Annotated in this window: 54 protein-coding genes, 1 other RNA gene and 1 riboswitch (1 of these 56 running past the window's edge); of the genes, 40 read left to right on the top strand and 15 right to left on the bottom strand. The window is 63.8% G+C overall.

Annotated features, from left to right (window positions below; all coding sequences use genetic code 11):
- Window positions 1-159: 159 nt before the first annotated feature.
- Complete coding sequence (locus tag ACIPK7_RS11690; RefSeq protein WP_401087826.1) at window positions 160-1,125, bottom strand: hypothetical protein; 966 nt, start codon at window positions 1,123-1,125, stop codon at window positions 160-162.
- Window positions 1,126-1,216: 91 nt separating this feature from the next.
- A complete protein-coding gene (locus ACIPK7_RS11695; RefSeq protein ID WP_401088212.1) occupies window positions 1,217-2,116 on the bottom strand; it encodes a GlxA family transcriptional regulator in 900 nt (299 codons plus the stop codon).
- 253 nt (window positions 2,117-2,369) lie between these two features.
- On the opposite strand from ACIPK7_RS11695, the gene ACIPK7_RS11700 reads away from it, so the two are divergent.
- Entirely contained in the window at window positions 2,370-3,515 is a 1,146-nt protein-coding gene (locus tag ACIPK7_RS11700) for an acyl-CoA dehydrogenase family protein (protein ID WP_174824619.1), read from the top strand.
- Between the two features lie 57 nt (window positions 3,516-3,572).
- On the opposite strand, the gene ACIPK7_RS11705 is transcribed toward ACIPK7_RS11700, so the two are convergent.
- Entirely contained in the window at window positions 3,573-4,610 is a 1,038-nt protein-coding gene (locus ACIPK7_RS11705) for an NADP(H)-dependent aldo-keto reductase (RefSeq protein WP_401087828.1), read from the bottom strand.
- 246 nt (window positions 4,611-4,856) lie between these two features.
- Between ACIPK7_RS11705 and rplM the strand changes: the two genes are divergently transcribed.
- The 7 genes from rplM (at window position 4,857) to ACIPK7_RS11740 (ending at window position 9,652) form a co-directional block, all read left to right on the top strand.
- Entirely contained in the window at window positions 4,857-5,285 is a 429-nt protein-coding gene (gene rplM / locus ACIPK7_RS11710; protein WP_015475857.1) for a 50S ribosomal protein L13, read from the top strand.
- 14 nt (window positions 5,286-5,299) lie between these two features.
- Window positions 5,300-5,692 (top strand): 30S ribosomal protein S9, encoded by a 393-nt coding sequence (gene rpsI / locus ACIPK7_RS11715; protein ID WP_015475858.1) that lies wholly within the window; start codon window positions 5,300-5,302, stop codon window positions 5,690-5,692.
- A gap of 249 nt (window positions 5,693-5,941) precedes the next feature.
- Window positions 5,942-6,532: a ubiquinol-cytochrome c reductase iron-sulfur subunit gene (petA, locus tag ACIPK7_RS11720; protein ID WP_138521293.1), complete on the top strand. Its 591-nt coding sequence runs from the start codon at window positions 5,942-5,944 to the stop codon at window positions 6,530-6,532.
- A complete protein-coding gene (locus ACIPK7_RS11725) occupies window positions 6,532-7,743 on the top strand; it encodes a cytochrome bc complex cytochrome b subunit (protein ID WP_015475860.1) in 1,212 nt (403 codons plus the stop codon). The genes petA and ACIPK7_RS11725 overlap by 1 nt, the downstream gene beginning before the upstream one ends.
- Entirely contained in the window at window positions 7,743-8,525 is a 783-nt protein-coding gene (locus ACIPK7_RS11730) for a cytochrome c1 (protein ID WP_192431551.1), read from the top strand. Before ACIPK7_RS11725 ends, ACIPK7_RS11730 begins: the two co-directional genes overlap by 1 nt.
- A 93-nt stretch (window positions 8,526-8,618) precedes the next feature.
- A complete protein-coding gene (locus ACIPK7_RS11735; protein WP_401087831.1) occupies window positions 8,619-9,236 on the top strand; it encodes a glutathione S-transferase N-terminal domain-containing protein in 618 nt (205 codons plus the stop codon).
- 11 nt (window positions 9,237-9,247) lie between these two features.
- A complete protein-coding gene (locus ACIPK7_RS11740) occupies window positions 9,248-9,652 on the top strand; it encodes a ClpXP protease specificity-enhancing factor (RefSeq protein WP_081517483.1) in 405 nt (134 codons plus the stop codon).
- 48 nt (window positions 9,653-9,700) lie between these two features.
- Here ACIPK7_RS11740 and ACIPK7_RS11745 read toward each other — a convergent pair whose 3' ends face one another.
- Genes ACIPK7_RS11745 through ACIPK7_RS11760 form a run of 4 tightly spaced genes read right to left on the bottom strand, consistent with a single transcriptional unit; the run spans window position 9,701 to window position 13,086 of the window.
- Window positions 9,701-10,279, bottom strand: a complete 579-nt coding sequence (locus ACIPK7_RS11745) for a BON domain-containing protein (RefSeq protein ID WP_024764053.1) — start codon at window positions 10,277-10,279, stop codon at window positions 9,701-9,703.
- Window positions 10,276-10,869: a phosphoheptose isomerase gene (locus ACIPK7_RS11750; RefSeq protein ID WP_017518113.1), complete on the bottom strand. Its 594-nt coding sequence runs from the start codon at window positions 10,867-10,869 to the stop codon at window positions 10,276-10,278. Before ACIPK7_RS11750 ends, ACIPK7_RS11745 begins: the two co-directional genes overlap by 4 nt.
- Window positions 10,870-10,897: 28 nt before the next feature.
- On the bottom strand, window positions 10,898-11,275 hold the full coding sequence (locus ACIPK7_RS11755) for a YraN family protein (RefSeq protein ID WP_192431549.1): 378 nt from the start codon (window positions 11,273-11,275) through the stop codon (window positions 10,898-10,900).
- The gene (locus ACIPK7_RS11760) at window positions 11,272-13,086 is read right to left on the bottom strand and encodes a penicillin-binding protein activator (protein ID WP_401087833.1); all 1,815 of its coding nucleotides are present in this window, start codon (window positions 13,084-13,086) and stop codon (window positions 11,272-11,274) included. Before ACIPK7_RS11760 ends, ACIPK7_RS11755 begins: the two co-directional genes overlap by 4 nt.
- A gap of 127 nt (window positions 13,087-13,213) precedes the next feature.
- On the opposite strand from ACIPK7_RS11760, the gene rsmI reads away from it, so the two are divergent.
- The 18 genes from rsmI to lpxC all read left to right on the top strand — a co-directional run bounded on the left by rsmI (window position 13,214) and on the right by lpxC (window position 32,521).
- Entirely contained in the window at window positions 13,214-14,062 is an 849-nt protein-coding gene (gene rsmI, locus ACIPK7_RS11765) for a 16S rRNA (cytidine(1402)-2'-O)-methyltransferase (protein ID WP_401087835.1), read from the top strand.
- Between the two features lie 40 nt (window positions 14,063-14,102).
- Window positions 14,103-14,459: RNase P RNA component class A (rnpB, locus tag ACIPK7_RS11770), an RNA gene on the top strand.
- Between the two features lie 307 nt (window positions 14,460-14,766).
- Complete coding sequence (gene mraZ, locus ACIPK7_RS11775; RefSeq protein WP_401087837.1) at window positions 14,767-15,222, top strand: division/cell wall cluster transcriptional repressor MraZ; 456 nt, start codon at window positions 14,767-14,769, stop codon at window positions 15,220-15,222.
- Between the two features lie 8 nt (window positions 15,223-15,230).
- Complete coding sequence (gene rsmH / locus ACIPK7_RS11780) at window positions 15,231-16,172, top strand: 16S rRNA (cytosine(1402)-N(4))-methyltransferase RsmH (RefSeq protein WP_138212308.1); 942 nt, start codon at window positions 15,231-15,233, stop codon at window positions 16,170-16,172.
- A complete protein-coding gene (ftsL, locus tag ACIPK7_RS11785) occupies window positions 16,169-16,462 on the top strand; it encodes a cell division protein FtsL (protein ID WP_045209619.1) in 294 nt (97 codons plus the stop codon). The genes rsmH and ftsL overlap by 4 nt, the downstream gene beginning before the upstream one ends.
- Entirely contained in the window at window positions 16,459-18,207 is a 1,749-nt protein-coding gene (locus ACIPK7_RS11790; RefSeq protein ID WP_081517488.1) for a penicillin-binding protein 2, read from the top strand. Before ftsL ends, ACIPK7_RS11790 begins: the two co-directional genes overlap by 4 nt.
- Complete coding sequence (locus tag ACIPK7_RS11795) at window positions 18,207-19,670, top strand: UDP-N-acetylmuramoyl-L-alanyl-D-glutamate--2,6-diaminopimelate ligase (protein ID WP_401087840.1); 1,464 nt, start codon at window positions 18,207-18,209, stop codon at window positions 19,668-19,670. The genes ACIPK7_RS11790 and ACIPK7_RS11795 overlap by 1 nt, the downstream gene beginning before the upstream one ends.
- Window positions 19,663-21,027: a UDP-N-acetylmuramoyl-tripeptide--D-alanyl-D-alanine ligase gene (gene murF / locus ACIPK7_RS11800; protein ID WP_401087842.1), complete on the top strand. Its 1,365-nt coding sequence runs from the start codon at window positions 19,663-19,665 to the stop codon at window positions 21,025-21,027. Before ACIPK7_RS11795 ends, murF begins: the two co-directional genes overlap by 8 nt.
- Entirely contained in the window at window positions 21,028-22,110 is a 1,083-nt protein-coding gene (gene mraY, locus ACIPK7_RS11805) for a phospho-N-acetylmuramoyl-pentapeptide-transferase (RefSeq protein WP_401087844.1), read from the top strand.
- A gap of 13 nt (window positions 22,111-22,123) precedes the next feature.
- Window positions 22,124-23,470 carry a UDP-N-acetylmuramoyl-L-alanine--D-glutamate ligase gene (gene murD, locus ACIPK7_RS11810; RefSeq protein ID WP_401087846.1) on the top strand — a complete coding sequence of 449 codons (1,347 nt, stop codon included), beginning with the start codon at window positions 22,124-22,126 and terminating at the stop codon, window positions 23,468-23,470.
- Complete coding sequence (gene ftsW / locus ACIPK7_RS11815) at window positions 23,470-24,669, top strand: putative lipid II flippase FtsW (RefSeq protein ID WP_401087847.1); 1,200 nt, start codon at window positions 23,470-23,472, stop codon at window positions 24,667-24,669. The genes murD and ftsW overlap by 1 nt, the downstream gene beginning before the upstream one ends.
- On the top strand, window positions 24,659-25,732 hold the full coding sequence (gene murG, locus ACIPK7_RS11820; RefSeq protein ID WP_192431542.1) for an undecaprenyldiphospho-muramoylpentapeptide beta-N-acetylglucosaminyltransferase: 1,074 nt from the start codon (window positions 24,659-24,661) through the stop codon (window positions 25,730-25,732). Before ftsW ends, murG begins: the two co-directional genes overlap by 11 nt.
- Window positions 25,725-27,179: a UDP-N-acetylmuramate--L-alanine ligase gene (gene murC, locus ACIPK7_RS11825; RefSeq protein WP_192431541.1), complete on the top strand. Its 1,455-nt coding sequence runs from the start codon at window positions 25,725-25,727 to the stop codon at window positions 27,177-27,179. Before murG ends, murC begins: the two co-directional genes overlap by 8 nt.
- Complete coding sequence (locus ACIPK7_RS11830) at window positions 27,176-28,123, top strand: D-alanine--D-alanine ligase (RefSeq protein ID WP_401087850.1); 948 nt, start codon at window positions 27,176-27,178, stop codon at window positions 28,121-28,123. Before murC ends, ACIPK7_RS11830 begins: the two co-directional genes overlap by 4 nt.
- Window positions 28,124-28,126: 3 nt before the next feature.
- Window positions 28,127-28,990: a cell division protein FtsQ/DivIB gene (locus tag ACIPK7_RS11835; protein ID WP_192431539.1), complete on the top strand. Its 864-nt coding sequence runs from the start codon at window positions 28,127-28,129 to the stop codon at window positions 28,988-28,990.
- A gap of 21 nt (window positions 28,991-29,011) precedes the next feature.
- Window positions 29,012-30,259, top strand: a complete 1,248-nt coding sequence (ftsA, locus tag ACIPK7_RS11840; RefSeq protein WP_045209630.1) for a cell division protein FtsA — start codon at window positions 29,012-29,014, stop codon at window positions 30,257-30,259.
- Window positions 30,260-30,312: 53 nt separating this feature from the next.
- The gene (ftsZ, locus tag ACIPK7_RS11845; RefSeq protein ID WP_017518095.1) at window positions 30,313-31,497 is read left to right on the top strand and encodes a cell division protein FtsZ; all 1,185 of its coding nucleotides are present in this window, start codon (window positions 30,313-30,315) and stop codon (window positions 31,495-31,497) included.
- A gap of 112 nt (window positions 31,498-31,609) precedes the next feature.
- Window positions 31,610-32,521 carry a UDP-3-O-acyl-N-acetylglucosamine deacetylase gene (gene lpxC, locus ACIPK7_RS11850; RefSeq protein ID WP_184589107.1) on the top strand — a complete coding sequence of 304 codons (912 nt, stop codon included), beginning with the start codon at window positions 31,610-31,612 and terminating at the stop codon, window positions 32,519-32,521.
- Between the two features lie 70 nt (window positions 32,522-32,591).
- Here lpxC and ACIPK7_RS11855 read toward each other — a convergent pair whose 3' ends face one another.
- Window positions 32,592-33,059 carry a DUF721 domain-containing protein gene (locus ACIPK7_RS11855; RefSeq protein ID WP_401087853.1) on the bottom strand — a complete coding sequence of 156 codons (468 nt, stop codon included), beginning with the start codon at window positions 33,057-33,059 and terminating at the stop codon, window positions 32,592-32,594.
- Window positions 33,060-33,349: 290 nt separating this feature from the next.
- On the opposite strand from ACIPK7_RS11855, the gene secA reads away from it, so the two are divergent.
- From secA to ACIPK7_RS11875, 4 genes are all read left to right on the top strand, one after another.
- Window positions 33,350-36,100, top strand: a complete 2,751-nt coding sequence (secA, locus tag ACIPK7_RS11860) for a preprotein translocase subunit SecA (protein WP_192431537.1) — start codon at window positions 33,350-33,352, stop codon at window positions 36,098-36,100.
- A 118-nt stretch (window positions 36,101-36,218) separates the two neighbouring features.
- Window positions 36,219-37,436 carry a bifunctional glutamate N-acetyltransferase/amino-acid acetyltransferase ArgJ gene (gene argJ / locus ACIPK7_RS11865; protein WP_401087855.1) on the top strand — a complete coding sequence of 406 codons (1,218 nt, stop codon included), beginning with the start codon at window positions 36,219-36,221 and terminating at the stop codon, window positions 37,434-37,436.
- A gap of 131 nt (window positions 37,437-37,567) precedes the next feature.
- Complete coding sequence (locus ACIPK7_RS11870) at window positions 37,568-38,197, top strand: glutathione S-transferase family protein (protein ID WP_401087857.1); 630 nt, start codon at window positions 37,568-37,570, stop codon at window positions 38,195-38,197.
- A gap of 71 nt (window positions 38,198-38,268) precedes the next feature.
- Window positions 38,269-39,219 carry a Nudix family hydrolase gene (locus ACIPK7_RS11875; protein WP_401087859.1) on the top strand — a complete coding sequence of 317 codons (951 nt, stop codon included), beginning with the start codon at window positions 38,269-38,271 and terminating at the stop codon, window positions 39,217-39,219.
- Between the two features lie 62 nt (window positions 39,220-39,281).
- Here the strand turns inward: ACIPK7_RS11875 and ACIPK7_RS11880 are convergent, their stop codons facing one another.
- The 4 genes from ACIPK7_RS11880 to ACIPK7_RS11895 all read right to left on the bottom strand — a co-directional run bounded on the left by ACIPK7_RS11880 (window position 39,282) and on the right by ACIPK7_RS11895 (window position 43,886).
- Entirely contained in the window at window positions 39,282-39,854 is a 573-nt protein-coding gene (locus ACIPK7_RS11880) for a cob(I)yrinic acid a,c-diamide adenosyltransferase (RefSeq protein WP_081517502.1), read from the bottom strand.
- Window positions 39,855-39,857: 3 nt separating this feature from the next.
- Window positions 39,858-41,909 (bottom strand): ATP-binding protein, encoded by a 2,052-nt coding sequence (locus tag ACIPK7_RS11885; RefSeq protein ID WP_192431790.1) that lies wholly within the window; start codon window positions 41,907-41,909, stop codon window positions 39,858-39,860.
- A 61-nt stretch (window positions 41,910-41,970) separates the two neighbouring features.
- A complete protein-coding gene (locus ACIPK7_RS11890; protein ID WP_401087861.1) occupies window positions 41,971-42,882 on the bottom strand; it encodes a putative 2-dehydropantoate 2-reductase in 912 nt (303 codons plus the stop codon).
- Between the two features lie 38 nt (window positions 42,883-42,920).
- On the bottom strand, window positions 42,921-43,886 hold the full coding sequence (locus ACIPK7_RS11895) for a response regulator (RefSeq protein ID WP_401087863.1): 966 nt from the start codon (window positions 43,884-43,886) through the stop codon (window positions 42,921-42,923).
- Window positions 43,887-44,046: 160 nt separating this feature from the next.
- Between ACIPK7_RS11895 and ACIPK7_RS11900 the strand changes: the two genes are divergently transcribed.
- Window positions 44,047-44,526, top strand: a complete 480-nt coding sequence (locus ACIPK7_RS11900; protein WP_138521343.1) for a YajQ family cyclic di-GMP-binding protein — start codon at window positions 44,047-44,049, stop codon at window positions 44,524-44,526.
- A 141-nt stretch (window positions 44,527-44,667) separates the two neighbouring features.
- On the top strand, window positions 44,668-45,513 hold the full coding sequence (locus ACIPK7_RS11905) for a mechanosensitive ion channel family protein (RefSeq protein WP_401087865.1): 846 nt from the start codon (window positions 44,668-44,670) through the stop codon (window positions 45,511-45,513).
- 73 nt (window positions 45,514-45,586) lie between these two features.
- Here ACIPK7_RS11905 and ACIPK7_RS11910 read toward each other — a convergent pair whose 3' ends face one another.
- On the bottom strand, window positions 45,587-47,395 hold the full coding sequence (locus ACIPK7_RS11910) for an AmpG family muropeptide MFS transporter (protein ID WP_401087867.1): 1,809 nt from the start codon (window positions 47,393-47,395) through the stop codon (window positions 45,587-45,589).
- A gap of 42 nt (window positions 47,396-47,437) precedes the next feature.
- A complete protein-coding gene (locus tag ACIPK7_RS11915; protein WP_192431529.1) occupies window positions 47,438-47,812 on the bottom strand; it encodes an MGMT family protein in 375 nt (124 codons plus the stop codon).
- A 193-nt stretch (window positions 47,813-48,005) separates the two neighbouring features.
- On the opposite strand from ACIPK7_RS11915, the gene ACIPK7_RS11920 reads away from it, so the two are divergent.
- The gene (locus ACIPK7_RS11920) at window positions 48,006-49,007 is read left to right on the top strand and encodes a DUF481 domain-containing protein (RefSeq protein ID WP_401087869.1); all 1,002 of its coding nucleotides are present in this window, start codon (window positions 48,006-48,008) and stop codon (window positions 49,005-49,007) included.
- 83 nt (window positions 49,008-49,090) lie between these two features.
- Here the strand turns inward: ACIPK7_RS11920 and ACIPK7_RS11925 are convergent, their stop codons facing one another.
- Entirely contained in the window at window positions 49,091-49,849 is a 759-nt protein-coding gene (locus ACIPK7_RS11925) for an SDR family oxidoreductase (protein WP_138212327.1), read from the bottom strand.
- A 107-nt stretch (window positions 49,850-49,956) separates the two neighbouring features.
- Here ACIPK7_RS11925 and ACIPK7_RS11930 point away from each other — a divergent pair, with 107 nt between their 5' ends.
- The 7 genes from ACIPK7_RS11930 to ACIPK7_RS11960 form a co-directional block, all read left to right on the top strand.
- Complete coding sequence (locus ACIPK7_RS11930) at window positions 49,957-50,694, top strand: HugZ family protein (protein WP_401087871.1); 738 nt, start codon at window positions 49,957-49,959, stop codon at window positions 50,692-50,694.
- An 88-nt stretch (window positions 50,695-50,782) separates the two neighbouring features.
- Window positions 50,783-51,250 (top strand): FxsA family protein, encoded by a 468-nt coding sequence (locus ACIPK7_RS11935; RefSeq protein ID WP_192431526.1) that lies wholly within the window; start codon window positions 50,783-50,785, stop codon window positions 51,248-51,250.
- A gap of 235 nt (window positions 51,251-51,485) precedes the next feature.
- Window positions 51,486-51,779, top strand: coding sequence for a co-chaperone GroES (locus ACIPK7_RS11940; protein WP_009617968.1), 294 nt, complete (start codon window positions 51,486-51,488; stop codon window positions 51,777-51,779).
- Between the two features lie 48 nt (window positions 51,780-51,827).
- A complete protein-coding gene (groL, locus tag ACIPK7_RS11945) occupies window positions 51,828-53,468 on the top strand; it encodes a chaperonin GroEL (protein WP_192431525.1) in 1,641 nt (546 codons plus the stop codon).
- A 73-nt stretch (window positions 53,469-53,541) separates the two neighbouring features.
- Window positions 53,542-53,604: riboswitch (Fluoride riboswitch) on the top strand.
- 64 nt (window positions 53,605-53,668) lie between these two features.
- On the top strand, window positions 53,669-54,052 hold the full coding sequence (gene crcB / locus ACIPK7_RS11950) for a fluoride efflux transporter CrcB (RefSeq protein ID WP_192431524.1): 384 nt from the start codon (window positions 53,669-53,671) through the stop codon (window positions 54,050-54,052).
- Between the two features lie 149 nt (window positions 54,053-54,201).
- On the top strand, window positions 54,202-54,885 hold the full coding sequence (locus tag ACIPK7_RS11955) for a response regulator transcription factor (protein WP_045209652.1): 684 nt from the start codon (window positions 54,202-54,204) through the stop codon (window positions 54,883-54,885).
- On the top strand, window positions 54,875-55,613 hold the 5' portion of the coding sequence (locus ACIPK7_RS11960; RefSeq protein ID WP_401087875.1) for a sensor histidine kinase. It continues 536 nt past the right edge of the window; the window shows 739 of its 1,275 coding nt (coding positions 1-739); its start codon is at window positions 54,875-54,877; the stop codon falls past the right edge of the window. Before ACIPK7_RS11955 ends, ACIPK7_RS11960 begins: the two co-directional genes overlap by 11 nt.

The following is a 55,613-nucleotide window of genomic DNA, read 5'->3' on the forward strand; positions in this document are numbered from 1 at the left end:
TTGGGCTCCTACTCGTGCGACCAACACCGCGGACCTGCAGCTTGCCTCCCGTCGCTCTCACCTTCGAGCTTATCGAGCTTTGCAGACACAAGCGGGCCATGCCCGCGATGGCGGACAAGGTCCGCCTCTATAGAGCCGTAGGATGGCGTGGAGTCGTATTCAGCGCTGCGCCATTTCCTGCTGCGCCTTCTTCAGCAATTGCTGGGCATGGGCGACTTCCAGCGCCTCCATGGCATTGATCGGCTTGATCGCCACGGCCTTCTTCAGCTGCTCCAGCGCCTTCTGCTCCTCGTCCTCGCCGTACACATAGCCCAGCGCGTTGGCGTATTCATAGTGGCCGATGGGCAGGTCGTCGGAGGCGCGGAAGGAGCGGGCGAAGTACTGCTCCATCTTGTCCGCGCTGACTCCGTAGGTCATCTTGCCCACCAGCTTGCCAACCTTGCGGATCACGCCCGCTTCATAGCCGCCGTAGAGCGCCAGGGCGAACGGCTGGTTCGGCTGCTTGGCCAGCAGGGCGTCCAGTTCCTTGGGGATGTCGCCGGTGTAGCCGCGCTTGAGCACTACCGGCACCGGCAGGTCTTCGGCCAGACGGGCCTTGGCGTAGGCGCGGCCGAACTGGGCGATGGGGTCGGCATTGAGCAGTGGGCCGGCCTCGTCGGTGTAGCTGATGACTTCTTCCAGCAGGCGCTGCTTCTCGTCCTGATTCGGCGCGAGGAACATGGCATAGAGCACCTGGGCGAACATGCCCGGCACCTGCCCGCCGACACCCAGCGCGAGACCGTCCTTCCTGGCCTGGGCGAAGTCGCCGCGGAATACCTTGCGCCACACGTCCTGCAGCTTCTCGGCGTAGACCTGCGCCTCTTCCGGCTTACCGCTGAAGCCGGTGCCGGCGGTCACGGTCTTCTCCAGTGCATCCGGATGCTTGGTGGCCATGGTCACGACCCAGTCCGCATCCGGGAAGGGGTAGTTGGCGCCGAAGCCGCGAGTCAGGCGCGGCCAGGCCTCGCGCAGTTTGTCCCCGCTGTAGTCGAAGGCGCTCTGGTCGTAGGGGAAGGGTTTCCAGGTGTCGTCCGCCACAGCGTTCAGGCTGAAGACGGCCAGCAGGGCAAGCAGAAAGCGGCGCATGGCGATATCCCGTTGGGTTCTTGTTGTCGATTGCTGCCCCGATCATAGGGCGGCACCCGAGTCCGTGAACCCATCCTAGGGATGGCCTGTTTCAGGCTTCCTTCTGTTCGTACTGACGCCGGTAATGATTCGGCGACAGTCCGGTGTGCTGTCTGAACAGGCGAGCGAAGAAGCTGGCGTCGTCGTAGCCGACTTCGTAGCTGATGGTCTTGATGCTCTTGCGGCTGGTGGACAGCAGATTGCGCGCGGTCTCGATGCGCAGGCGCTGCAGGTAGTGCAGTGGCTTGTCCCCGGTGGCCGCCTGGAAGCGCCGCATGAAGTTGCGGATGCTCATGCCGTGCTCGCGGGCGACATCCTCGAAGCGGAACTTGTCGCAGAAGTGTTCTTCCAGCCAGTGCTGGATCTGCAGGATCGCCGGGTCGTGGTGCAGCTTCTGGCCGCCGAAGCCCAGGCGCCCGGGCGTGTAGGTGCGCTGCACCTCGTAGAGGATGTCGCGGGCCACGCCCTGGGCCACGGAGGCGCCGCAGAAGTGCTCGATCAGGTAGATGTACAGGTCGCGCACCGAGGTCAGGCCGCTGGCGCTGTAGATGTTGTCGGCGTCGGCGATGTGCTTGTCCTGGTTGAGCAGCACCCGGGGGTAGCGCTCGGCGAATTCGCGGAAGAAGCGCCAGTAGGTGGTTGCTTCCTTGCCGTCCAGCAGGCCGGCCTCGGCCAGCCAGAATACTCCCGAGACTTCGCCGCACAGCACGCAGCCGGCCGCATGGCGCTCGCGCAGCCAGGGCATCACCTGCGGGTAGAGGGTCAGCAGTTCGTCGAAGTCGCCCCAGAAGGCCGGGAGGATGATCAGCTCAGGTTCGTCCAGGGCGCCGTGGACCGGCAGGAGATCGCCGCTGAAACTCATCACCGGCTGGCCGTCGGGGCTGACGATGCGGGTCTCGAAGCTGGGCTGCAGGCCGAGGCCCTGTTGGCGGCCGTGGCGCAGGGCAGCCATGTGGAAGAAGTCCTTGGCCTGCATCAGGGTGGAGCCGAACACGCCATGGGTGGCGAGGATGCTGACGCGGCGCAGTACGCGGGAAGCTGGGTTGGGCATCGGTTCTTGTACTTCTTATGGATGTCTTTGCATGACGCTAAAGCGGTCATGATGCGGCTGGATCGTCTTATTTTTTGGCGAAAGTGTCCAGTGCAGAGCGGTTCGTGCTTGGCCTACAGTCGGCCTTCCAATAATTCCTACAACCGATCCGCAGGTGCAGCGCATGATTCCAAGAACCCTGTTCAGTTCCGACCACGAGCTGTTCCGCGACAGCGTCCGCAAGTTCCTCGAACAGGAGGCGGTGCCCTTCCACGCCCAGTGGGAAAAGGACGGTCACATCGATCGCCAGCTGTGGAACAAGGCCGGCGAGGCCGGGATGCTCTGCTCGCATCTGCCCGAGGCCTACGGTGGCATGGCGGCGGACTTCCTCTACAGCGCCGTGGTGATCGAGGAGATCGGTCGCCTGGGCCTGACCGGCATCGGCTTCTCGCTGCACTCGGATATCGTCGCGCCCTACATCCTTCACTACGGCAGCGAAGAGCTGAAGCAGCGCTACCTGCCCAAGCTGATTTCCGGTGAGATGGTCTCGGCCATCGCCATGACCGAACCGGGCGCCGGCTCCGACCTGCAGGGCGTGAAGACCACCGCCGTGCTGGATGGCGACGAGTACGTGATCAACGGTTCGAAGACCTTCATCACCAACGGCTGGCTGGCCGACCTGGTGATCGTGGTCGCCAAGACCGACCCCAAGGCCGGCGCCAAGGGCACCAGCCTGTTCCTGGTGGAGGCCGGCACGCCGGGTTTCAGCAAGGGCAAGCGCCTGGAAAAGGTCGGCATGAAGGCCCAGGACACCTCCGAGCTGTTCTTCCAGGACGTGCGTATCCCAAAGGAAAACCTGCTGGGCAAGGACGGGCAGGGGTTCATCTACCTGATGCAGGAACTGCCTCAGGAGCGCCTGACCGTGGCCCTCGGCGCGCTGGCCTCGGCCGAGGCGGCGCTGAAATGGACACTGGACTACACCCGCGACCGCAAGGCCTTCGGAAAATCCGTCGCGGACTTCCAGAACACGCGCTTCAAGCTCGCGGAAATGGCTACCGAAATTCAGGTTGGCCGCGTCTTTGTCGACCGCTGCCTGGAGCAGCATCTGGAAGGCAAGCTGGACGTGCCCACGGCGGCGATGGCCAAGTACTGGACCACCGACCTGCAGTGCAAGGTGCTCGATGAATGCGTGCAGCTCCACGGCGGTTACGGCTTCATGTGGGAGTATCCGATCGCCCGTGCCTGGGCCGATGCGCGGGTGCAGCGCATCTACGCCGGCACCAACGAGATCATGAAGGAGATCATCGCCCGCGCGCTGTAACCGTCGCGGATGAAAAAAGCCCGGCATTGGCCGGGCTTTTTCGTGGCGCGCAGACGATCAGGGGGCCGGGTTCGGCTGGTCCTTGTGGATCGCCTCGATGCCGGCCAGCACCTCGTCGGAGAGCTTCAGCTCGAAGCTGCCGAGGTTGGCTTCCAGTTGTTCGAGGTTGGTCGCGCCGATGATGTTGCTGGTCACGAACGGCCGGCTGGTGACGAAGGCCAGGGCCATCTGCGCCGGGTCCAGGCTGTGCTCGCGGGCCAGGGTGACGTAGCGGTCGCAGGCTCTGGCGGTCTGCGGGTTGGTGTAGCGGGTGAAGCGGCTGAACAGGGTAATCCGTGCATTGGCCGGGCGCGCGCCGCCGAAGTACTTGCCCGAGAGCATGCCAAAGGCCAGGGGAGAGTAGGCCAGCAGGCCGATCTGCTCGCGGATGGCGACTTCCGCCAGGCCCACCTCGAAGCTGCGGTTGAGCAGGTTGTAGGGGTTCTGGATCGACACCGCGCGCGGCCAGCCGCGCTCCTGGGCGATCTGCAGGAAACGCATGGTGCCCCAGGGCGTTTCGTTGGACAGGCCGACGTGGCGGATCTTGCCGGCGCGAACCTGCTCGTCCAGGGCCTCCAGGGTGTCCTCCAGTGCGGTGAAGCTTTCTTCCTTGTGCTGGTAGCCCAGTTGGCCGAAGAAGTTGGTGCTGCGCTCGGGCCAGTGCAGCTGGTAGAGGTCGATCCAGTCGGTCTGCAGGCGCTTGAGGCTGCCGTCCAGCGCCGCGACGATGTTCTTGCGATCGAGCTTCGGCTGGCCGTCACGGATGTGGCTGATGGAATTGCCGGGGCCGGCGATCTTGCTGGCGAGCACCCAGTCGGCGCGATCGCCGCGCTGGGCGAACCAGTTGCCGATGATCTGCTCGGTGCGGGAGTAGGTTTCCGCGCGCGGCGGCACCGGGTACATCTCTGCGGTATCGATGAAATTCAGACCGGCGGCCTTGGCTCGTTCGATCTGGGCGAAGGCCTCGCTTTGCGTATTCTGCTCGCCCCAGGTCATGGTCCCCAGGCAGAGGGCGCTGACTTTCAGTTCGGTGCGGCCGAGCGGGCGGTACTCCATGCAGGTCTCCTCATGAAAACAAGTGCGTAAGACGGTTGAAAATTCTGCCGGAATCTGCATAATTCCGCAGCCTTTCATCGGTGGGGGATGCCAAAGCCTGCCGATCGATACATCTAGTCGTTACGGACGCACACCGACCCGAGCCCCAATTCGTGTCTGTCTTCGGCTGTCCTTGACTTGTCAAGGCAACCACTGTCCAGTAAGATTCGCCGTCTTATTTTCAGGCGGCCCCTGAGGCTATAACGAATGAAAACTTATACCGCGAAACCAGAAACTGTTAAGCGCGACTGGTTCGTCGTCGACGCTGCTGGCCTGACCCTGGGTCGTCTGGCTACCGAGATTGCTACCCGCCTGCGCGGCAAGCACAAGCCGGAATACACCCCGCACGTTGACACCGGCGACTACATCGTCGTCATCAACGCCGAGCAGGTTCGTGTCACTGGCGCCAAAGCTACCGACAAGATGTACTACCATCACTCGGGCTTCCCGGGCGGTATCAAGTCGATCAACTTCGAGAAGCTGATCGCCAAGGCTCCTGAGCGTGTTATCGAGACTGCCGTCAAAGGCATGCTGCCGAAGAACCCGCTGGGCCGCGACATGTACCGCAAGCTGAAAGTGTACAAGGGTGCCAACCACCCGCACACCGCTCAGCAGCCTCAAGAACTGAAGATTTAACGGGATAGCTCATTATGTCGGCGACTCAAAATTACGGCACTGGCCGTCGTAAGACCGCTACCGCTCGCGTCTTCCTGCGTCCGGGTACTGGCAAGATCTCCATCAACAACCGCTCCATCGAGCAGTTCTTCGGTCGTGAGACCGCTCGCATGGTTGTCCGTCAGCCGCTCGAGCTGACCGAGAACACCGAGAAGTTCGATATCTACGTAACCGTCGTCGGCGGTGGCGTAAGCGGTCAAGCTGGTGCGATCCGTCACGGTATCACCCGCGCTCTGATCGAGTACGACGAGACCCTGCGCAGCTCGCTGCGTAAAGCCGGCTACGTCACTCGCGACGCCCGCGAAGTTGAACGTAAGAAAGTCGGTCTGCGCAAAGCGCGTAAGCGTCCGCAGTACTCCAAGCGTTAATACGACGCTTCGAAAAAAACGCCCAGATCCTTTGGACTGGGCGTTTTTTTATGTCTTCAATAAGTTCGTGCGGCAAGGTGTCGCATCCGCGCAAGCCGCGCGGCGCAAGGGTTCCAGGGGTTGCGTAACAGGCTATTACCTTGTCATCACAAGGGCTTTTCTTTACCATTTGGCGAATTTTTTGCGCGGCTCGAATTTTTACTTAAAAGCCTGATTTGAACAGGCTTGAAGCTGATGGGAGACGACTGAATGAGTAATGACGGCGTGAATGCAGGCCGGCGTCGCTTCCTTGTCGCGGCCACCTCGGTGGTAGGTGCGGCAGGAGCGGTCGGAGCTGCGGTCCCGTTCGTGGGGTCATGGTTCCCCAGTGCCAAGGCGAAGGCCGCTGGCGCGCCGGTGAAGGTCAACGTAGGGAAGATCGAGCCGGGCCAGCAGGTTGTGGCCGAGTGGCGCGGCAAGCCGGTATTCCTGGTGCATCGCACCAAGGAAATGCTGGATGCGCTGCCGACCCTAGACGGGCAGCTGGCCGACCCCGAGTCGAAGGCATCGGAACAGCCGGCCTACGTCGATCCCAAGCTGCGTTCGATCAAGCCCGAGCTGGCCGTGATCGTCGGTATCTGCACCCACTTGGGCTGCTCGCCGACCTTCCGCCCGGAAGTCGCTCCCGCGGATCTCGGTCCGGACTGGAAGGGTGGTTACTTCTGCCCGTGCCACGGCTCCCATTACGATCTTGCCGGCCGCGTTTACAAGGGGCAGCCCGCGCCCCTGAACCTGCCGATTCCGCCCTATACGCTGGATGGTGATGAGTTGACCATCGGTGTGGACCAGGAGAAAGCCTGATGAACAAGTTCATGGCTTGGGTCGATGCCCGCTTCCCCGCGACCAAGATGTGGGAAGACCATCTGAGCAAGTACTACGCCCCGAAGAACTTCAACTTCTGGTACTTCTTCGGTTCGCTCGCACTGCTGGTCCTGGTTAACCAGATCCTCACCGGTATCTGGCTGACCATGAGCTTCACCCCGTCGGCGGAAGAGGCTTTCGCTTCCGTCGAGTACATCATGCGAGATGTAGATTACGGCTGGATTATCCGCTACATGCACTCCACCGGTGCGTCGGCGTTCTTCGTGGTCGTCTACCTGCACATGTTCCGTGGCCTGCTGTACGGTTCGTACCAGAAACCGCGCGAGCTGGTGTGGATCTTCGGCATGCTGATCTACCTCGCCCTGATGGCCGAGGCTTTCATGGGCTACCTGCTGCCCTGGGGCCAGATGTCCTACTGGGGTGCCCAGGTGATCATCTCGCTGTTCGGCGCCATCCCGGTAATCGGTGAAGACCTGTCCCAGTGGATCCGTGGTGACTTCCTGATTTCCGGCATCACCCTGAACCGCTTCTTCGCCCTGCACGTGATCGCGCTGCCGATCGTCCTGCTCGGCCTGGTGGTGCTGCACATCCTGGCGCTGCACGAAGTCGGCTCGAACAACCCCGATGGCGTGGATATCAAGAAGAAGAAGGACGAGAACGGCATTCCTCTGGATGGCATCCCGTTCCACCCGTACTACACCGTAAAAGACATCGTCGGTGTCGTGGTCTTCCTGTTCGTCTTCTGCACCGTGATCTTCTTCTTCCCGGAAATGGGCGGATTCTTCCTCGAGAAGCCCAACTTCGAGATGGCGAACCAGTTCAAGACCCCGGATCACATTGCCCCGGTTTGGTACTTCACACCGTTCTACGCCATCCTGCGCGCCGTTCCGGACAAGCTGATGGGCGTTATCGCCATGGGCGCCGCCATTGCTGTGCTGTTCGTGCTGCCATGGCTGGACCGTAGCCCGGTTCGCTCGATCCGCTACAAGGGCTGGCTGAGCAAGATCTGGCTGGTGATCTTCGCGGTTTCCTTCGTGATCCTCGGCTACTACGGCTCGCAAGCGCCGTCGCCGCTTGGCACCACGCTGTCCCGCCTGTGCACCATTCTGTATTTCGCCTTCTTCATCCTGATGCCGTTCTACACCCGGATGGAGAAAACCAAACCGGTTCCGGAAAGGGTGACTGGCTGATGAAAAAGCAATTCGCTGCATTTGTTCTGGCTCTGCTGCCTGTCTTCGGTTTTGCCGCCGAAGGTCATGGCCCGGCCCTGGATCGCGTCGATATCGACCTGACCGATAAGGCCGCCATGCAGGATGGCGCGCGCACCTTCGCCAACTACTGCATGGGCTGTCACAGCGCCAAGTTCCAGCGTTATGAGCGTGTCGGCCGTGATCTGGGTATCCCGGAAGAGCTGATGATGAGCCACCTGGTGTTTACCGGTGCGAAGATCGGTGACCACATGGACATCGGTATGAAGCCGGCTGACGCCAAGGTTTGGTTCGGCGCTGCGCCGCCAGACCTGACCCTGGTAGCTCGCGTTCGTGGTACTGACTGGCTGTACACCTACCTGCGTTCGTTCTACGAAGATCCCAAGCGTCCGTGGGGCGTGAACAACAAGGTCTTCCCGAACGTTGGCATGCCGAACGTGCTGGTCAGCCTGCAGGGCCGCCAGGTCGTCGGTTGCAAGCAGGTTCAGGTCGTCGAGGATGGCAAGAAGCAGTACGATCCTCTGACCGGTACCCCGCTGACCCACGAGGCCTGCGACCAACTGACCATCGTGCCGAAATCCGGTCAGCTGACCGAGGCTCAGTTCGACGAGAAGGTGAAGAACCTGGTGACCTTCCTGGCTTATTCGTCTGATCCGAACAAGCTGGACTCTCACCGTATCGGCACCTACGTCCTGCTGTTCCTGGCCTTCTTCTTCGTGTTCGCCTACCTGCTCAAGCGCGAATACTGGAAGGACGTGCACTAAGCACCACCAGTCGTAGTAACAAGCGCGCGCCCTACGGGGCGCGCGTGCGTTTTTCTACCTCCCACAAGAAGATCCTGCGAGGAGGCGCGCGGCATGGCCGCAATCAACAAGCTCACCTGCTTCTCCGACCCTTCCTGCCACTACAGTCACCGTGTGCGTCTGGTGCTGGCCGAGAAGAGCGTTGTCGCCGACATCATTGACGTACCTGCCGGCAACATCCCGGCCAAACTCGCCGAAGTGAACCCCTATGGCAGCCTGCCGACCCTGGTGGATCGCGATCTCGCGCTCTACGAGTCGACGGTGGTCATGGAGTACCTTGATGAACGTTATCCACATCCGCCGCTGCTTCCGGTCTACCCGGTAGCTCGCGCCAACAGCCGCCTGCTGATGCACCGCATCCAGCGCGACTGGTGCAGCCTGGTGGACCGTATCCTTGATACCCGCCGCAAGGATGCCGAACGAGCCTTGGCGCGCAAGGAGTTGCGTGAGAGTCTGACCGGGGTGTCGCCGCTGTTCGCCGACAAGGTGTTCTTCCTCAGTGATGAGCTGAGCCTGGTGGATTGCTGCCTATTGCCGATCCTCTGGCGTCTGCCGATCCTGGGCATTGAGCTGCCGCGGCCGGCGAAGCCTCTGCTGGACTACATGGAGCGGCAGTTTGCGCGGGAAACTTTCCGTGCGAGCCTGTCCTCTATCGAACGTGATATGCGCTAAGGAGCCTGATGATGAACTCCAGTCGTCCCTATCTCGTGCGAGCCCTCTATGAGTGGATCGTCGACAACGGCTGCACGCCGCATATCCTGGTGAACTCCGAGTATCCGGGTGTGCGGGTGCCGCCGGGTTATGCCAGTGATGGCCAGATCGTGCTCAACGTCTCGCCGACCGCGGTGCGCCACCTGCAGATGGACAACGAGGCGGTGAGCTTCGAGGGTCGCTTCGGTGGGGTCGCCCAGAGCCTTTATGTCCCGTCACAGGCTGTGATGGCCATCTATGCGCGGGAGAACGGCCAGGGCATGGTCTTTGATTTGGAGCCGCCGGTGCCTACCGATGACGAGGATCTGCCCGATGACGGCCCCTCCGACGAGCCGCCTCGCCCCAGTGGTCGGCCAAGTCTCAAGGTGGTGAAGTAATAAAAAGGCGACCCGAGGGTCGCCTTTTTCATGCCTGCAATCGAGTGATCAGTCGATGTACTCGAACAGGCGGACGATCTTCTGCACGCCGTCCACGCCTTGCACCACCTGGGTGGCCAGGTCGCCTTCCTTGCGGGTCACCAGGCCCAGCATGTAGACGATGCCGTTCTCGGTCAGAACCTTGATGCGGGTGGAGGGCACGTTCGCGTCAGCGAGCATCTGGCTCTTGATCTTGGTGGTCAGCCAGGTGTCGTTGCTGCGGGCGGCCAGGGAAGATGGCTGCAGGATCTGCAACTCGTTGTGCACGGTCTTGACCTTCTGCACTTCCTTGGCGGCTTGTTCGGCCTTGTTCTTCAGGTCGGCGCGCGGCGTCTGGCCGGCCAGCAGCACCACGCCGTTGTAGCTGATCACCACGACGTGGGAATTGCGATCGAGATCCGGATCGGCCTTGGCGACGTTCACCGCCACCTTGGTCTCGATCAGCGAGTCGTCGATCTTGCTGCCAAGGGTACGGGTGCCCTTGTCATCGTCGATCGGCTTGTCGCGGGTGGCGCTGACGAAGCTGCTGCAGCCACCCAGTGCCATGGTCACGGCCAGTGCGGCTGCGATCAGAGGGGTACGGGTCATTCTTCACTCCCGAACAGTTGACGGTCGATTAGGTCGCACAGGCAGTGGATGACCAGCAAGTGGACTTCCTGGATGCGTGCGGTGACCTTGGCCGGAACGCGGATCTCCACGTCTTCGGGCAGCAGCAACGATGCCATGTTGCCGCCGTCGCGGCCGGTCAGAGCTACGACAACCATTTCGCGATCATGTGCGGCCTGGATCGCTTGAATGACGTTCGCCGAGTTACCGCTAGTGGAAATCGCCAGCAGCACGTCACCCGGTTGGCCCAGGGCGCGGATCTGCTTGGAGAAAACTTCGTTATAGCTGTAGTCGTTGGCGATCGAGGTGATGGTGGAGCTGTCTGTGGTCAGGGCGACCGCCGGCAGGCTCGGACGCTCGCGCTCGAAGCGGTTCAGCAGTTCGGAGGAGAAGTGCTGCGCATCGCCGGCGGAACCGCCGTTGCCGCATGAGAGGATCTTGCCCTCGTTCAGCAGGGCATTGACCATGACCATGCTGGCCTGCTCGATATGCGGGATGAGCACCTCGGTAGCCTGTTGTTTGGTCTCGATGCTGGCATGGAAGAGCTGGCGGATACGGGATTGCATGTCCATCAGGTGTGACCTTTCGTCGGGCGTCTGATCAGGTGTCAAAAGCGTTGGGAATCCAGTTCAAGTGCCCTGCGGAGCCTGGGCCGCGCGCGTCGATGGCGACGATGTCGAACCGGCAGGGGTGACTGCTCCAGCGGGCATTCTGTTGCAGGAAGAGTTCGGCGGAAATGGCCAGGCGCTGTTGCTTGCGCCAGTCCACGCTTTCCAGTGCTCCTCCCCAGGCTGAATGCCGGCGGGAGCGAACTTCGACGAATACTACTGTATCGCCGTCCAGCATGACCAGATCAAGCTCGCCGCGGCGGCACGTCCAGTTCTGCGCCAGGAGGCGCAATCCATGCTGTTCCAGGTAAGCCAGGGCGGCGGCTTCGGCCTGCCGCCCGGCTTTCTGGGTCGGGCTGTTGCCGATCAAATACCGCTGCTCTCCAGCGGCTGCACCTGGCCATTCTTGAACTCGGCCCAGGGCAGGCGGCGCTCGACGCGCTGGCCGGCGCTGACGCTCAGAGTGCCCGTCAGGCCGTCTACCTGCATGCTCGGCACGGCCTTGAGCTCCGGCAGGCGCGGGGCCAGCTGGTAGGCGTCGGCGCCCATGGCGTACAGGCGACCGAGGCTGCCGTTGGCGGCCGGCCACTGCGCGGCGACCTGCTGGCGCAGGGCGTTGTTCGGATTCAGCAGCCACGGGGTCTCGCAGAAGCGGATGCCATTCAGGTCCTGGTCCTGCGCCGGGTTGTTTACGCCGGTGTACAGGTTGGAAGTGGCATAGACCGGGAGGTCGCCAGCGTACTGGAAGGCCAGCGTTGGCTTGATTTGGCGGGCTTGCTGCGGGGTGGCGGCGAGGAAGATGAAGTCGATGTCCTGACGGCGCGAGGGTTGGGTGTCGACGCTGCTGTCGAGTACGCCCTGCAGGCGCTTGGCGCGGCCTTCGCTCTGGCGCAGTTGCAGCAGGTCGGCGATCTGGCGGGCCAGCTCCACCGGCTGGTCGACGTGCTCGGCGGCGATCAGGGTGCCACCGGCCGCTTGCCAGTTGCGGCTGAAGGAGGCGAGTACGCGGTCGCCCCACTCGCCGCGCGGTACCAGGGCCACGGCGCGGCGCATGCCGTCGTTCCAGGCACGGTTGGCGACTTCTCGGGCTTCGTCCTCGGCGGACAGGCCGAACTGGAACAGTTGGACCGGGCCTTCCTGGTTGCCGTCGGCGTAGTTCAGCGCAAGGGTGGTAATCGGGAGTTGCGGCTGGCTGCTCATTTGCTTGACCAGATTCTTTTCCAGCGGGCCAACGACCAGCTGTACGCCGTCGGCCTGGGCCTGGCGATAGAACTCGTCCAGCGAGCGCACCTGGCTGCTGTCGTAGAGCTTGATCGCCGGTTGTGCCTGGCCGCTCTGCTGGGCCTGGTAGTGGGCGGCGAGGAAGCCGTCCTGCAGGGCGCGAGCGACGGAGGCGAGCTGGCCCTGTTGCGGTAGCAGCAGGCCGATCTTGTTCAGCGGCTGGGCGGCTAGGGACTTCAGCTTGGTCAGGGCGTCCGGCAATTGCTTGGCAGCCGGATGGTCCGGGTTCTGCGCGACCCAGTTGTCGATGTTCGACTGCTGTTCCTTAAGGGTCGAGGAAGACTTGGTGATGCGCGCCAGCTCCAGCCAGCCGTTCAGGTCGCCTTCGTTGCTGCTGGCCTGCATCTGCTCAAGGGGCAGGCTGGACACCAGCTTCCAGATTTCCTCATGGTTGGCCTTGCTGGCCTCGGCATTAAGCAGCGGATCGATGAACACGCGCTCGCGGGCGGCGCTCAGTGTTTGCCCGTCAGCGGCCAGGGCCAGGGATTTGACCATGCCGGCGCGGGCCTGCAGGTCGACCGGCATTTCGCCCAGACGCTGGAAGTTGGGGTTGTCGAAGGCCTTCAGGGCCGCTTTGGTCTTGTTGCGGGCCAGTTCGAGCTGGGCACGCAGGGTGCTGGCAAAGACCTGCTGGGCGGGCTTCAGGCTGTCCATCGGAATCTGATCGAGGATCTGCGTGGAGCGGCCGAGATCCTTCTGCTTGTACGCCAGATCGGCAGCGGACAGGCGCAGGACGGCGGCTTCGTCCGGCTTGGCGGTGGAGGCCTGCTGCAGCAGCTGTTCGATGCTGGCGTCCGGGGTGCGCGGCAGTTCGCCGAGATTGGACGACGGGGAGGACGCACAGGCGGCGAGCATGCCAGCCAGGAACAGAGCGGATAGCGGACGCAGGCGAGCGATCATATCGGGCTTCTCGTGACGCATTCAAAGAGCTGCCGATTGTACCCAAGCGGCGAGGGTGACGCGATGGCGGCTGCCGGAATCGGGATACAATGCGTCTTTTCCGACACTTTCGGTGAGGATCTCCCGCGTGACCCTAGGCACTCTCTATGTGGTGGCCACTCCCATCGGCAACCTGGATGACATCAGTGCCCGTGCGCTGAAGGTGCTGGCCGATGTGGCGCTGATCGCCGCTGAAGACACCCGCCACTCCGTACGCCTGCTGCAGCATTTCGGAATCCAGACGCCACTGGCGGCCTGCCACGAGCACAACGAGCGGGAGCAGGGTGGGCGCTTCCTCAACAAGCTGCAGGCTGGCGAGGACGTTGCGCTGATTTCCGATGCAGGCACGCCGCTGATTTCCGATCCGGGCTACCACTTGGTGCGCCAGGCGCGCGCAGCCGGCATCGCCGTGGTGCCTGTGCCCGGGGCCTGTGCGCTGATTGCAGCGCTTTCCGCTGCTGGCCTGCCGTCGGATCGTTTCGTCTTCGAAGGCTTTCTGCCCGCCAAGGTCGCCGGTCGTCGTGGGCGCCTGGAGGCGCTGGTGGATGAACCGCGCACCCTGATTTTCTACGAGGCGCCGCACCGAGTGCTGGAGTGCATCGAGGACATGGCTGCGATCTTCGGCGACGAACGGCCGGCGCTGCTGGCCCGTGAGCTGACCAAGACCTTCGAGACCCTGAAGGGGCTGCCGCTGGGCGAGTTGCGCGAATTCGTGGCCTCCGACAGTAATCAGCAGCGGGGTGAATGCGTGCTGCTGGTGGCTGGCAAGCCCGCGCCGGAAGGCGATGAGGCTGTGGATGCGCAGACTCTGCGGGTGCTTGATCTGCTGCTGGCGGAACTGCCGGTCAAGCGTGCCGCAGCGCTTGCTGCGGAGATCACCGGGGGGCGCAAGAATCAGCTTTATCAGATCGCACTGGAGCGCCAGGGCAAGGCTTGAGCTTGTCCTGAGCGTCGTCAGCCGCTAACCTTGCGGACTGAGAGTCGATTGGACAGTCGCTGTTCCGTGGTGTTCCACCACGGGGTGGAGGAAAGTCCGGGCTCCATAGGGCAGAGTGCCAGGTAACGCCTGGGAGGCGCGAGCCTACGGAAAGTGCCACAGAAAATAACCGCCTAAGCGCGCAAGCGCCGGTAAGGGTGAAAAGGTGCGGTAAGAGCGCACCGCACGGCTGGCAACAGTTCGTGGCTAGGTAAACCCCACTCGGAGCAAGATCAAATAGGAACCCATTGGCGCGGCCCGCGTTGGGTTCGGGTAGATCGCTTGAGGCATGCAGTGATGTATGTCCCAGAGGAATGACTGTCCTCGACAGAACCCGGCTTACAGATCGACTCTCAGCACTTTTCCTCCACTTCTTCCCACATGACCATTTGTCGCTGACCGGAAGAAGTTACAAACTTAAGAAATCACTTTAAGTATGAAAGCCCAGTGTTTTGAAAACACTGGGCTTTTCTCTTTTCTGGCGCGTCAAATCCCCTCCCCGAACATCGCAAAAGCACGCTAAATCTCGGTCCTGTAAGGATTTTTCCCCTCCAGCTCGCCTTGACGGTGGGGAGCGCGGATTTCTATAGTGTGCGGAAGTGGTACGAAGTGGGTAAAAGTGGGATCAACAGGCATGGATAGCCAACCACAGGGGAAGCGCTGACGTGTTTCGCGGAGCTAACGCCATCAGTCTCGACGCCAAAGGGCGCCTCGCGATGCCGAGTCGGTATCGTGACGAGCTCGTTTCGCGTTGCAATGGCCAGCTCATCGTCACCATCGATGCCGTCGACACCTGCCTCACCGTTTACCCCCTCCCTGAATGGGAACTCATCGAAGCCAAGCTGCGCGAACTGCCCTCGCTGCGTGAAGAAACGCGGCGCCTGCAGCGTTTGCTGATTGGCAATGCCGTTGACCTGGAGCTGGATAGTGCCGGGCGTTTCCTCATTCCGCCGCGCCTGCGCGAGTACGCCGGCCTGGACAAGAAAGCGATGCTGGTCGGCCAGCTGAACAAGTTCCAGTTGTGGGACGAAGACAAATGGAATGCGGTTGCCGAGGCCGATCTCGCAGCCATCAAAGAACCCGGCGGCCTGCCGGATGAATTGCGCGACCTTATTCTGTGAGCCTGCCTGTGACCAGTACCTTCCAACACATCACCGTTCTGCTCGAGGAGGCCGTCGAAGCGCTGGCCCCCCTGGAGGGCGGCCGCTATGTGGACGGAACCTTCGGAAGGGGAGGGCACAGCCGGGCCTTGCTCGGCAAGCTCGGCCCGGGCGGTCAACTGCTCGGGTTCGACAAGGACCCGCAAGCCATCGCGACGGGAAAAACACTGGCGGCCGAAGACGGCCGCTTCGTCATTGTGCAAAGGTCCTTCGCCGAGATGGCGGAAGAGTTCTCCGCGCGCGGCCTGCAGGGCAGCGTGAATGGGGTTCTGCTGGATCTGGGCGTGTCCTCGCCGCAGCTGGATGACCCCGAGCGGGGCTTCAGCTTCCTCAACGACGGCCCGCTGGACATGCGCATGAATCCGGACCAGGGCGTCAGCGCTGCGCAGTGGATCGCCACCGCCGCGGAAGACGAGATTGCCCGTGTGTTCAAAGACTACGGCGAAGAGCGCTTCGCCAAGCGCATGGCTCGCGCCATCGTGCAGCGCCGTGCAGAAGCGCCGTTCGAGCGCACCGCCGATCTGGCGGCCGTGATCACCGAGGCCAATCCGGCCTGGGAGAAGGGTAAGAACCCGGCTACCCGGGCCTTCCAGGGCCTGCGCATCTTCATCAACAATGAGCTGGGCGATCTGGAGCGTGGCCTTGAAGCCGCGCTGGAAGGCCTGGCCGTGGGCGGTCGCCTGGTGGTGATCAGCTTCCATTCGCTGGAAGACCGCATCGTCAAACAGTTCATGCGCAAGCAAGTGAAGGGCGAGGCGGACAATCTGCCGCGCAACCTGCCTATCCAGGTCAAGCCTTTTGATCCGCGCATGAAGTTGATCGGCAAGCCTGTCTATGCCTCCGAGGCCGAACTCAAGGCCAACCCGCGCTCGCGCAGCGCGGTCATGCGCATCGCGGAGAAGCTCAGATGAGCCGGCTCTTCTCCAAGCGCCTGCCGACCGGCAGTTTCTTCATGCTGCTGCTGTTCATCGGCGTGCTGCTGTCGGCCATCTCCGTTTCCTATAGCGCGTACTGGAACCGCCAGCTGCTCAACTCGCTGTACACCGAGCTCAACATTCGCGACAAGGCGCAGGCCGAGTACGGCCGCCTGATCCTCGAGCAGAGCACCTGGACGGCCCACAGCCGCATCGAAGGCCTGGCGACCGACCAGCTGAAGATGCGCGTACCCGATCCGACCGAAATCATCATGGTGGCGCCATGAGAGACCTGGCCGGCGCTCGCTATCCCTGGCGCTTCCGCGTCGTCATCGCCCTGCTGCTGGCGATGGTGGCGGCGATCGCCTGGCGGATCGTCGACCTGCACGTCATCGACCACGACTTCCTAAAGGGCCAGGGCGATGCTCGCAGCGTCCGGCACATCACCATTCCCGCGCACCGTGGCTTGATCACCGACCGTAACGGCGAACCGCTGGCAGTCAGTACCCCGGTTGCCACGCTCTGGGCCAACCCCAAGGAGCTGGTGCTCGAGCGTGAAAAGTGGGGCTTCCTCGCTGACGCCCTTGGTCAGCCCAAGGCGGCGCTGTCCGAGCGCCTGGATGCGAACGCCGACAAGGAGTTCATCTATCTGGTCCGTGGCCTGACCCCGGAGCAGGGCGAGGCCGTAATGGCCCAGGTGAAAACCCATCGCATCCCGGGCGTCTATTCGGTTGAAGAATTCCGCCGCTTCTACCCGTCCGGTGAAGTTGCCGCGCAGGTGGTGGGCTTCACCGACGTCGACGACCGCGGCCGTGAAGGTGTGGAGCTGGCCTTCGACAGCTGGCTGGCCGGCGTGCCGGGCAAGCGCCAGGTGCTCAAGGACCGCCGTGGCCATCTGATCCGCGACGTGCAGGTCACCCGCAACGCCAAGGCCGGCAAGACCCTGGCCCTGTCCATCGACCTGCGCCTGCAGTACCTCGCCAACCGCGAGCTGCGCAACGCGCTGGTGGAGAACGGCGCCAAGGCCGGCAGCCTGGTGATCCTCGACGTGAAGTCCGGGGAAGTGCTAGCCATGGCCAACCAGCCGACCTACAACCCGAACAATCGTCGTAACCTGCAGCCGGCGATGATGCGCAATCGCGCCATGATCGATGTGTTCGAGCCGGGTTCGACCATGAAGCCGTTCTCCATGAGCGCGGCGCTGGAAACCGGTCGCTGGAAACCCACTGACAAGGTCGAGGTCTACCCCGGCACGCTGCAGATCGGCCGCTACACCATTCGTGACGTGTCCCGTACCGAGGGGCCGGTGCTGGACCTGACCGGCATCCTGATCCGCTCCAGTAACGTGGGGATGAGCAAGGTCGCCTTCGATATCGGCGGCGAAGCCATTTACAGCCTGATGCAGAAGGTCGGCCTCGGCCAGGACACCGGCCTGGGCTTCCCCGGCGAGCGCGTCGGCAACCTGCCGAACTACCGGGAGTGGCGCAAGGCAGAAACTGCGACCCTGTCCTACGGCTACGGTCTGTCCGTCACCGCCATCCAACTCGCCCATGCATACGCAGCGCTGGCTAACAATGGCCGCAGCGTACCGCTGACCATGGTTCGCGCCGATCGTCCGGCCGAAGCCACCCAGGTCATCCCCGAGCCGGTCGCCAAGACCATGCAGGGCATGCTGCAACAAGTGATCGAAGCGCCGAACGGCGTGTACCGCGCCCAGGTGCCGGGTTACCACGTGGCCGGCAAGTCCGGTACCGCACGCAAGACCGCGACCGGCGCCAAGGGCTACGCCGAGAATTCCTATCGCTCCCTGTTCGCCGGCTTCGCGCCAATGAACAACCCGCGCTACGTCGCCGTGGTGGTCATCGATGAACCCAGTAAGGCCGGCTACTTCGGTGGCCTGGTTTCCGCGCCGGTGTTCAGCAAGGTGATGTCCGGCACGCTGCGCCTGATGAACGTGCCGCCGGATAACCTGCCGGCGACCCCGCAGCAACAAGCTGATGCTGCGCCCGCTGCCAAAGGAGGGCGTGGCTGATGCCGATGAGCCTGAATCAACTGCTGCCGCAAGCCGAAAGCGGCGAACTGATCCGTGAACTGACCCTGGACAGCCGTACCGTCAAGCCGGGCGACCTGTTCCTGGCCGTGCCGGGTGGTCGTCAGGATGGCCGCGGGCACATTGCCGCCGCGCTCTCCCAGGGCGCTGCCGCTGTCGCCTATGAAGCGGAAGGTGCTGTTGATCTGCCGCCCAGCGACGTGCCGATGATCGCCATCAAGGGCCTCGCCAAGCAGTTGTCCGCCATCGCCGGACGCTTCTACGGCGAACCCAGCCGTGGCGTCGAACTGGTTGGTGTGACCGGCACCAATGGCAAGACCAGCGTCAGCCAGTTGGTGGCCCAGGCGCTGGACCTGCTCGGCGAGCGCTGCGGAATCGTCGGCACGCTCGGCACCGGTTTTTATGGCGCACTGGAAAGCGGCCGTCACACCACGCCTGACCCGCTTGCCGTGCAGGCGACCCTGGCACGCCTGAAACAGGCTGGCGCCAAGGCCGTGGCCATGGAGGTGTCCTCCCACGGTCTGGAGCAGGGCCGCGTCGCGGCGCTGGGCTTCGACGTGGCGGTGTTCACCAACCTGTCCCGTGATCACCTTGATTACCACGGCTCGATGGAAGCCTACGGCGCCGCCAAGGCCAAGCTGTTCGCCTGGCAGGGCCTGCGTTGCCGGGTGATCAACCTAGACGATGACTTCGGCCGCCAGTTGGCCGCCGAGTCCCACGAATCCCGCCTGATGGGTTATAGCCTGATTGACCCGTCGGCCTACATCTATTGCCGCGAAGCCACCTTCAGCGACGCCGGTGTACAGGCGCAGATTGTCACTCCTCAGGGTGAAGGCCTGCTGCGCAGCTCGCTGCTGGGCAAGTTCAACCTGAGCAACCTGCTGGCCGTGGTCGGCGCGCTGCTGGGCCTGGACTACCCGCTGGGCGACGTGCTCAAGGTGCTGCCGCAGCTGGAAGGCCCGATCGGCCGCATGCAGCGCCTGGGCGGCGGTGAAAAGCCGCTGGTGGTCGTCGACTACGCCCACACCCCGGACGCGCTGGAAAAAGTGTTGCTCGCCTTGCGTCCTCACGTACATGGCCAGCTGCTGTGCCTGTTCGGTTGCGGTGGCGACCGTGACAGCGGCAAGCGCCCGATCATGGCGCAGATTGCCGAACAGCACGCGGACCGTGTACTGGTCACCGACGACAACCCGCGCACCGAGAAGAGCGAGGCGATCATCGCCGACATCCGTGCCGGTTTCGCCAAACCTGACGCGGTCGAGTTCGTGCCCGGTCGAGGTGAGGCCATTGCTCGCCTGATCGCTTCTGCCAGCGTTGATGACGTCGTATTGCTGGCCGGCAAGGGGCACGAGGATTACCAGGAGATCGACGGCGTTCGTCATCCGTTCTCCGATCTGGAACAAGCCGCCAAGGCGCTGGCTGCCTGGGAGGTGAAGCGTGCTTAAGCCCCTTTCGCTCAACGAAGTCGCTGCTGCGCTGCAAGGCCGTGTGATCGGCGACGACGTCAGCTTCGACGCCGTGAGCACCGACAGCCGCGCCATCGTGCCCGGCCAGCTGTTCATTGCGCTGACCGGTCCGCGTTTCGACGGCCACGACTACCTGGCCGACGTCGCCGCCAAGGGCGCGGTTGCTGCCTTGGTCGAGCGCGAAGTCGCCGGTGCGCCGCTGCCGCAACTGGTCGTGGCAGATACCCGTATCGCGCTGGGCCAGCTCGGCGCGCTGAACCGCGCTGCCTTTACCGGTCGCGTGGCCGCCGTGACCGGCTCCAGCGGCAAGACCACCGTGAAGGAGATGCTCGCCAGCATCCTGCGGACCCAGGGCGAAGTCCTGGCGACCCGCGGCAACCTGAACAACGACCTTGGTGCGCCGCTGACCCTGTTGCAACTGGCCCCTGAGCACAAGAGCGCCGTCATTGAGCTGGGCGCCAACCGTGTCGGCGAAATTGCCTACACGGTCGCGCTGACCCGCCCGCAAGTCGCCATCATCACCAACGCCGGTACCGCCCATGTGGGTGAGTTTGGCGGGCAGGACAAGATCGTCCTGGCCAAGGGTGAGATCCTCGAAGGGCTGGATGCCGACGGCGTGGCCATCCTCAACCGCGACGACAAGGCTTTCGACACCTGGCAGGCTCGCGCGGCCGGTCGCCGTATTTCCAGTTTCGGCCTGCACGACGCTCGCGCCGATTTCCGCGCCAGCGACATCAAGCGTGATGCTCGTGGTTGCCCGGGTTTCACCCTGCAAGGCCCGGCCGGCGAGGCTTCCGTTCAGCTGAATCTGCTGGGTGAGCACAACGTCACGAACGCACTGGCCGCCGCCGCCGCCGCTCACGCCCTCGGCGTGCCGCTGGTCGGGATCGTTTCAGGCCTGCAGAACCTGCAGCCGGTCAAGGGTCGCGCCGTAGCCCAGCTGGCGACGAATGGCATGCGTGTGATCGACGACAGCTACAACGCCAACCCGGCTTCAATCTGCGCGGCGATTGATATACTCGCCGGCTTTTCCGGCCGGACCGTCCTGGTCCTCGGGGACATGGGCGAGCTGGGTGCCTGGGCGGAATCTTCCCACCGCGAAGTGGGAACCTACGCCATTGGCAAAGTCACCGCGCTCTATGCCGTCGGACCGTTGATGAGCCACGCCGTGCAGGCGTTCGGTTCCGCGGGCCGGCATTTCGCCGATCAGGCCAGCCTGATCAATGCCCTGGCCGAAGAAGCTTCGACAACCACCATTCTGATCAAGGGTTCCCGCAGCGCGGCGATGGACAAGGTCGTCGCGGCGCTCTGTGGTTCCTCCGAGGAGAGTCACTAAATGCTGCTGCTGCTCGCCGAGTACCTGCAACAGTTCTACAAGGGCTTCGGCGTCTTCCAGTACCTGACCCTGCGCGGCATCCTGAGCGTGCTGACCGCACTCGCCCTGTCGCTCTGGCTGGGCCCGTGGATGATCCGCACCCTGCAGATCCGCCAGATCGGCCAGGCCGTGCGCAACGACGGCCCGCAATCGCACCTGTCCAAGAAAGGCACGCCGACCATGGGTGGCGCGCTGATCCTCACCGCCATCGCCATCAGCACCCTGCTGTGGTCCGACTGGTCGAACCGCTATGTCTGGGTCGTGCTCGCCGTGACCCTGCTGTTCGGCGCGATCGGCTGGGTGGATGACTACCGCAAGGTGATCGAGAAGAACTCCCGCGGCCTGCCGAGCCGCTGGAAGTATTTCTGGCAGTCGGTATTCGGCCTCGGCGCGGCGATCTTCCTCTATATGACTGCCGAGACGCCGGTCGAGACGACCCTGATCGTGCCGATGCTGAAGAACGTCGAGATCCCGCTGGGCATCTTCTTCGTGGTGCTGACCTACTTCGTGATCGTCGGCTCCAGCAATGCGGTGAACCTGACCGACGGCCTCGATGGCCTCGCCATCATGCCCACCGTGATGGTCGGCGGCGCGCTGGGGATCTTCTGCTACCTGTCGGGCAACATCAAATTCGCCGAATACCTGTTCATCCCGAGCGTTCCGGGTGCGGGCGAGCTGATCATCTTCTGCGGCGCCATCGTCGGCGCGGGGCTGGGCTTCCTCTGGTTCAACACCTATCCGGCGCAGGTCTTCATGGGTGACGTCGGCGCGCTGGCGCTCGGCGCCGCGCTGGGCACCATCGCGGTGATCGTCCGCCAGGAAATCGTGCTGTTCATCATGGGCGGCGTGTTCGTGATGGAGACCCTGTCGGTGGTGATCCAGGTCGCCTCCTTCAAGCTGACCGGCAAGCGGGTGTTCCGCATGGCGCCGATCCACCACCACTTCGAACTCAAAGGCTGGCCGGAGCCGCGCGTGATCGTGCGCTTCTGGATCATCACGGTGATTCTCGTGCTGATCGGCCTGGCCACGTTGAAACTGCGTTGAGGACTGATCGAGCATGAGCCTGATCGCTTCCGACCAATTCCGCATCGTTGTCGGCCTCGGCAAGAGCGGCATGTCCCTGGTGCGCTACCTGGCGCGCCAGGGCGTGCCGTTTGCCGTGGCCGATACGCGCGCGAATCCGCCGGAGCTGGCGACCCTGCGCGAGCAGTATCCGCAGGTCGAGGTGCGCTGCGGCGACCTCGACGCCGATTTCCTCTGCCGCGCCCAGGAGCTCTACGTGAGCCCCGGCCTGTCGCTGCGCGTGCCGGCGCTGATCGAAGCTGCTGCCCGTGGCGTACGCATGTCCGGCGACGTGGACCTGTTCGCGCGTCACGCGAAGGCACCGATCGTTGCCATCACCGGTTCCAACGCCAAGAGCACTGTCACCACCCTGGTGGGCGACATGGCCAAGGCGGCGGGCAAGCGTGTCGCCGTGGGCGGCAACCTCGGCACTCCTGCGCTGGACCTGCTGGCCGATGACGTCGAGCTGTACGTGGTGGAGCTGTCCAGCTTCCAGCTGGAGACCTGCGAGCGCCTGAACGCCGAGGTCGCCACCTGCCTGAACGTCAGCGAAGACCACATGGACCGCTACGACGGCATGGCCGACTACCACCTGGCCAAGCACCGCATCTTCCGCGGTGCGAAGCAGGTCGTGGTGAACCGCGCCGATGCCTTGAGCCGCCCGCTGATCGCTGACAACGTGCCGTGCTGGACCTTCGGCACCAACAAGCCGGACTTCAAGGCCTTCGGCCTGATCGAGGAAGACGGCGAGAAGTGGCTGGCCTTCCAGTTCGACAAGCTGATGCCGGCGCGCGAGCTGAAGATCCGTGGCGCGCACAACCAGTCCAACGCCCTCGCGGCGCTGGCGCTGGGGCATGCCGTCGGCCTGCCGTTCGAGCCGATGCTGCAGACCCTGCGTGAATTCGCCGGTCTCGCCCACCGCTGCCAGTGGGTGCGCGAGCGCAATGGCGTGAACTACTACGACGACTCCAAGGCCACCAACGTCGGCGCTGCCCTGGCCGCCATCGAAGGCCTGGGAGCGGACATCGACGGCAAGCTGGTGCTTATCGCCGGTGGCGACGGCAAGGGCGCCGACTTCCATGACCTGCGTGACCCGGTCGCGCAGCATTGCCGCGCGGTGCTGCTGCTGGGGCGTGACGCCGAGCTGGTGGGCGCTGCCATCGGCAATGCGGTGCCCAAGGTTCGCGTGAATACCCTCGAAGAAGCCGTCGAGCATGCCGCCGACCTGGCCCTGCCGGGCGACGCCGTGCTGCTGTCGCCGGCCTGCGCGAGCCTGGACATGTTCAAGAACTACGAAGAACGCGGACGCCTGTTCGCCAAGGCCGCGGAGGAGCTCGCCTGATGTTCTCCTTCCTGCGCCCGTACCCGTCCCCGCTGATCAGCCGCAATGGCATCGACATCGACTTCCCGCTGCTCGCGGGTTGCCTGGCGCTGCTCGGCCTCGGCCTGGTGATGGTCACTTCGGCATCCTCCGAAGTCGCTGCGGCGCAGTCCGGCAACCCGCTGTACTTCTCGGTCCGCCACCTGATCTACCTGGCCATCGGCTTCGTCGCCTGCGGCGTGACCATGATGGTGCCGATGGAAACCTGGCAGCGCTGGGGCTGGAAGCTGCTGGCGGTGGCCTTCGCGCTGCTGGTGATGGTGATCACCCCCGGCATCGGCCGCGAGGTGAACGGTTCCATGCGCTGGATCGGCTTCGGCCTGTTCAACATCCAACCCTCGGAGATCGCCAAGGTCTTCGTGGTGATCTTCATGGCCGGCTACCTCGTTCGTCGCCAGGAAGAAGTGCGCGAAAGCTGGCTGGGCTTCTTCAAGCCTTTCGTGGTGCTGCTGCCGATGGCTGGCCTGCTGCTGCGCGAGCCCGACTTCGGCGCCACCGTGGTGATGATGGGGGCGGCCGCCGCGATGCTGTTCCTCGGCGGCGTGGGCCTGTTCCGCTTCGGCCTGATGGTCGCGCTGGCGGTGGGCGCCGTGGTCCTGCTGATTCAGACCCAGCCTTACCGGATGGCGCGCCTGACCAACTTCACCGATCCCTGGGCCGACCAGTTCGGCGCGGGCTACCAGCTCAGCCAGGCGCTGATCGCCTTCGGTCGTGGCGGCTGGACCGGCATGGGCCTGGGCAACAGCATCCAGAAGCAGTTCTACCTCCCCGAGGCGCACACCGACTTCGTGTTCGCGGTGCTCGCGGAAGAGCTGGGCATCGTCGGCGCCATGGCCACCGTGGCCCTGTTCGTCTTCGTCAGCCTGCGTGCGCTGTACATCGGCATCTGGGCCGAGCAGTCGAAACAGTACTTCTCCGCCTACGTCGCCTACGGGCTGGCTTTCCTGTGGATCGGCCAGTTCCTGATCAACGTGGGCGTGAACGTCGGCCTGCTGCCGACCAAGGGCCTGACCCTGCCATTCCTCAGCTACGGCGGCAGCTCCCTGGTGATCTGCTGCGCCCAGCTGGGAATGCTGCTGCGCATCGAATGGGAACGCCGCACCGTGATGGGCAGCGAGGAATATGAATTCAGCGAAGAGGACTTTGCCGATGAAAGGTAACGTCCTGATCATGGCAGGCGGCACCGGCGGACACGTGTTCCCTGCTCTGGCCTGCGCCCGTGAATTCCAGGCGCGCGGTTACAGCGTGCACTGGCTGGGCACCCCGCGCGGCATCGAGAACGACCTGGTACCCAAGGCCGGCCTGCCGCTGCACCTGATCAACGTCAGCGGCCTGCGCGGCAAGGGCCTCAAATCCCTGCTGCGCGCGCCGTTCGATCTGCTCAAGTCGCTGTTCCAGGCCCTGGGCGTGGTTCGCCAGCTCAAGCCGGTCTGCGTGCTCGGCCTGGGTGGCTACGTCACCGGCCCAGGCGGCCTGGCTGCCAAGCTGTCCGGCGTGCCGCTGGTGATTCATGAACAGAACGCCGTCGCCGGCACCGCCAACCGCAGCCTCGCGCCGCTGGCCAAGCGTGTCTGCGAAGCCTTCCCGGATACCTTCGACAGCAGCGCCAAGCGCCTGACCACCGGCAACCCGGTGCGCGTCGAGCTGTTCCTGGAAGAGGGCGCCCGCGCGCCGCTGGCCGGCCGCCGCGTCAACCTGCTGGTGCTGGGCGGCAGTCTGGGCGCCGAGCCGTTGAACAAGCTGCTGCCCGAAGCGCTCGCGCAAATCGGGGCCGAGATACGCCCGGCCATTCGCCATCAGGCCGGTCGTCAGCATGACGAAATTACTGCGGAGCGTTATCGCGCTGCGGGTGTCGAAGCGGACGTAGCTCCGTTCATCGCCGACATGGCCGCCGCCTACGCCTGGGCCGATCTGGTGATCTGCCGTGCCGGTGCGCTGACCGTGAGCGAGCTGACCGCCGCCGGCCTGCCGTCCTTCCTGGTGCCGCTGCCCCACGCGATCGATGACCACCAGACCAAGAACGCCGAATTCCTGGTGCGGGAGGGCGCGGCCCTCCTGCTGCCACAGAAATCTACCAGCGCCGCCGAACTGGCCGCGCAGTTGTCCGAGGTATTGATGCATCCCGATTCCCTGACCCGCATGGCCGCTCGCGCACGCAGCCTGGCCAAGCCCGAGGCTACCTGCACGGTAGTCGATGCCTGCCTGGAGGTGGCCCGTGGTTAAAGAACCCACCGGCGTCACCCGCACCATGCGGCGCATCCGCCGCATCCACTTCGTCGGCATCGGTGGCGTGGGCATGTGCGGTATCGCGGAAGTGCTGCTCAACCTCGGCTATGAAGTCTCCGGCTCCGACCTCAAGGCGTCGCCGGTTACCGAGCGTCTGGAGAAGTTCGGCGCAGAAATCTTCATCGGCCACCGTGCGGAGAACTCCGACGGCGCCGACGTGCTGGTGGTTTCCAGCGCGGTGAACAAGTCGAACCCGGAAGTCGCTGCCGCGCTGGATCGCCGCGTGCCGGTCGTGCCGCGCGCCGAGATGCTCGCCGAGCTGATGCGCTATCGCCACGGCATCGCCGTCGCCGGTACCCACGGCAAGACCACCACCACCAGCCTGATCGCCTCGGTATTCGCCGCTGGCGGCCTGGATCCGACCTTCGTCATCGGCGGCCGCCTGAACGCCGCCGGCACCAACGCGCAACTGGGCACCAGCCGCTACCTGGTGGCCGAGGCAGACGAGAGCGACGCCAGCTTCCTGCACCTGCAGCCGATGGTCTCGGTGGTCACCAATATCGACGCCGACCATATGAGCACCTACGGCGGCGACTTCAACAAACTCAAACGTACTTTCGTGGACTTCCTCCACAACTTGCCGTTCTACGGTCTGGCCGTGCTCTGCGTGGACGACCCGGTGGTACGCGAGATCCTGCCGCAGGTCGCCCGCCCGACCGTAACCTACGGCCTGAGCGAGGACGCCGATGTCCGCGCCATCAACATCCGCCAGGAAGGCATGCGCACCTACTTCACCGTGCTGCGCCCCGAGCGCGAGCCGCTGGATGTCTCGGTGAACATGCCCGGCCTGCACAACGTGTTGAACTCCCTGGCGACCATCGTCATCGCCACCGATGAAGGTATTTCCGACGAGGCTATCGTCCAGGGCCTGTCCGGTTTCCAGGGCGTCGGTCGACGCTTCCAGGTCTATGGCGACCTGCAGGTGCAAGGTGGGAGCGTGATGCTGGTCGACGATTACGGTCACCACCCGCGCGAAGTCGCGGCAGTGATCAAGGCCGTGCGTGGCGGCTGGCCGGAGCGCCGTCTGGTGATGGTCTATCAGCCGCACCGCTTCAGCCGTACCCGCGATCTGTATGACGACTTCGTGCAGGTACTGGGCGAGGCCAACGTGCTGATGCTGATGGAGGTCTACCCGGCCGGCGAAGAGCCGATTCCCGGCGCCGACAGCCGTCACCTGTGCCATAGCATCCGCCAGCGCGGCCAGCTCGACCCGATCTACCTGGAGCGTGGCGGTGACCTCGCTTCGCTGCTCAAGCCGCTGCTACGTCCGGGCGACATCCTGCTCTGCCAGGGCGCCGGCGATATCGGCGGGCTGGCTCCGGCACTGATCAAGAATCCGATGTTCGGCGCCGCCGCTGCTGGCGTCGAGGGGAAGAAGCAATGAGTGACGCCCTCAAATCCGCCCTCGAGCCCCGCGCCTTCGGTCGCGTCGCCGTGCTGTACGGCGGCAAGAGCGCCGAGCGCGAGGTGTCGCTGAAGTCTGGCGCCATGGTCCTGCAGGCTCTGCAGGGCGCGGGCGTGGACGCCTTCGGCATCGACGTGGGCGACGACCTGCTGGAGCGTCTGACCCGCGAGAAGATCGACCGCGCCTTCATCATCCTCCACGGTCGTGGCGGTGAAGACGGCACCATGCAGGGGCTGCTGGAAATCGCCGGCATTCCCTACACAGGCAGCGGTGTGCTGGCCTCTGCGCTGGCCATGGACAAGCTGCGCACCAAGCGCGTGTGGCTGAGCCTCGGCCTGCCGACGCCTGATCATGCGGTGCTGGCCAGCGAGGACGATTGCCGTGCCGCTGCCGCGAAGCTCGGCTTCCCGCTGATCGTCAAGCCGGCCAGCGAAGGTTCGAGTATCGGCATGGCCAAGGTGAGCGGCGTGGAAGAGCTGATCTCCGCCTGGGCTGCTGCCGCGAAGTTCGACCCGCAGGTGCTCGTCGAGCAGTGGATCAGCGGCCCCGAGTACACCGTCGCGATCCTCCGTGGCCAGGTGTTGCCGCCCATTCGCCTGGGCACTCCGCACACTTTCTACGACTACGACGCGAAGTACCTGGCCAACGATACCCAGTACCAGATTCCCTGTGGCCTCGATGCCGAGAAGGAACAGGAACTCAAGGACCTGACCGCGCGCGCTTGCGATGCCCTTGGCATCCAGGGCTGGGGGCGGACCGATGTGATGCAGGACGCCCAGGGGCGTTTCTGGCTGTTGGAAGTGAACACTGCACCGGGCATGACCGACCACAGCCTGGTGCCCATGGCCGCACGCGCGGCCGGCCTGGATTTCCAGCAACTGGTGCTGGCGATCCTCGCCGACAGCGTCGAGGCAAGGGGGTAAGTCATGAACGGCGCGCAGCTTCGTCACCAGAATCCCGGAATCGGCCGTGCCCCGGCACGCAAGCCGGTGCCGCGCGGCGCCAGCCGTCTGGTGGCCAAGGAGCCGCTCAGCGCCCGCATGCCCAAGCCCAGCTTCGGCTTCCTGAAGGTGCTGCTGTGGCCTCTGGTGCTGGGCGCGCTCGGCGGGGGCGCCTACTACGGTGCCCAATACGTGCTGCCCTATGCGGACCGGCCGATCGCCAAGGTCAGCGTGGAAGGCGACTTGAGCTACATCAGCCAGGCGGCGGTGCAGCAGCGGATCAGCCCCTACGTCTCGGCCAGCTTCTTCACCATCGACCTGGCCGGCATGCGGCAGGAACTGGAGCACATGCCCTGGATCGCCCACGCCGAAGTGCGTCGCGTATGGCCCGACCAGGTGGTTGTCCGCCTGGACGAGCAATTGCCCATCGCCCGTTGGGGGGACGAAGCGCTGCTGAACAACCAGGGTCAGGCTTTCGCCCCGCGTGAAGTGGCCAACTACGAGCACCTGCCGCGCCTGTCCGGGCCGCAGCGCGCTCAGCAGCAAGTGATGCAGCAGTACCAGATTCTCAGCCAGATGCTCCGCCCGCTGGGCTTCACCATCGCAAGCCTGGACATGAGTTCGCGCGGCGCCTGGACCCTGGGTACCGCACAGGGCGTGGAGATCATGCTGGGCCGCGATCACGCGGTAGAACAGATTCGCCGGTTCGTGACCATCTACGACAAGGCGCTGAAAGACCAGATTACGAAAATCGCCCGCATCGACATGCGTTACCCCAACGGTCTGGCCGTTGCGTGGCGCGATCCGGTGCCGGAAACGACGGTGGCCCAGACCACCGCCGTGCAGTGAGTTGAGGAGACTTCTATAAACATGGCAAGCGTGCAGAGCGGCAAAATGGTCGTCGGCCTGGACATCGGCACCTCCAAGGTGGTGGCGCTGGTGGGTGAGGTAGCGGCCGATGGCAAGCTGGAAATCGTCGGCATCGGGACGCATCCGTCGCGCGGCCTGAAGAAGGGTGTGGTGGTGAACATCGAATCCACCGTGCAATCGATCCAGCGCGCCATCGATGAAGCCCAGCAGATGGCTGGCTGCCGTATCCACTCGGCCTTCGTCGGCATCGCCGGCAACCATATCCGCAGCCTGAATTCCCACGGCATCGTGGCGATCCGCGACCGCGAAGTGAGTGGTGCAGACATCGAGCGTGTGCTGGACGCGGCCCAGGCTGTGGCCATCCCGGCCGACCAGCGTGTGCTGCACACCCTGGCCCAGGACTACGTGATCGATAACCAGGAAGGCGTGCGTGAGCCGCTGGGCATGTCCGGCGTACGCCTGGAAGCCAAGGTGCACGTGGTGACCTGCGCGGTGAACGCTGCGCAGAACATCGAGAAGTGCGTGCGCCGCTGCGGCCTGGAAGTGGACGACATCATCCTCGAGCAACTGGCCTCGGCCTACTCCGTGCTTACCGAGGACGAAAAGGAACTGGGCGTGTGCCTGGTGGACATCGGCGGCGGCACCACCGACATCGCCATTTTCACCGAAGGCGCCATCCGCCATACGGCTGTGATCCCGATCGCCGGCGACCAGGTCACCAACGACATCGCCATGGCGCTGCGCACGCCGACTCAGTACGCTGAGGAAATCAAGATTCGCTACGCCTGTGCCCTGGCCAAACTGGCCGGCCCCGGCGAAACCATCAAGGTGCCCAGCGTCGGGGATCGGCCGCCGCGGGAACTGTCGCGCCAAGCGCTTGCCGAAGTGGTCGAGCCTCGTTACGACGAGCTCTTCACCCTGGTCCAGGCCGAGCTGCGCCGCAGCGGCTACGAGGACCTGATTCCAGCCGGGATCGTGCTCACCGGTGGCACCTCCAAGATGGAAGGCGCCGTCGAACTGGCCGAAGAGATCTTTCACATGCCGGTGCGCCTGGGCGTACCACACAGCGTCAAGGGACTGGCCGACGTTGTGCGTAATCCAATCTATTCCACCGGCGTGGGGCTGCTCCTGTACGGACTGCAAAAGCAGTCCGACGGCATCTCCATGTCCGGCAGCAGCTTCAGCAGCGACGAACCCAAGACACCGGTACTGGAAAAGCTTAAACGCTGGGTCCAGGGCAATTTCTGATTTACCACCGCGGTAAACGTAGGCAACACAACTAGAAAGGAAGGAGAGGGGAAATGTTTGAACTGGTAGATAACGTCCCGCAAACAGCAGTCATCAAGGTTATTGGCGTAGGTGGCGGCGGCGGCAACGCCGTGAACCACATGGCCAAGAACAACGTTGATGGCGTCGAATTCATTTGCGCTAACACCGATGCGCAGGCGCTGAAGAACATCGCCGCGCGCACCGTGCTGCAGCTCGGCCCGGGTGTGACCAAGGGCCTGGGCGCTGGCGCCAACCCTGAAGTGGGCCGCCAGGCCGCCATCGAGGACCGCGAGCGTATCGCCGAAGTCCTGGAAGGCGCCGACATGGTCTTCATCACCACCGGCATGGGTGGCGGTACCGGTACCGGTGCTGCGCCGATCATCGCCGAGGTTGCCAAGGAAATGGGCATCCTCACCGTGGCCGTGGTCACCCGTCCGTTCCCGTTCGAAGGTCGCAAGCGCATGCAGATCGCCGACGAGGGCATCCGCTCGCTGGCTGAAAGCGTCGACTCGCTGATCACTATCCCGAACGAAAAACTGCTGACCATCCTGGGCAAGGACGCCAGCCTGCTGGCCGCCTTCGCCAAGGCTGACGATGTACTGGCCGGTGCCGTTCGCGGTATCTCCGACATCATCAAGCGCCCGGGCATGATCAACGTCGACTTCGCCGACGTGAAAACCGTCATGAGCGAAATGGGCATGGCCATGATGGGCACCGGTTGCGCCAGCGGCCCGAACCGCGCTCGCGAGGCTACCGAAGCCGCGATCCGCAACCCGCTGCTGGAAGACGTCAACCTGCAGGGCGCCCGCGGTATCCTGGTGAACATCACCGCCGGTCCGGACCTGTCCCTGGGCGAGTACTCCGACGTGGGTAACATCATCGAGCAGTTCGCTTCCGAGCACGCCACCGTGAAAGTGGGCACCGTGATCGATCCGGACATGCGCGACGAACTGCACGTCACCGTGGTCGCCACCGGTCTGGGCGCTCGCCTGGAGAAGCCGGTCAAGGTCGTCGACAACACCGTTCAGACCCAGGCCGTCAGCACCCAGGCGCCGGTTCAGCGCGAGCAGCAGTCGGTGAATTACCGCGACCTGGATCGTCCGACCGTCATGCGTAACCAGAACCACGGCGGCGCAGCCACCGCGGCCAAGCTGAACCCGCAGGACGATCTGGACTATCTGGACATCCCGGCCTTCCTGCGTCGTCAGGCCGATTGAGTCGATTTATCAGGAGTATCAATGTGATTGGTGTTCAGCAAAGGGCGGTTCTGCTATCATCGCCGCCCATTGTTGACAACAGTTCGCAACTTGCGCGAAAGCGGCCAAAGCCATGATCAGACAACGCACCTTGAAGAACATCATCCGGGCGACCGGTGTCGGCCTGCACTCCGGGGAAAAGGTTTACCTGACCCTGAAGCCGGCTCCCGTCGATACTGGCATCGTGTTCTGCCGGACCGATCTCGACCCTGTGGTGGAAATTCCCGCACGGGCCTCGAACGTCGGTGAAACCACCATGTCGACCACCCTGATCAAGGGTGACATCAAGGTGGATACCGTGGAGCACCTGCTCTCGGCCATGGCCGGCCTGGGGATCGACAACGCCTATGTCGAGCTGTCCGCGTCGGAAGTACCGATCATGGATGGCAGCGCAGGTCCCTTCGTATTCCTGATCCAATCCGCTGGCCTGCAAGAGCAGGAAGCGGCCAAGAAGTTCATCCGCATCAAGCGCGAAGTGACGGTGGAAGAGGGCGACAAGCGCGCTACCTTCGTTCCGTTCGACGGCTTCAAGGTGAGCTTCGAGATCGATTTCGATCACCCGGTCTTCCGTGGTCGCACCCAGAAAGCCGTGGTGGATTTCTCCAGCACTTCCTTCGTGAAGGAAGTCAGCCGCGCCCGTACCTTCGGGTTCATGCGCGACATCGAGATGCTGCGTTCCCAGAACCTGGCTCTGGGTGGCAGTGTGGAGAACGCCATCGTGGTCGACGAGTATCGAGTGCTCAACGAAGACGGTCTTCGTTACGAGGACGAGTTCGTCAAGCACAAGATCCTGGACGCCATTGGTGACCTGTACCTGCTGGGTAACAGCCTCATCGGCGAGTTCATCGGCTACAAGTCCGGTCACGCCCTGAACAACCGTCTCCTGCGTACCCTTATCGCAGACAAGGACGCTTGGGAAGTGGTGACCTTCGAGGACGCCAAGACCGCGCCGATCTCCTATATGCGACCCGCTGCGGCCGTATAAGGAAACCTCCTCCTTTCAGCTACAAATTTCAAAGGCCACCCTCGGGTGGCCTTTTTTTATGCCTGCGCTTTTATTCCTGATCCGCTTCGGGCGGTTTGCGGCTGCGGCTGGCGAGGCGCTCGAGGGCGGCCTTGAGTTGTGGATTGCTGATGCCTTCCGCGGCTTCGTGCAGGGTGGCGGAGGCGGACTCGGTGATGCGATTGGTGTTCACTCGGGGCGGCGCCTGGATCAACGGTTGTACTTTGAACAGGATGCGTGCCAAACCCCTGAATTCCTCGAACGCGGCCAGTTGCCGCAGTAGGCGGTTCTGCTGGTAGCGCAGGCGCGTGGCCCAGTGACCGTCGGTGACGACCAGCAGAAGGCTGCCTTCACGCCAGGAGGCGACACGGCAGTAAGGGCGCGCCGCGGGCTGTAGTTGCGAGTCGAGCAGTTCCTGCAGGCGCGAGAGGCGCTGCGCCTGGGCGAACAGTGACTGCAGCGGCTTGGCTTCGCGCAGCAACTTGGTCATCGCCTTGGCGGGCAGGGGGCGGAAGGCCATCGAGAGCAACCGGGAGTGAATGAATAAGGATGGTAACAGATGCACTCAGGGCCAGATGCCACCGTCCACCCTTGAAGTTGCCCGTCTGCGTCACCATATCACTCACTCGGATTCAAAGTTGTCCACCCATGCATTGCCCCCAAGCTCGCAGAATGCGAAGCTTCGGAGGATGACTTCGGCACTTTTTTCCCGATAGTTTCCGGGTAGAATGCCCGCTTCATTGCCGTTCCGCGCCGCGGCCAGCCAGTCGGGCAGCCCTCCAATTCTCCAGTTCGGATGACCCAGTCGATATGTTTGCGCCTTTGTTGAAAAAACTCTTTGGAAGCAAGAACGAGCGCGAAGTGAAGCGCATGGCCAAGCAGGTCCAGGCCATCAATGCACTCGAGCCCCAGATGGTCCCGCTTTCCGATGAGCAACTGAAGGCCAAGACCGAAGAGTTCAAGGCACGCGTCGCCAAGGGTGAGACTCTCGACCAGATTCTTCCCGAAGCCTTCGCCGTTGCCCGGGAGGCCGGCAAGCGTGTGATGGGAATGCGTCACTTTGACGTCCAGCTGATCGGCGGCATGACCCTGCACGAAGGCAAGATCGCCGAGATGCGTACCGGTGAGGGCAAAACCCTCGTGGGTACCCTGGCTGTCTACCTGAACGCCCTGTCCGGCAAGGGCGTGCACGTGGTCACCGTGAACGACTACCTGGCTCGCCGGGACGCCAACTGGATGCGTCCGCTGTACGAGTTCCTTGGCCTGAGCGTCGGCATTGTCAGCCCGTTCCAGCCGCCGGAAGAGAAGCGCGCTGCCTACGCCTCGGACATCACCTACGGCACCAACAACGAATTCGGCTTCGACTACCTGCGCGACAACATGGCGTTCAGCCTGGAAGACAAGTTCCAGCGTGAACTGAACTTCGCGGTGGTCGACGAAGTGGACTCCATCCTCATCGACGAGGCGCGGACTCCTCTGATCATCTCCGGCCAAGCCGAAGACAGCTCCGAGTTGTACATCAAGATCAACAAGCTGATCCCGCGCCTGAAGCGCCACATCGAGGAAGTCGAAGGCCAGGTGACCCAGCAGGGCCACTACAGCATCGACGAGAAGACCCGTCAGGTCGAACTCAACGAGCAGGGCCATGCCTACGTCGAGGAGCTGCTGACCCAGAACGGCCTGCTGGCCGAGGGTGAGAGTCTCTACTCCGCGCACAACCTCAGCCTGCTGACCCACGTCTACGCAGCGCTGCGCGCCCACACCCTGTTCCATCGCAACGTGGAATACATCGTTCAGGGCGACCAGGTTTTGCTGATCGACGAGCACACCGGCCGTACCATGCCGGGCCGCCGCCTCTCCGAGGGCCTGCACCAGGCCATCGAAGCGAAGGAAAACCTGCCGATCCAGGCCGAGAGCCAAACCCTGGCCTCGACCACCTTCCAGAACTACTTCCGCCTCTATACCAAGCTGGCCGGCATGACCGGTACCGCGGACACCGAGGCCTTTGAATTCCGCCAGACCTACGGCCTGGACGTAGTGGTGATCCCGACCCACCGTCCGGTTGCCCGTAAGGACTTCAACGACCTGGTTTACCTGACCCAGGACGAGAAGTACGCCGCAATCATCACCGACGTGCAGCAGTGCCAGGCGCTGGGCCGTCCGATCCTTGTGGGTACAGCCTCGGTCGAGACCTCCGAGTACGTCTCGCAGCTGCTGCAGAACGCCGGCATCGAGCACAAGGTACTGAACGCCAAGTACCACGAGAAGGAAGCCGAGATTATCGCCCAGGCCGGTCGTCCGGGCGCAGTCACCATCGCCACCAACATGGCCGGTCGTGGCACCGACATCCTGCTGGGCGGCAACTGGGAAGTGGAAGTCGCCGCGCTGGAGAACCCCACCGACGAGCAGGTCGCGCAGATCAAGGCCGACTGGCAGAAGCGTCACCAGCAGGTCATCGAGTCGGGCGGCCTGCATGTGATCGCCTCCGAGCGCCACGAATCCCGTCGTATCGACAATCAGCTGCGCGGCCGTGCCGGCCGTCAGGGCGACCCGGGCTCCAGCCGCTTCTACCTGTCGCTGGAAGACCACCTGATGCGCATCTTCGCCTCCGACCGGGTGAAGAACTTCATGAAGGCCCTCGGCATGCAGCCGGGCGAGGCGATCGAGCACCGCATGGTGACCAACGCCATCGAAAAGGCGCAGCGCAAGGTCGAAGGCCGCAACTTCGATATCCGCAAGCAACTGCTGGAGTTCGACGACGTCGCCAACGAGCAGCGCAAGGTGATCTACCACATGCGCAACACCCTGCTCGCGGCCGACAACATCGGCGAAACCATCACCGAGTTCCGCGAAGAGACCCTGAATAACACTGTCAGCGAACACATTCCGCCGCAATCGCTGCCTGAACAGTGGGACATCACGGGTCTGGAAATGGCGCTGTACAGCGACTTCGGCTTGAAGCTGCCGATCCAGCAGTGGCTGGATGAAGACGAGAAGCTCTACGAAGAAACCCTGCGCGAGAAGATCCTCACCGAGCTGGTCGCGGCCTACAACGAGAAGGAAGAGCTCGCCGGCGAAGAAGCCCTGCGCACCTTCGAGAAGCAGATGCTGCTGCGCGTGCTGGACGACCTGTGGAAGGACCACCTGTCCACCATGGATCATCTGCGTCACGGTATCCACCTGCGCGGCTATGCGCAGAAGAACCCGAAGCAGGAGTACAAGCGCGAGTCCTTCAACCTGTTCCAGGACCTGCTGAACTCCATCAAGCGCGACACCATCCGTGTTCTGTCCTTCGTCCAGGTTCGCCGCGAAGATCCGGCCGAGGAAGAAGCCCGCCTGCGCCGCGAAGCCGAGGAAATGGCCAAACGCATGCAGTTCCAGCACGCCGCCGCACCGTCCTTGGACCAGGTGACCGGCGAGCCGGAAGAAGAGGGTGAAGTACCTGCCGACAACGTGGTGCCGATGGAACCCATCCGCAACGAACCGAAGATCGGCCGCAACGAGCCGTGCCCTTGCGGTTCGGGCAAGAAGTACAAGCACTGCCACGGTCAGGTGGAATAAAGCCTCCCGACCTTGATACCAACGCCGCGACCGGCCCTGCCGCTCGCGGCGTTTTTCACATCTGATCCACTGATTCGTCTTACTGACTCGATTCACTGACTAGATAGGAGCGCGCCACATGGCTGTTGGTCTCGGCCCCATGTCCACCCTGCACCCGGTTCCCGGTTTCGAACTCGGCATCGCCTCTGCCGGCATCAAACGACCCGGCCGCAAGGACATCGTGGTGATGCGCTGCGCCGAAGGCTCCACCGTGGCCGGTGTGTTCACCACCAACGCCTTCTGCGCCGCCCCGGTAATCCTGGCGCGCAAGCGCTTCCTGGGGCCGGTGCGCTACCTGCTGACCAACACCGGCAACGCCAACGCCGGCACCGGCGAGCCCGGCCTGGCCAACGCCACCCGCACCTGCGCCAAGCTGGCCGAGCTGGCTGGCGTACCGGAAAACGCCGTGCTGCCGTACTCCACCGGCGTGATCGGCGAACCGCTGCCGGTCGAGAAGATCGAAGCCGCACTGCCGGCCTCGCTGGCCAACCTGTCTGTGGATAACTGGGCCGACGCCGCTGCCGGCATCATGACCACCGACACCCTGCCCAAGGGCGCCAGCCGCCAGTTCCAGCATGACGGCGTGACCATCACCGTCACCGGCATCAGCAAGGGCGCCGGCATGATCAAGCCGAACATGGCCACCATGCTCGGTTACATCGCCACTGACGCCAAGGTTGCCCAGGGCGTGCTGCAGGACCTGTTGCGCGACGCGTCGAACAAGTCCTTCAACCGCATCACCATCGATGGCGATACCTCCACCAACGACTGCTGCATGCTGATCGCCACCGGCCAGGCCGCGCTGCCGGAAATCACCGCCGCCAGCGGCGCGCTGTTCGCCGCGCTGAAGCAGGCCGTGCTGGAAGTTTCCATGGAACTGGCCCAGGCCATCGTCCGCGACGGCGAAGGCGCCACCAAGTTCGTCACCGTGCAGGTGAATGGCGGCGCGACTCACCAGGAGTGCCTGGACGTCGGCTACGCCGTGTCCCACTCGCCGCTGATCAAGACCGCGCTGTTCGCTTCCGACCCGAACTGGGGTCGTATCCTCGCGGCCGTCGGCCGTGCCGGCGTGCCTGACCTGGACGTGAGCCTGATCGACGTGTTCCTCGATGACGTGGCCATCGCCAGCCGTGGCTGCCGCGCCACCAGCTACACCGAGGACCAGGGCGCCAAAGTCATGGCCCAGGAAGAGATCACCATCCGCATCGATCTCGGTCGCGGCACCTGCAGCGAGACCATCTGGACCACTGACCTGTCCCACGAGTACGTGAAGATCAACGCGGAATACCGTACCTGATCGACGCGTGAGCGCTGGCACCTCGTTGCCCTCGCATTCCCGATTTTCATCGAAGGATGAAAATCGGGAATTTGTTTTCATGACGGCAGCACTCTAAGGTCTCCTGACTGACCTTCAAGAGCATCGCGTCCATGTCCCTTACCCTGATCATCGGCAGCAAGAACCTCTCCTCCTGGTCCCTGCGCGGCTGGCTGGCCATGCAGCTCACCGGCGCCGAGTTCGAGGAAATCCTCATTCCCCTCGGTGGGCAGGATATCTCGCGGCGCATCCGCGAGCACTCGCCCAGCGGCAAGGTGCCGGCGCTGAAGTGCGAGCACGGGCTGATCTGGGATTCCCTGTCGATTGCCGAATACCTCGCCGAACGTTTCCCCGAAGCTCACCTCTGGCCCCGGGGCGAAGCGGCCCGCGCACTCGCACGCACAGTCTGCGCAGAGATGCACAGCGGCTTCATGGCGCTGCGTTCGCACATGCCCATGGACATCCAGCGCAACCAGCCGCTGACCAACGTGCCCGACGCGGTGGAGGCGGATATCGCCCGTGTCGTCGAACTCTGGACGTTGTGCCGCCAGCAGTTCGGCCAGGACGGTCCGTTCCTGTTTGGCCACGCCAGCATCGCGGATGCCTTCTATGCGCCTGTTGCCACGCGCCTGCACAGCTACTGCGTGACCCTGCCGATCGAGGCGCAGAACTACGTCGATGCGATCTATGCCTGGCCGGCCTTCCGTCCCTGGCTGGAAGCGGCGATGGTCGAACGCGCCTGAACCCGGTCGCCAATGACGGTAGAATGCCCCTCTGCGCGGGCCCTGCCTGAATCGGATTGAGGAGTAGCACTGTGAAACGAGTACATGTCGCCGCCGCCGTGATTCGCGGACTCGATGGCCGGGTGCTGATCGCCCGCCGTCCGGACGACAAGCACCAGGGCGGTCTCTGGGAGTTTCCCGGTGGCAAGGTGGAAGAGGGTGAAGCAGTGCAGGTCGCCCTGGCCCGCGAGCTGAAGGAAGAACTCGGCATCGACGTCGAGCAGGCGCGCCCGCTGATCCGGGTGCAGCACGACTACAGCGACAAGCATGTGCTGCTGGATGTCTGGGAAGTCTCCGCTTTCTCCGGTGCGCCCCATGGCGCCGAGGGCCAGCCTCTGGCCTGGGTCGCCCCGCGCGACCTGCCGGACTACGAATTCCCGGCAGCCAACGAGCCCATCGTGCAGGCCGCGCGCCTGCCGGATCGCTACCTGATCACCCCCGATGGCCTGGAAATCCCGCAACTGGTGCAGGGCGTGCGTGCCGCTGTCGCCAGTGGTATCCGTCTGATCCAGCTGCGCGCGCCGAACATGTACAGCCCCGAGTACCGCGACCTCGCCGTCGACGTGCAAGGCCTGTGCGCCGGCAAGGCGCAGCTGATGCTCAAGGGGCCGCTGGAGTGGCTGGGAGACTTCCCGGCGGCCGGCTGGCACCTGACCTCCAAGCAACTGCGCAAGTACGCGCCCAACGGCCGGCCGTTCCCCCGTGAGCGTCTGCTGGCGGCTTCCTGTCACAGCGCCGAGGAACTGGAGCTGGCGGCGCGCATGGGCGTGGATTTCGTCACCCTGTCGCCGGTGCAGCCCACCGAGAGTCATCCGGGTGAGCCGGCACTGGGCTGGGAAGCGGCGGCAGAGCTGATCGATGGCTTCAACCAGCCGGTGTTCCTGCTCGGTGGGGTCGGCCCGCAGGACGTCGAGCGTGCCTGGCAGGCCGGTGCGCAGGGCGTGGCGGGTATTCGTGCGTTCTGGCCGAAAAGCGAAGGCTGATCGGCACTTTGCGCGGGGCGGCGAGGGGTATCGCCGCGCCCACGCCATCCTGCAGAGCTCGGTCAGGCGGGCTTTTCGGCGGCCTGCCAGAGAATCTCTTCCACGCCCTGGCGGCGGGCGATGAAGCGTGCGGCGACGAACAGCAGGTCGGATAGCCGATTCAGGTAGCGCAGGCCTGCGCCTTCCAGTGGCTCCTCCGCATTCAGTTGCTGGCAACGACGTTCGGCGTTGCGCGCCTGGGCGCGGCACAGGTGGGCGAGGGCGACCAGGCGTGAGCCGCCGGGCAGGATGAAGTTCTTCAGCGGCCCGAGTTCCTCGTTCCAGCGGTCGATCACCTGCTCCAGGCGCTCCACTTCGGCATCGTTCAGCGCGCGGTATTCCGGCATCGCTAGCTCACCGCCCAGGTCGAACAGGCGATGCTGGATCGGCGCCAACACACCGATCACTTCTTCCAGGGCGCTGCTGCGCGCTTCGTGCAGCCCGGCCAGCAATAGGCCGAGGTGGCTGTTCAGCTCATCCACTGCGCCCATGGCTTCCACGCGCGGATGGTGTTTGGGCACCCGCCGGCCGTCGGCCAAGCCGGTTTCTCCGGCATCGCCGGTACGGGTGTATATCTTCGACAGGCGATTGCCCATGGCTCAATGCTCCTTGTCGCCTTGTGCCAAGAGTGGCAGCGGCGGGGAAATCTCGGCGGCCAGCGGCAGACGGATGGTGAAGCAGGTGCCCACGCCCAGTTCGGACTGCACCTCCATCTGCCCTTTGTGGTTGTTGGTGACGATGAAATACGAGACCGACAGGCCCAGCCCCGTGCCCTGGCCGACTTCCTTGGTGGTGAAGAAGGGCTCGAAGATGCGCTTGCGCACGTTCTCCGGCATGCCGCAGCCGTTGTCTTCCACGTGGATTTCCGCCCACGGTGGGTTGAGCCGGGTGCGCAGGGTGATGCGGCCGTATTCGCCTTCCTCTTCGTCGTCGCGCAGGTGGATGGCCTGGGCGCCGTTCTTCAGCAGGTTGAGCAGGACCTGTTCGATCTCGTTGGCGATGACTGGCACCGGACCCAGTCGCGGGTCGTACTCGTGGACGATCTCCAGCGACTTGAAGTCGAAGCCGCCGGTGAGGTCGAAGTCGTTTCCGGCAATCTCCACCGCCTGTTCCAGCAGCGCTGGCAGCTCGCAGGCTGCCATCTGGCGGTGGCTGCGGCGGCTGAAGGAGAGCATGTGGGTGACGATCTTCGCGGCGCGAGAGCCGGCGTACTGGATGCCATCCATCAGCTTGGGAATCTCCCGCGCCTCCAGGTAGTGGTTGAGGTCGTCCAGGCGCACGCCCACTTCGCCGGCCACTTCGAGGTTCTTCGGCAGGTCCTGAGACAGTCGCCGGCGGATGTTCTGCACGTTGTGCAGGATGGCGCCCAGCGGGTTGTTGATCTCGTGGGCCATGCCGGCGGCCAGGCCTCCGACGGAGAGCATCTTCTCCGACTGCACCATCATCTCTTCCATCCCAAGGCGGTCGGTGATGTCGTCGATGCGGATCACCGCGCCGCGGCCGGTGCCGCCCATCAGTGGGTAGAAGGTCAGGGCGTAGTGGCGCGGCGCATCGGTAAGGGCCCAGGTGACGCGTTCGACGCGCTCGACCTTGTGCTGCTCGGCGGCGCGGGTGAGCTGCGGCAGGAAGGGCTTGAGCGACGGGAAGGCCAGGAACACCGGCTGGTTCACCGCATCGTCCAGGCTGGTGCCGGAGAGCTGGCTGGCTTCCTGGTTCCACTGGGTGACGTAGAGCTGCTCGTCCACCGCGATCAGCGCCGAAGGCATGGAGTCGATGATGCTGTTGAGGTAGTGCTGGAAGCCGGTGAGCTTCTTCTCGATCTTGCTGCGCACCTGGACTTCCAGCTCCAGCTTGCGGTTCGAGCGGCGGGTTTCCTCGGCCAGCGACTGGGCCTGTTCCACGGCTTCCTGGGCGTCGTCACGGGCGCGCTTGAGCTGCTGCTCTCGGGCCTCGATGCGGGTCAGCATGGTGTTGAAGGCGTCAGCCAGACGGCCGATCTCGTCGGCATTGCCGCGCTCGGCGCGCAGGGCGTAGTTCTCTTCGCGGGTGACCTGGCGCGAGAGCTCTTCCAGGCTGCGGATAGGCCGGGTGATCAGGCGGCGGATCTGCTGGGCGATGAGCAGCCAGAGCAGCACCGAGACCGCGAGAATGACCAGGCTGGCGGTCAGCGTGCCGGTGTAGAAGGCGCCAGGCAGCTCGCTGCTCGCCACCAGCAGCAGGTAGCCGCTGTTGCGGCCGGCCTGGGGCAGCTCGAATAGCGCGTTGAGTCGGTATTCGTGCTGGCGCCAGCGCTCCAGGTGGTCCAGGCGCTCGGGCAGGGCCACCGGGCCGTTGCTCGGCGTCTGCGCGATGCGCTCGCCATTGCTGTCGTAGAGCGCGGCGGCGCGCAGCGGCTGGTAGTCATCCAATTGACGCAGCAGCACCTGTGCCTGGGTGGGCGAGGACAATGCCGGCTCGCTGAGCGCCGGGTTGGCGATCAGTCGGCCGATGGTCTGCAAGGCCTGGGGCGCGACGCTGTCCTGGGATATCCAGTAGGCCGCGCTGATGAAGGCGAGGTTGGCTACCAGCATCACGGTCGCCAGCAGCACCAGCAGGGCGGCGAGGATTTTCTGGCCGACCGGCAGGTCTTCCAGGCGCTGGCGCAGGTTCATGGGTGAAGGCATGGGCGCGTCAAAGAGAAAAAACAGGGGAGGCGGGCAGGGTAGCCCGCCGTCAGTTGTCGGGCAATCCGCGGGCCACCAGGTAGGCCCGCAGACGCTCGTGCAGGGCGTGCAACTGCGGCAGTGCGAGGTGCCGGCGGTCGCCCTCTTGGCAGGCGTGCCCGAGCAGGTAAGCGATCTCGCTGCGCCGGCCCTTGGCGACGTCCTGGTACATGGACGAGAAGTTCGCTGCGGTAGCGGCGATCACCCGCTCCACGTCGCCCTGCAGCTCCCGTGCGGCGGCGGAGTAGCCGGCGGCATGAAGCAATTGGCCCAGCTCGTCGCAGAGCTCGGCGACTTCGCCGGGATGGCTGGCCAGCTCACCATTGCGGCATTGGTGCAACACGGTGAGCGGGTTGATCGCGCAGTTCAGCGCGACCTTTCGCCATAGGCGTTCGAGTATGTCGTCGCTCCACTGCACGGGAATCTCCGCGCGGCGTAGGTCGGCCAGCCATTCCGGCTCGGGGCCGGCCTGTTCGTCGCCCAGCCAGGTCTGTCCCTGACCTGCGAACACTACGCGGAAGTCGGCTTCGCGGTAGGCACCTTCGGTGCTGGATGCATACAGGCAGCGGGCACGGGGCAGGTGGGCGCTGACCGCCTGCTGGCTCCCCAGGCCGTTCTGCAGCAGGATCAGTTCGGCGCCCGGGGCCAGGCGCGCGGCCACGCTGGCGGCGGCGGATTCGGCGTCGTAGGCCTTACAGGCCAGCAACAGGCGCTGGATCGGCGCGCCCTGGGCGGCGGTTTCCGCCGGAATGGGGTAGAGGCTCTCGCGGCCGTCTTCCACCAGGGTGACACCGCCGAGGGCGCGGTAGGCATTGAGGCGCTGGCGGTCACGCAGCAGCAGGCGCACCGGCAGGCCGGAGCGGGACAGGCGGGCGGCCCATAGGCAACCGAGGCTGCCGGCGCCGAGGATGGTCCAGGTCATGGGAGGAACTTCGCGGATTCGGGGGCTTACCGCGAAGTTTAGCGCAGGCCGGTCAGGCGGCTGGCGTTGATTCGCCCGCTGGCAAAGGCATCGGGCAGCAGCGCGCGGCCTTGCTGCATCAGTTGTTCGACCTCCAGCGGCAGCGCCTTGGCGTCAAGCCCCACCAGGCTGATGCCGGCCTTGAGGGTGATGAAGCCCTCGCTGGTCTTGAACGCCTTGAGGTTCAGGCCTTCGTGCAGGCGGCGGAAGCTGCTCGGCGAGCATTCCTGCAGGTCTTCGAGCAGGGTAATCAGGGCGAAATGCTGGCCATCGATGCGTGCCAGGACATCCAGCGGCCGCACCAGTTGCTGCAGGCGCCGGGCGACGCCATGGAGCAGTTCGTTCTGGAACGACTGGCCGTGCTTCTGCCCCAGTTCGGCCAGTTCCGGCAGGCCGATCAGCATGTAGCAAACCGCGCCGCCACGGGATTCCACCTGGCGGATGCTGTCGGCCAGCTTTTGCTTCAGGTAGCGCTGGTTGCCCAGCCCGGTGGCGCTGTCGACCAGGTTGCGCTCCTCCAGGCTGGTGATGTTCTCGGTGAGGAGGCGGTTTTCCATCAGCAGGCGCTGCAGGGTGTTGCTCAGGCGGTCGGCGGCCAGTACACGGGGCACCAGTTGCTCGTTCATCGCCGACTTGCTGACGAAGTCATCGACGCCGCGGTCGAAGGCTTCGGCCAGGGCGTTGTCGCCCTCCTTGCCGGTGAGCAGGATGATGTAGGTGTAGTGATCGCCGCTCTCGTCGAGCTGGCGTACCCGCGCGGTCAGCTCCAGGCCGTCCATCTCGGGCATCAGCCAGTCGGCGAGCAATACGCTCACTGGCTCCTTTTCCAGCAGGTCGAGCGCTTCGCTGGCGCTGCTGGCGAAGCGTACGTTCTGATAGCCCGCCTGGCTCAGCGCGCGGCCGATCATGGCGCTGGAGAACTTGGCATCGTCGACCACCAGAATGCTGAGATGGTTGGTTGGCATGGAAAGGAATGTCTCGCAAACGGGTGGGAAATGCCGACTCTCAGTGTCAGAGGCCGGGCGCGGTCTTGTCTGTCAGTTATAATGACCGCGCATTTTTATCGTCAAGCCAGGCTCGATGCTGACTGTGAACCGCATCGCGCCGTCCATCTGGAGAGATGTCATGCCTTCGTTCGACGTGGTGTCCGAACTGGACAAACACGAACTGACCAACGCCTTGGATAACGCCACCAAGGAACTGGACCGCCGTTTCGACCTGAAGGGCAAGTGCAGCTTCGAGGCCAAGGAAAAGTCCATCACCCTGACCGCCGAGGCGGATTTCATGCTCGAGCAGATGCTCGACATTCTTCGCTCCAGCCTGGTCAAACGCAAGATTGACGCACAGTGCATGGAAGTGAAGGACTCCTTCGCCTCCGGCAAGGTGGTCAAGCAGGAAGTCGACTTCCGCGAGGGCATCGACAAGGATCTGGCGAAGAAGATCGTCGCCCTGATCAAGGACAAGAAACTCAAGGTACAGGCCGCCATCCAGGGCGAGCAGGTACGTGTCACCGGCAAAAAGCGCGACGACCTGCAGGAAGCCATCGCGCTGCTGCGCGGCGAGTCCCTCGGCATGCCGCTGCAGTTCAACAACTTCCGCGACTGATGCGCGCTGCGACGAAAAGCTGCGGAACCTCACCGCCCGCCTGACGTCGCAGTAAGAGAGTCGCCCGGCGAACTCCCGACCGCCATGGCTTGCCATGGCGGTTTTGTTTTTGGAATGGCAATAGACAAGGGGCCTGTATCCATGGATATGAATTACGAGCAGATCATGATCAGCGCGGAGGCCTGGACACCGGTCGTCCTCGCCTATCTGGGCAATGCCACGCTGGCGCTGCTGACCCTGCTGATCGGTTGGTGGGTGATCAACCTGTTCACCCGTCGTGTGGGCGGGGTGATGTCCACCAAGCATGTGGACAAGACGCTGCAGGGCTTCATCGGCAGCATGGTGAACATCATCCTGAAGATCCTGCTGATGGTCAGCGTGGCTTCGATGATCGGCATCCAGACCACCAGCTTCGTCGCGGCCATCGGTGCGGCCGGCCTGGCCATCGGCTTGGCGCTGCAAGGCAGTCTGTCGAACTTCGCCGGCGGTGTGCTGATCCTGCTGTTCCGTCCGTTCAAGATCGGCGACTGGATCGAAGCGCAGGGCGTTTCCGGCACCGTGGACAACATCATGATCTTCCACACCGTGCTGCGCACCGGTGACAACCGCACCGTGATCGTGCCCAACGGCGCGCTGTCCAACGGCATCATCACCAACACCTCGACCCAGAGCACCCGCCAGGTGACCTTCGACGTGAAACTGGCCTTCGATGCCGACCTGGACGGCGCACGCTCCATCCTCCAGGAGCTGGCGGACGATCCGCGCGTGCTCAAGTCGCCGGCGCCGGTGGTGGTGGTCGCGGGCCTGGGCGAGAACTCGGTGACCCTGTCGCTGCGCCTGTGGACCGCCAATGCCGACTACTGGGGCGTTACCTTCATGCTTAACGAGCAGGTGCGCCTGCGTCTGCGCGATTCCGGCATCGACCTGGCGCCGAACAAGGTGGTGCGAGTGGTCAAGGGCGAAGAGGACGCCGTCCTGGCGGACTGATCCCGCGCCGCAGGAACGAAAAAAGGCCGGCATTTGCCGGCCTTTTTCATGGGCGCTGATCCATTATCGAGGGTCAGTGGCGTTCGGCGCTGGGCTGTTGCGCTGGCGCCTCCGTGGCTTCCTCGGCTGCACCGTTGACGATGTTGTTCTTGCGGCGCAGCCACAACCAGCCGATCAGCAGCAGCGTGGGGATGCCGAGCAGGGCGGTGAAGAAGAAGAACCGCTCGTAGCCCATGCTCTCGACCATGGCGCCGGAGTAACCACCGATGAAGCGCGGAAGCAGCAACATGGTGGAGCTGAGCATGGCGTACTGGGTTGCGGAGAACTTCAGGTTGGTCAGGCTCGATAGGTAGGCGACGAAGGCCGAGGTGGCGAGGCCGCCGCTGAAATTGTCGAGCATGATGGTCACCACCAGCATGGTGACGTGGGGTTCCAGCACCTTGAGCAGGGCGAAGACGTTCTGCCCCATCAAGTGCGGGTCGTCGATCGCGCCCATCTGCGCCAGCATGGCGAACAGCAGGTTGGTCCCGGCCGAGGCCGCGCCCCCGATGAAGAGGATCGGCAGGATGCTGAAGCGGGCGATCAGCACGCCACCGGCCGCAGCACCCACCAGAGTCATGACCACGCCGAACAGCTTGCTGACGGTGGCGATGGTGTCCTTGGAGAAGCCCATGTCGATGTAGAACACGCTGGCCATGGTGCCCATGACGGTGTCGGACATGCGGTAAGTGGAGATCAGCCCGAGCAGCAGCAGCGCCTGCCAGCGGTAGCGGCGGACGAACTCGGTGATGGGCGTCAGCACCGGTGCCATCAGCAGGCGGCCGGGCGCGGAAATACAGCTCAGGGCGATCAGCAGGTACAGGATGGCGAGCCACCACTTGCCGGCTTCGGCCATGTTGATGAAGGCGGCACCGGTGACCAACAGAATGATCAGTACGATCACCGATACGGCCTGGTGGACGAAGTCGAACTGCGGCAGGCCCCGTCCGTGCACGGCCAGCAGCAGCGGGCGACGTACCTTCGATAGCAGATCGCGGACCGGGCGGATCTGCCGGCGGCCGTGGGGCGTCATGCAGATGCCGATGAAGATCGCGTACAGCGCGGCTCGCGGCCAGGCCTGGGCGGTCAGGGCGGTGAGCATGGCCGGTACGGAGATCAGCAGCACCAGCAGCGTCAGCACCGAGAGCAACTGGTGGTTGAAGGCGAAGGCCGAACTGCCGGCCTGCGGCTGCACGTTCACCGGTGGCTCTTTCATCAGCAGCGTAGTGATCAGGCCGGGCAGGATGGCCAGTGAGCACACCGCGTAGGTAAGGGCCCAGGCCGACTGGCTGTAGTGCAGGGCGCTGGAGCCAGCCCACTCGGCGAGGAATAGCACGCCAGCGGTGGCGAATAGCACCGCGACCCGGTAGCCGGTCATGTAGCACGCGGCCAGAGCGGCTTGGCGGGTGTTCTCGGCGATCTCCAGGCGGTAGGCGTCGATGGCGATGTCCTGGGTGGCCGAGGCGAAGGCCACTACCATCGCCAGGGCGATCAGCCAGTTCAGGTGCGCCTGCGGGTTGCACAGGGCCATGCCGAGAAGGCCGATGGCTATCAGCCCCTGGGAGAACACCAGCCAGGAACGACGGCGCCCCAGGCGGCCGATGAAGGGCAGGCGCCATTGGTCGAGCATGGGCGACCACACCCACTTGAAGGCGTACACCAGCCCGATCCAGCTGGCGAAGCCGATGGTTTCCCGAGCGACACCCGCTTCACGCAGCCACACCGAGAGGGTGGAAAGCACCAGCATGTACGGCAGGCCGGCGGCGAAACCCAGCAGCAAAAGCGCGAGGCTGGCGGGAGACTTGTAGGCAATCCATGCCTCGCGCCAGGAATGCTCTTTCATGGGGGGTGTTTTCCAGCAGGACGAAAAATTACGCGAACTCTACTAGGACTGCTCGCCGCTAGGCCAGCCGTGCCGACGTATGTCCACCCGATCGTTATGGATTCTGACACCCTCTGCACGCAATCGTGCGCGCTGTTCGTTACCCGAAACGGTGCCGATTGGCAGGCTGATGCGCCCACCGGCGGCGATCACCCGATGCCAGGGCAAGCGCGTGCCTTCGGGCAATTGGCTGAGGATACGTCCTACAAGCCGCGCGGAGCGGCCCAGGCCTGCGAGGCGCGCTACATCACCATAGGTGATGACGGAGCCTTCGGGCACCTGGGCAATGACCAGGAAGATTGCTTCGCGGCGCACCTGCAGGCTTTCCAGGCCGAGGTCAGTCACCGGTGCGCTGGCTGGGGGCTTTGGCTTGGGCATCGAATGCACCGCAATAGAGGGGCTGGCGCTCAGCATATCGGCTGGTGCCGCCCTGACAAGTCGGCTCGTTTGTCAGACCCATCTGTCAGTCATTGTGAACTCCCTGCAACTGGGTCGGTCAGTCGTTGCTCTAGTGTCGGGTATCTGGATAATGCCCGGCTTTTTGCCCATTCCATCCAGTTGAATTCGACTCATGTTCTCCAGAAACCTGCTCTGTGTTGCCCTCGCATCCTGTTCCCTTTCCGCCTTTGCCGACACCGTCTGGCTGAAGAATGGCGATCGTCTCAGCGGCACCATCAAGCTGTATGACGGTGGCAAGCTGCTGCTGGCGACCGACTACGGCGGAGAAATCACGCTCAAGGCGGACAAGATCAAGACGCTGGAGACCGATCAGAACCTGCTGGTGAAGTACGACGAGGAAACCGGCGAGCACTCCAAGGGCCTGAAGGCGTCCGACCAGGGCAAGGTCACGCTGGTCAATGGTGAGGCGCGTACGGTGGAGTTGGCGAAGATCGAGCAGATGATGCCGCCCAAGCCGATCCTCGAAGATTGGGTGTGGACCGGCAACGTCGACTTCTCCCTGGACCACAAGCAGGCCGAGAACGATGTCGAGGATTACGACATCGACTTCAAGACCAACGCCCGCCACGGCCGCTGGCGCCACAATTTGCAGGGCGAGTACAACCGCGAGAAGAAGGACGATCAGGTCAGTACCAACAATTATTCCGCGCAATACGCGCTGGACCGCTTCCTCGACGAGCACTGGTTCTGGCAGGGCCAGGCGCAGTACAAGCGCGACTGGATCGAGGACCTGCAGAAGAAACGCACCGTCGGTACCGGCCCGGGCTACCAGTTCTGGGACAACGAGCTGGGTGCGTTCTCCCTGGCGACCCTGGTCAACCGCAACGACTACGAATTCGTCGACGACGAGAAATCCCACTTCTACAGCACCAGCTTGAAGTGGGACTACAACCGTTACCTGCTGGCCAAGCAGTTCGAGGTGTTCACCAACGGCGAAGTCAGCAAGCCGCTGGAGTCCAACGTGGAGTACGAACTGGAGAGCGAGGCGGGCATCCGCTACAAGCTGACCTCCTGGGCGTCCCTGAGCTTGAAGGCCGAGTGGGACAAGCTCAGCGGCAACGACGGCGACGTCAACGAGCGCCGGTACACCCTCGGCCTGGGTGTGGGCTGGTAACTCTTCGCCTCGACCGGCTCCGCTCTACAAGAACGGCAATAAAAAGCCCCGCACCTGGCGGGGCTTTTTCATGGGCGGGCGGATTACAGACGCAGGCCGCCGTCCAACTCCAGCACGCGGCCGGTGTAGTAGTCGTTCTCGAGGATGTAAGCCACCGAGTGGGCGATTTCCAGCGGCTTGCCCAGGCGCTTGAGCGGAATGCCGGAGGTCATCTTCTCCAGGGCCTCTGGCTTCATGCTGGCGACCATGTCGGTCTCGATGAAGCCAGGAGCCACGCCCGCCACGCGGATGCCGTAACGTGCCAGTTCCTTCGCCCACACCACTGTGTCGGCGGCGACGCCGGCCTTGGCCGCGGAGTAGTTGGCCTGGCCCATGTTGCCGGCGCGGGAGATGGAGGAGATGTTGACGATCGCGCCTTCGTTCTTCAGCTCGATCATCTTCGCCGCCACTTCGCGGGTGCAGAGGAACACACCGGTCAGGTTGACGTCGATCACCGCCTGCCACTGGGCCAGGCTCATCTTGCTCAGCTCGCCGTCCTTGACCTTGATGGTCAGGCCGTCACGCAGGATGCCGGCGTTGTTGACCAGGCCGTTGATGGCGCCGAAGTCGCTGGCGACCTGGGCCACCATGTGGGTAACCTGTTCTTCATTGGCGACGTTGCACAGATAGGCGCGGGCGTCACCGCCGGCGGCCTTGCAGGCAGTCACGGCTTCGTCCAGTTTTTCGGCATTGAGGTCAACCAGCGCGACGCGCGCGCCCTTGCCGGAGAGGTATTCGCCCATGGCGCGGCCCAGGCCCTGGCAGCCACCGGTGATGATGATGACCTTGTCTTTCAATTGCATCGGAACAACCCCACGAACAGTTTCTGGTGGAAGGCCTCGCCGGCAGCTGTGCACAGAGTCAGTCCTGCCCGTCCGTTTACGACGGATTCTTTGCGAGGAGTCATAAGTTGAGCGTGAAAGCTGCCAAGCATGCCCGAGAACTGCTGCTCAAGGAATACCGCGGCGTCCTCTCCACCCACTCGAAGAAGTGGCCCGGATTTCCCTTCGGCTCGGTGGTGCCGTATTGCCTGGACGAAGCAGGCCGCCCGCTGATCCTGATCAGTCGCATCGCCCAGCACACCCATAACCTGCAGATGGACGGCAAATGCTCGCTGCTCATCGGCGAGCGCGGCGTCGACGACATCCAGGCCGCGGGCCGCCTGACACTGCTGGCCGAGGCGCTGCTGATCGAAGATGTCGACGCCATCGCCGGCGCCGCCGAGCGCTACTACCGTTATTTCCCCGGCTCGCAGGACTACCACATCGTCCACGACTTCGATTTCTGGGTGCTGGAGCCGGTGCAGTGGCGCTACATCGGTGGCTTCGGCGATATCCACTGGTTAGGTGCCAACAGCGTGCCGCTGGCCAATCCCTTCGTCGGCGAGGTGGAGAAGAGCATGGTCGAGCACATGAACAGCGACCACGCCAATGCCATCGAGCACTACGTCGAGCTGGCCGGTTTGCCTGCCGGGGCGGCTCCGCAGATGTCGGGAATTGATACTGAAGGCTTCCACCTGCGCATCGGCCAGGGCCTGCACTGGCTGCCGTTCCCGGCGACCTGCGGCAACGCCGGCGCGGTGCGCCAGGCGCTGGTGCAACTGGCCAAGGCGGACGTCTGGCCGGGCAACGAGGTGATCCAGGCCTGATCTGTCTCTCGGCTCATCCCTTGAAATCGGTACGGGGCGTCGCCACCTAGCTTTCTACCCGGGCAATGACCCCGCCAAGGATTCATCGATGCGAGTTCCCCTGTTTCTGATTCTTCTGTTCCCGCTGATCGAGCTGGCCGTGATGATCAAGGTCGGCAGCGTGATCGGCGTGGGCTGGACCCTTCTGCTGATCATCGCCGGCGCCTTCATCGGCGCCGCGGTGCTGCGCGTGGCCGGCGTCGCCACCGCGCTGCGTGCCCGCGAGCGGCTGAACCGCGGCGAGCTGCCCGAGCAGGAAATGCTCGAAGGCCTGGTCATCGCCTTGGGCGGCGGCCTGCTGATGCTGCCGGGCTTCATCAGCGACGTTGTCGGTCTGTTCTGCCTGATTCCCTTCACCCGCCGCCTGATGCTTGGCCGCGTGCGCCAGCGCATGCAGGAGCAGGCCGAGCGCCGTCGCGCCTTCGCCGACGACCCGGCCGCCCAGCACCGCAGCGGCCCAAGCGTGATCGAAGGCGAATACCAGCGCCGCGAGGAAGATCGCGACCGCCTGCGTTGAGAGTGGGGCGGTTTCGCTCGCCTGAAGCACCCGCCGTTAGCAAAAATTTTTTCGTCACACACTTGAAATGCCTTGTAGCGACCTTATGTACCGGTCACCGCAAGGTCCCTGTCGACGACAGGCTGCTCTTTTCGCGACTCGCCCGTCGGGTCGCAAACCGGCACCGCCGGATTCAATAAAACCTGCCGGACATCGATCCGGCCGTTGGAAATCACAGTTTGGGAGAGTTACGACTATGAAGCTTCGTCCTCTGCATGACCGCGTCGTCATCCGTCGCAGCGAGGAAGAGACCAAGACCGCAGGCGGCATTGTGCTGCCGGGTTCCGCCGCCGAGAAGCCGAACCGCGGTGAAGTGGTCGCTGTTGGTGCCGGCCGTGTCCTGGACAACGGCGAAGTTCGCGCCCTGGCCGTGAAAGTGGGTGACAAGGTGGTCTTCGGCCCGTACTCGGGCAGCAACGCCATCAAGGTCGACGGTGAAGAACTGCTGGTGATGGGCGAGTCCGAGATCCTCGCCGTCCTGGAAGACTGATTCCGCGTCCTATCCAACCCACTGAATTCGATTTAGAGGAAACAGAACATGGCTGCTAAAGAAGTTAAGTTCGGCGATTCCGCCCGCAAGAAAATGCTGGTCGGCGTAAACGTCCTGGCCGACGCGGTTAAAGCGACCCTCGGCCCGAAAGGCCGTAACGTCATCCTGGACAAGAGCTTCGGCGCTCCGACCATCACCAAGGACGGCGTTTCCGTCGCCAAGGAAATCGAACTCAAAGACAAGTTCGAGAACATGGGCGCCCAACTGGTGAAAGACGTGGCCTCCAAGGCCAACGACGCTGCCGGTGACGGCACCACCACCGCTACCGTCCTGGCTCAGGCCATCGTCAACGAAGGCCTGAAGGCCGTCGCTGCCGGCATGAACCCGATGGACCTCAAGCGCGGCATCGACAAGGCCACCATCGCCATCGTTGCCCAGCTGAAGGACCTGGCCAAGCCGTGCGCCGACACTAAAGCCATTGCCCAGGTCGGCACCATCTCCGCCAACTCCGACGACTCCATCGGCAACATCATTGCCGAAGCCATGGAAAAAGTCGGTAAAGAGGGCGTGATCACCGTTGAAGAAGGCTCGGGCCTGGAAAACGAACTGTCCGTCGTAGAAGGCATGCAGTTCGACCGCGGCTACCTGTCCCCCTACTTCATCAACAAGCCGGACACCATGGTGGCCGAGCTCGACGGCCCGCTGCTGCTGCTGGTCGACAAGAAGATCTCCAACATCCGCGAAATGCTGCCGGTCCTGGAAGCTGTCGCCAAAGCCGGCCGTCCGCTGCTGATCGTGGCTGAAGACGTCGAAGGCGAAGCCCTGGCTACCCTGGTCGTCAACAACATGCGTGGCATCGTCAAGGTCGCGGCCGTCAAGGCTCCGGGCTTCGGCGACCGCCGCAAGGCCATGCTGCAGGACATCGCCATCCTGACCGGCGGTACCGTCATCTCCGAAGAAGTCGGTCTGAGCCTGGAAGGCGCCACCCTGGAGCACCTGGGCAACGCCAAGCGCGTGGTCCTGAGCAAGGAAAACACCACCATCATCGATGGCGCTGGCGCTCAAGCCGACATCGAAGCTCGCGTCCTGCAGATCCGCAAGCAGGTCGAAGAGACTTCCTCCGACTACGACCGTGAGAAGCTGCAAGAGCGTCTGGCCAAGCTGGCTGGCGGTGTTGCCGTGATCAAGGTTGGCGCTGCCACCGAAGTCGAGATGAAAGAGAAGAAAGCCCGCGTTGAAGACGCCCTGCACGCTACCCGCGCTGCAGTGGAAGAAGGCGTGGTGCCTGGCGGCGGCGTCGCCCTGGTGCGCGCTCTGCAAGCCATCGAAGGCCTGAAGGGCGACAACGAAGACCAGAACGTCGGTATCGCTCTGCTGCGTCGCGCCGTTGAAGCTCCGCTGCGCCAGATCGTTGCCAACTCCGGCGACGAGCCGAGCGTAGTGGTCGACAAGGTCAAGCAGGGTTCGGGCAACTTCGGCTACAACGCTGCTACCGGCGTGTACGGCGACATGATCGAGATGGGTATCCTCGATCCGGCCAAGGTCACCCGTTCGGCTCTGCAAGCTGCTGCCTCCATCGGCGGCCTGATGGTCACCACCGAGGCCATGGTTGCCGAAGTGGCTGACGACAAGGCTGCTCCGGCCATGCCGGACATGGGCGGCATGGGTGGCATGGGCGGCATGATGTAAGCCACCCGGTACCTGCTGTAAGAAAAAGCCCCGCCTAGGCGGGGCTTTTTCATGGGCGTCGGATATGCCAGACTGCGCGGCAGGAGATGGCATTCCTCCTTCAACCGCCCTTGTGGCTGATGATGCCTACGCATAGACCTGGAAAGGCGCGTAGGCGCTAGCCTGCAGCCTGTCCAAGACACCTTTCCCAGGACAGGACCATGTGGAAATCCATTCTCGCCGTCTCCCTCGGAGCCGCCCTTGGCGCACTGCTGCGCTGGGTGCTCGGGCTCAAGCTCAACACCCTCCTGCCGTCCATGCCGCCGGGCACGGTGGTCGCCAATCTGGTCGGCGGCTACATCATCGGCGCGGCCATCGCCTTCTTCGCCAACTCCCCCGGCCTGGCGCCAGAATGGCGGTTACTGATCATCACCGGCTTCTGCGGTGGCCTCACCACCTTCTCGACCTTCTCGGCGGAAGTCGTCGTGCTGTTGCAGCAGGGGCGGCTGGCCTGGGCGATGGGAACGATTGCCACGCACCTCGCCGGCTCGCTGCTGATGACCCTGGCCGGGCTCTGGTCGGTGCAGGCACTGATGGGGCGCTAGGCGGTTCGGCAGCAGGACGCCACCCATCAGGCCGGATCTGTGCGGGCGGCTTGATGAAATCGACGGATCAAATGTGAAAAATCCGTCAAAGGCGCTTAAGTTCTATTTAAGCTGTTTACGCTAGGATGCATCGCGTTCGAGGAGAGCCTATGCGCATTTTGTTGGTTGAAGACAATCGGGACATCCTGGCCAATATGGCCGACTACCTGGGCCTGAAAGGCTACACGGTAGATTGTGCCCAGGACGGCCTGTCCGGATTGCACCTTGCGGCGACGTCCCATTACGACCTGATTGTGCTGGACGTGATGCTGCCGGGGCTGGACGGCTTCACCTTGTGTCGCCGCCTGCGCGAAGATGCACGCCGCGACACCCCGGTGATCATGCTCACCGCCCGCGATCAGCTGGACGATCGCCTGCAGGGCTTCCGTTCCGGCGCCGACGATTACCTGCTCAAGCCCTTCGCGCTCTCCGAGCTGGCCGCACGCATCGAAGCGGTCCTGCGCCGCAGTCAGGGAGGCGGTCGTCGCGAGCTGCAGGTCGCCGACCTGAGCTACAACCTCGACACCCTCGAAGTGAACCGTGCCGGCAAGCCGCTCAAGCTCAACCCCATCGGCCTCAAGCTGCTAGCGGTGCTGATGCAGAAGAGCCCCCATGTAGTCCGCCGCGACGTGCTCGAGGAAGCCGTCTGGGGTGATGACTGCCCCGACAGCGACAGCCTGCGCAGTCACGTTCACCAGTTGCGCCAGGTGATCGACAAGCCCTTCGGTTCCTCCCTGCTGCACACGGTGCATGGCGTCGGCTACAAGCTGGCGGAGGAAACGCATGGAGTATAAGCAGAGCCTTTCCCGACGGATTGTCTTTGCCTTCGTACTCATGACCGCCGCCGTTGGTGGCCTGTTTTCGGTAGGAATCGTCGGCGTCGTCCACATCGTCGAAGAACGCCTGATCTCCCGCGACCTGGGCGGCGAACTGGACCGCATCATCAATGAGGACCTGGGGAACGGCCAGGCTCCGAAACTCGATCCCGGTATGCGTTTCTTCATCAGTGATGGCGCGGGCGTCTATGCCATGCCGCCGGCACTGCGCAGGCTGGAGGAAGGCTTCCACGAAGTCTTCGACGGCGAATTGTCCTTCCATGCGCTGGCGCGCGACGTCGATGGTCGCCGCTTCGTCCTGCTGCAGGACCAGAGTGACTTCGAGGCGCGTGAGCAGATCCTCTACGCCTCCGTGGTCACCGGTTATGTGCTCAGTCTCGCCTTGTCCGGAGTGCTGGGCTGGCTGTTGGCGCGCAAGGTCATGGAGCCGGTGTCGCGCCTGGCGCGCCAGGTCCGTCACCGAGACCAGTTGCTGGAGCTGGCGCCGCCCATGTCGCCGGATTATGCCAACGACGAAGTGGGCGAGCTGGCAGCGGCCTTCGATTACGCCATGGGTCGGCTGCACGACGTGCTGACCCGGGAGAAGCTTTTTACCAGCGACGTCAGCCATGAGCTGCGCACGCCGTTGATGGTGATTGCTACCAGCTGCGAACTGCTCGCGGAAGAGCCTGGGCTGGGGCCGCGGT

It is taken from the genome of Pseudomonas sp. NPDC086581 (assembly GCF_044746165.1).
Taxonomy (GTDB): domain Bacteria; phylum Pseudomonadota; class Gammaproteobacteria; order Pseudomonadales; family Pseudomonadaceae; genus Pseudomonas.

Coding starts and splice junctions, on each gene's coding strand:
- ftsA (WP_045209630.1), top strand. CDS start 29,012: ATGGCAAGCGTGCAGAGCGGCAAAATGGTCGTCGGCCTGGACATCGGC.
- ACIPK7_RS11900 (WP_138521343.1), top strand. CDS start 44,047: ATGCCTTCGTTCGACGTGGTGTCCGAACTGGACAAACACGAACTGACC.
- ACIPK7_RS11940 (WP_009617968.1), top strand. CDS start 51,486: ATGAAGCTTCGTCCTCTGCATGACCGCGTCGTCATCCGTCGCAGCGAG.
- groL (WP_192431525.1), top strand. CDS start 51,828: ATGGCTGCTAAAGAAGTTAAGTTCGGCGATTCCGCCCGCAAGAAAATG.
- petA (WP_138521293.1), top strand. CDS start 5,942: ATGAGTAATGACGGCGTGAATGCAGGCCGGCGTCGCTTCCTTGTCGCG.
- murG (WP_192431542.1), top strand. CDS start 24,659: ATGAAAGGTAACGTCCTGATCATGGCAGGCGGCACCGGCGGACACGTG.
- murD (WP_401087846.1), top strand. CDS start 22,124: ATGAGCCTGATCGCTTCCGACCAATTCCGCATCGTTGTCGGCCTCGGC.
- ACIPK7_RS11735 (WP_401087831.1), top strand. CDS start 8,619: ATGGCCGCAATCAACAAGCTCACCTGCTTCTCCGACCCTTCCTGCCAC.
- ACIPK7_RS11880 (WP_081517502.1), bottom strand. CDS start 39,854: ATGGGCAATCGCCTGTCGAAGATATACACCCGTACCGGCGATGCCGGA.
- ACIPK7_RS11885 (WP_192431790.1), bottom strand. CDS start 41,909: ATGAACCTGCGCCAGCGCCTGGAAGACCTGCCGGTCGGCCAGAAAATC.
- rplM (WP_015475857.1), top strand. CDS start 4,857: ATGAAAACTTATACCGCGAAACCAGAAACTGTTAAGCGCGACTGGTTC.
- ACIPK7_RS11745 (WP_024764053.1), bottom strand. CDS start 10,279: ATGACCCGTACCCCTCTGATCGCAGCCGCACTGGCCGTGACCATGGCA.
- ACIPK7_RS11935 (WP_192431526.1), top strand. CDS start 50,783: ATGCGAGTTCCCCTGTTTCTGATTCTTCTGTTCCCGCTGATCGAGCTG.
- ACIPK7_RS11695 (WP_401088212.1), bottom strand. CDS start 2,116: ATGGCTGCCCTGCGCCACGGCCGCCAACAGGGCCTCGGCCTGCAGCCC.
- ftsL (WP_045209619.1), top strand. CDS start 16,169: ATGAGCCGGCTCTTCTCCAAGCGCCTGCCGACCGGCAGTTTCTTCATG.
- ftsZ (WP_017518095.1), top strand. CDS start 30,313: ATGTTTGAACTGGTAGATAACGTCCCGCAAACAGCAGTCATCAAGGTT.
- ACIPK7_RS11790 (WP_081517488.1), top strand. CDS start 16,459: ATGAGAGACCTGGCCGGCGCTCGCTATCCCTGGCGCTTCCGCGTCGTC.
- ACIPK7_RS11750 (WP_017518113.1), bottom strand. CDS start 10,869: ATGGACATGCAATCCCGTATCCGCCAGCTCTTCCATGCCAGCATCGAG.
- ACIPK7_RS11955 (WP_045209652.1), top strand. CDS start 54,202: ATGCGCATTTTGTTGGTTGAAGACAATCGGGACATCCTGGCCAATATG.
- ACIPK7_RS11705 (WP_401087828.1), bottom strand. CDS start 4,610: ATGGAGTACCGCCCGCTCGGCCGCACCGAACTGAAAGTCAGCGCCCTC.
- ACIPK7_RS11835 (WP_192431539.1), top strand. CDS start 28,127: ATGAACGGCGCGCAGCTTCGTCACCAGAATCCCGGAATCGGCCGTGCC.
- ACIPK7_RS11830 (WP_401087850.1), top strand. CDS start 27,176: ATGAGTGACGCCCTCAAATCCGCCCTCGAGCCCCGCGCCTTCGGTCGC.
- mraY (WP_401087844.1), top strand. CDS start 21,028: ATGCTGCTGCTGCTCGCCGAGTACCTGCAACAGTTCTACAAGGGCTTC.
- lpxC (WP_184589107.1), top strand. CDS start 31,610: ATGATCAGACAACGCACCTTGAAGAACATCATCCGGGCGACCGGTGTC.
- ACIPK7_RS11915 (WP_192431529.1), bottom strand. CDS start 47,812: ATGCCCAAGCCAAAGCCCCCAGCCAGCGCACCGGTGACTGACCTCGGC.
- ACIPK7_RS11925 (WP_138212327.1), bottom strand. CDS start 49,849: ATGCAATTGAAAGACAAGGTCATCATCATCACCGGTGGCTGCCAGGGC.
- ACIPK7_RS11920 (WP_401087869.1), top strand. CDS start 48,006: ATGTTCTCCAGAAACCTGCTCTGTGTTGCCCTCGCATCCTGTTCCCTT.
- ACIPK7_RS11690 (WP_401087826.1), bottom strand. CDS start 1,125: ATGCGCCGCTTTCTGCTTGCCCTGCTGGCCGTCTTCAGCCTGAACGCT.
- ACIPK7_RS11855 (WP_401087853.1), bottom strand. CDS start 33,059: ATGGCCTTCCGCCCCCTGCCCGCCAAGGCGATGACCAAGTTGCTGCGC.
- ACIPK7_RS11795 (WP_401087840.1), top strand. CDS start 18,207: ATGCCGATGAGCCTGAATCAACTGCTGCCGCAAGCCGAAAGCGGCGAA.
- ACIPK7_RS11890 (WP_401087861.1), bottom strand. CDS start 42,882: ATGACCTGGACCATCCTCGGCGCCGGCAGCCTCGGTTGCCTATGGGCC.
- ftsW (WP_401087847.1), top strand. CDS start 23,470: ATGTTCTCCTTCCTGCGCCCGTACCCGTCCCCGCTGATCAGCCGCAAT.
- ACIPK7_RS11870 (WP_401087857.1), top strand. CDS start 37,568: ATGTCCCTTACCCTGATCATCGGCAGCAAGAACCTCTCCTCCTGGTCC.
- ACIPK7_RS11895 (WP_401087863.1), bottom strand. CDS start 43,886: ATGCCAACCAACCATCTCAGCATTCTGGTGGTCGACGATGCCAAGTTC.
- ACIPK7_RS11730 (WP_192431551.1), top strand. CDS start 7,743: ATGAAAAAGCAATTCGCTGCATTTGTTCTGGCTCTGCTGCCTGTCTTC.
- secA (WP_192431537.1), top strand. CDS start 33,350: ATGTTTGCGCCTTTGTTGAAAAAACTCTTTGGAAGCAAGAACGAGCGC.
- ACIPK7_RS11910 (WP_401087867.1), bottom strand. CDS start 47,395: ATGAAAGAGCATTCCTGGCGCGAGGCATGGATTGCCTACAAGTCTCCC.
- ACIPK7_RS11760 (WP_401087833.1), bottom strand. CDS start 13,086: ATGATCGCTCGCCTGCGTCCGCTATCCGCTCTGTTCCTGGCTGGCATG.
- rpsI (WP_015475858.1), top strand. CDS start 5,300: ATGTCGGCGACTCAAAATTACGGCACTGGCCGTCGTAAGACCGCTACC.
- ACIPK7_RS11905 (WP_401087865.1), top strand. CDS start 44,668: ATGGATATGAATTACGAGCAGATCATGATCAGCGCGGAGGCCTGGACA.
- ACIPK7_RS11740 (WP_081517483.1), top strand. CDS start 9,248: ATGAACTCCAGTCGTCCCTATCTCGTGCGAGCCCTCTATGAGTGGATC.
- crcB (WP_192431524.1), top strand. CDS start 53,669: ATGTGGAAATCCATTCTCGCCGTCTCCCTCGGAGCCGCCCTTGGCGCA.
- ACIPK7_RS11725 (WP_015475860.1), top strand. CDS start 6,532: ATGAACAAGTTCATGGCTTGGGTCGATGCCCGCTTCCCCGCGACCAAG.
- argJ (WP_401087855.1), top strand. CDS start 36,219: ATGGCTGTTGGTCTCGGCCCCATGTCCACCCTGCACCCGGTTCCCGGT.